We start from the raw sequence: 47,403 nt of genomic DNA, 5'->3' as shown, positions 1-47,403 counted from the left end.
GACCCCTAAGGTGAGGCCGAAAGGCGTAATCGATGGGAAGCAGGTTAATATTCCTGCACGACTTGTAATTGCGATGGGGGGACGGAGAAGGCTAGGTGGGCCAGGCGACGGTTGTCCTGGTGAAAGTGCGTAGGTGGTGTTTCTAGGCAAATCCGGAGACACAACACTGAGACACGAGACGAAGCCACTACGGTGGTGAAGCCATTGATGCCCTGCTTCCAGGAAAAGCCTCTAAGCTTCAGATTACAAGTCATCGTACCCCAAACCGACACAGGTGGTCGGGTAGAGAATACCAAGGCGCTTGAGAGAACTCGGGTGAAGGAACTAGGCAAAATAGAACCGTAACTTCGGGAGAAGGTTCGCTCTTGACAGTGAAGTCCCTTGCGGATGGAGCAGTTGGGAGTCGCAGTGACCAGATGGCTGGGACTGTTTATCAAAAACACAGCACTCTGCAAACACGAAAGTGGACGTATAGGGTGTGACACCTGCCCGGTGCCGGAAGGTTAATTGATGGGGTTAGCGCAAGCGAAGCTCTTGATCGAAGCCCCGGTAAACGGCGGCCGTAACTATAACGGTCCTAAGGTAGCGAAATTCCTTGTCGGGTAAGTTCCGACCTGCACGAATGGTGTAACCATGGCCATGCTGTCTCCACCCGAGACTCAGTGAAATCGAATTCGCCGTGAAGATGCGGTGTACCCGCGGCTAGACGGAAAGACCCCGTGAACCTTTACTACAGCTTGGCACTGAACATTGAACCTACATGTGTAGGATAGGTGGGAGGCTTTGAAGGCGTGACGCCAGTTGCGCTGGAGCCGTCCTTGAAATACCACCCTTGTATGTTTGATGTTCTAACGCAGGTCCCTGAATCGGGATCGCGGACAGTGCCTGGTGGGTAGTTTGACTGGGGCGGTCTCCTCCCAAAGAGTAACGGAGGAGCACGAAGGTTGGCTAATCCTGGTCGGACATCAGGAGGTTAGTGCAATGGCATAAGCCAGCTTAACTGCGAGACGGACAGGTCGAGCAGGTACGAAAGTAGGTCATAGTGATCCGGTGGTTCTGAATGGAAGGGCCATCGCTCAACGGATAAAAGGTACTCCGGGGATAACAGGCTGATACCGCCCAAGAGTTCATATCGACGGCGGTGTTTGGCACCTCGATGTCGGCTCATCACATCCTGGGGCTGAAGTCGGTCCCAAGGGTATGGCTGTTCGCCATTTAAAGTGGTACGCGAGCTGGGTTCAGAACGTCGTGAGACAGTTCGGTCCCTATCTGCCGTGGGCGTTGGATGATTGAAGGGAGTTGCTCCTAGTACGAGAGGACCGGAGTGAACGAACCTCTGGTGTTCGGGTTGTCACGCCAGTGGCACTGCCCGGTAGCTAAGTTCGGAATCGATAACCGCTGAAAGCATCTAAGCGGGAAGCGAGCCCTGAGATGAGTCATCCCTGACCCCTTGAGGGTCCTAAAGGGCCGTTGGAGACCACAACGTTGATAGGTGGGGTGTGTAAGCGCGGCGACGTGTTGAGCTAACCCATACTAATTACCCGTGAGGCTTAACCATACAACACCCAAGAAGTGTTCTGGGCCTTGTAGCAAGTGCATGAACTACTTACCTAATTCAGTGATAGCGACCAGGCAATAGCCAATCAGTCGTTACTCACGTCAGCTTTCTGGATTGAAGAATTTGCCTGGCGGCCATAGCGCCGTGGAACCACCTGATCCCATGCCGAACTCAGAAGTGAAACGCGGTAGCGCCGATGGTAGTGTGGCATTCGCCATGCGAGAGTAGGACACTGCCAGGCACCCAACATTGAAAGCCTGCTCATCTGAGCGGGCTTTTTTATTGCCTGAAATTGGCATGTCAGCAGCCATTTTGCGCAATTCTGGTTATATTTTATCTCTTATTACCCCATAACCAGCTGTTTCATATCGCCTCAGCTCAACCAGCAAGGCCCTTCGCTCCCTTGTTTGCTGATGTGGTAATTGCTACCTCATGGTGGCCTGTCCATTTGGTTCTCCACTCGACTCTCTGCCGCCGAAACCCGGCGCCAAGCCTGCAATTAGGGTTGTATCTGCTTCATAACTCGGTAGAGTAAAGGGCATCTTGAGTTTGCCTGTACCCTCTCCTTTTTTCTCTCTGGTACGGGCGTAACTTGGCCTGCTTTTATCAACCTTAAGTCAGTGGTATCGATATGGAACAAGTAAACAAGTCCACCTTCAGCGATGTATTGGAATATGTGCGTATGTCCCGTCGCCAGAACAAACTCAAGCGCGAGATCGCCGACAACGAGAAGAAGATCCGTGATAACCAGAAGCGGGTACTGCTGCTCGACAACCTGAGCGACTACATCAAGCCGGGCATGAGCATAGATGAGGTTCAGGCCATCATCGCCAACATGCGTACCGACTATGAAGAGCGTGTCGACGATCACATCATCAAGAATGCCGAGCTGTCCAAAGAGCGTAAAGATCTGAGCTCCAAGCTCAAGGCCATGAGCTCCAGCAAGTAGTCCAGCTTCGCTGCTACCTGAAAACACCGGCTTTTGGCCGGTGTTTTGTTTTCCGCCATCAGCTCGGATCTCTTCGCGCGCTGCAACAATCGGCTCCCCTTTTTATAATCGCCCTGTTACCATCACTACAAAGCGGTCAATAGTTTTCAAGCCATTGACTTGAAAAGACTAAGCTTGAGTGAAACACAATAAATTGCGCAACCATGGTGGGGCTGATATGGGCGCATCAGAACAGACGGATTTGAACAAAGTGGCATCTCAGGATTCATCCGTCCCACGCGCGGACGGCAAATACACGCGCAAACGTCGTCCCTGGTGGCGCTGGTTGTTCTGTTTTCTCTTTTTGCTGTGCCTGGCTGCCGTGATCGCCCTGGTTGGCTATGAGATGCAGACATCCAGGCTGCAGTCGCAGGAGATCTCCCGCTATGCTGCCAAGCTGACCTATCAGGTCGAGCCGGGCCCCAGCAAACAGATAGCCTTCCCCGACGATGGTCCCTTCGACAAGCGGCTCGGTTACGTGCTGCTGCCCATGATGCAGGAGCGCTTGCTGCAACGGGGTTATCAGGTCAGCGAGCAGGTGCATTTTTCCGATGCGCTCTATGACTATGCCAGTCGTGGCTTTTTCGTTCCCTATACCGAGAAGGTGCAGGCCGGGCTGACGCTGCATGACTGCCGGGCCGAGCCCTTCTATCAGTTCAAGTATCCGACCCACTATTACCCGGATTTTGCCTCCATCCCGCCGCTGGTCATACAGTCGCTGCTGTTCATCGAGAACCGTGATCTGCTGAGCAACGAGCAACCGCTGGCGAACCCGGCGGTGGATTGGCCCCGTTTTGCCAAGGCGGCCATGTCCCAGGTCGGCAAGGCGCTGGATATGCAGGATCAGTCCGCCGGCGGCAGCACACTGGCGACTCAGGTCGAAAAGTATCGTCACTCACCGGACGGTCTGACGCTCTCTCCCACCGAGAAGATCCGCCAGATGGCCTCGGCCAGCGTGCGCGCCTATCGCCTGGGCCCCAAGACGCTGGAGGCGCGCAAGCTGGTAGCCTGGGCCTACCTCAACTCGGTTCCGCTCTCCGCGGCCCCGGGTTATGGCGAGGTGCATGGCTTGGGTGATGGCCTCTGGGTCTGGTTTGGTGCGAATGTGGACGAAGTCAATCGTCTGCTGGATCCGGCCCGCAATCAGGATGCACCGCTTGCAGAGCAAGGGCTCGCCTTGCGTCAGGTCGTCTCGTTGATGATTGCCCACCGTCGCCCCTCCTACTATCTGGCACAGGGGCGCGATGCACTGGCGACCCTGACCGACAGCTATCTGCGCCTGTTCGTGCAGGAGGGAATGATCACGCCGCCACTGATGGAGGCTGCTCTCAAGGCCAAGATTGGTTTCCGCGACTTCCTGCAGTCCCCTGCGATGACCAAGGTCAACAACAACAAGGGTCTGCAGGTCGCGCGTACCCGCCTGAGCCGTCAGCTCGGGGTGCAGTTGTATGATCTGGACCGGATGGATCTGACCGCTGACACCAGCCTCAACATGCCGCTGCAAAACGAGATTTCCCGTTACCTGCAGCAGCTGGCGGATCCCGCCATCGCCGCCCAGGTTGGGCTGTTTGGTGAGCGCCTGCTCTCGCCGGAGAAGACGGGGGACGTGAAATACAGCTTTACCCTGTTCGAGAAGTCACCGGAAGGCTTCAAGGTACGGGTGCAGACTGACAACACGGATCAGCCGTTCGATATCAACGAGGGCAGCAAGCTGGAGCTGGGGTCAACCGCCAAGTTGCGGGTACTGACCACCTATCTGGAGATCGTCTCCGAGCTGCACGACAGCTATGCGGACATGTCTGCGGAGAGCCTGCGCAAGATCGAGGTATCAAATCAGGACAACATCAGCCGCTGGGCCGTCTCCTATCTGATGACGGCCAAGGACAAGAGCCTGCCACTTATGCTGGAGGCTGCGCTGGATCGCAAGTATTCCGCCAGCCCGAGCGAAGGTTTCTTCACCGGTGGTGGCATGCATACCTTCAACAACTTCCGTCGTGAGGATAACGGTCGCATTCCGGCGATCCGCGACGCGCTGCGCGAGTCCATCAACCTGCCGTTCGTGCGGCTGATGCGCGATATAGTGCGCTACAGCCTGTATCGGGAGGGCAACCGTGCCCAGCTGCTCAAGGATGACAAGGATCCGCGCCGTACCGAGTATCTGGCCAAGTTCGCCGATAAAGAGGGCCAGACCTATCTGCTGCGCTTCTGGCGCAAGTATCGCGGCAAGACTGCAGATGAGCAGCTCGACACCTTCCTGGATGGTCTCAAGCCCAGTGCCGTGCGGCTCGCCGCCGTGCATCGCTACCTGATGCCGGATGCCTCGCAGGAGACCTTCGCCGCCTTCCTGGCGAAGCGACTGCCGCGTGACAAGCTGAGCGACCGGCGGATAGAGCAGCTCTATACCAGCTATGGTCCCGGCAAGTATTCGCTGCCGGATCAGGGCTACATAGCCCGGGTTCACCCACTGGAGCTGTGGCTGCTCTCCTACCTCAAGGAGTTTGACAAGGCGACCTTTGCCGATGCGGTCGAAGCCAGTCGTGATGAGCGCCAAGAGGTATACAGCTGGTTGTTCAAGACCCGTCACCGCAGTGCCAGGGACAGCCGTATCCGTACCATGCTGGAGGTCGAGGCCTTCCTCGACATTCACCAACGCTGGGCCAGACTGGGCTACCCGTTCGATCACCTGGTCCCCTCGCTGGCGACGGCTCTGGGCAGTTCGGGGGACAGACCCGCAGCACTGGCCGAGTTGATGGGGATCATCCAGAACGGTGGCATTCGTGCGCCGACCCTGCGTATCGAACACCTCTCGTTCGCCAAGGGCACGCCGTTCGAGACAGCGTTTGAACCGCTCCATACCGAAGGCACTCGGGTGCTGCCGGCCGAGGTGGCGACCGCGTTGCGCAATGCGCTGTCGAAGGTGGTTGAAGGGGGAACCGCCAGACGCATAGCCGGCGCCTTTGCCCTGCCGGATGGCACAGTCCTGCCGATGGGGGGCAAGACGGGCACGGGTGACAACCGGATCGAAACGGTTGGTCGCTACGGCAACGTGACCAGCTCGCTGGCTCGCAACCGGACCGCGACCTTCGTCTTCTATCTGGGGGAGGATCACTTCGGTACCCTGACCGCCTATGTGCCGGGCAGCCAGTCTGACAAGTTCCGCTTCACCTCGGCCTTGCCGGTGCAGGTGCTCAAAGGGATGGCGCCACTGCTGATGCCTTATCTGCAGCCCGGTACCCATACCCAGTGCCTCGCTGGCAACTAGCGCGCAGAGCAGCATAAGAAACGGGGCCAATATGGCCCCGTTTTACGCTGTGTCGATTGCTGCTCGCCATGCGGCGTGAGTCATCACTTACAGCAGGTTTTCGATTTCACCGCGCAGGTACTGGTACATTTCACGATAGGCGACCGGCGGCTTGTTCAGTTCCCGTTCCTTGTTGGCGGAACGGATCAGCTGACGCAGCTTCTGGCGGTCCAGCTCATGAAACTGGGACATCAGCTCGTTCAAGGCGCTGTCACCTTCGGTGATCAGGCGCTCACGCCACTGCTCCAGACGATGCAGGCGGGCATTCACGGTGGAGTGGCGGTTCTTGATGATGGAGAGCGCTTCTTCAATCGGTTCGATATCACGGCTGCGCATCAGACGGCCGATGAACTGCAAATGGCGACGGAAGGACTCATCCTTCTTGGGCTTGAGTTTGCGGCCCAGCTCGACAGCATCTGCAAGCTCTTCATCCAACGGGATTTTTTCCAGCTCGCTGTGGCTCAGGGAGACTATCTCCGCGCCCAGCTTCTGCAGCACTTCCGCATCGCGCTTGAGCTGGGTCTTGCTGGGGCCCCAGTCTTCCAACTCGTTGTCGTCTTGATATTGACTCATCGGTCTCTTGATTCCTGTCATTCACGTTGGTGGATATGTTACCAGCTTCTCCCGCTGGGCGCAGGGGTCTGATATGCTTAGCCCCCTTTCCTTCCTTCATACAGATGTGAGTTATGGATCAGCAAGACCAAATTCGCCAGGATCAAGCCCATCTCGAGGCCGTCGTTGCCGAGGCACTGGAGATAGCCAAGGGACTGGGTGCCTCGCTGGCCGAAGTCTCCATCAGCAAGCAGACCGGGTTGTCGGTGAACACCCGCGGTTGTGAACTGGAAAGTATCGAATTCAACAAGGATGGTGCCCTTGGCATCGCCGTTTATCGCGATGGCTGCAAGGGATCCTCCTCGACTACCGATCTGGGCAAGCCGGCCATCCGCGCCGCCGTCGAAGCCGCCATGGAGATAGCCCGCCACACCTCGCCCGATGACTGTGCCGGCCTGGCTGATGCGGACCTGCTGGCCTGGGACGCCCCCGATCTGCAACTGTGCCACCAAATCGAACTGGATCCCCAGCGCGGCATCGAGCTGGCCATCGAGTGTGAGCGACTGGCGCTGGGTCGAGACGCCCGCATCAAGCATTCCGACGGGGCCGGTTTCTCCAGCCACCTCGGCATCAAGGTCTATGGCAACAGCCACGGCTTCGTCAAAGGCTATGCGGCGTCACGCAACTCCCTGAGCTGCGTGCTGATCGGTGAGCAAGATGGCGACATGCAGCGGGATTACGGCTACTCCTCCAGCCGTGACCTGGCCGGGCTCTGGAGCCCGCAGCGCATCGCCGACGAGGCGGTGGAACGCACAGTCTCTCGCCTCGGCGCCCGCAAGATCTCCACCCGCCACGCTCCCGTGCTGTTTCACCCCGACACGGCTGCCGGCCTGTGGGGCCATCTGGTGATGGCCATCAGCGGTGGCAATCTCTATCGCAAGTCGAGCTTCCTGCTGGACAAGCTGGGCAAGCAGATCCTGCCCGAGTGGCTCACCATTCAGGAGTTCCCCCATCTGCTGGGCGGGCTGGCAAGCACGCCGTTCGATGGGGAAGGGGTGCGTACCCGCGACATGGACATAGTGCGCAACGGCGAGCTGATGAGCTGGCTGCTCACCTCCTACTCGGCCCGCAAGCTGGGGTTGACCACCACGGGTCATGCCGGTGGCATCCACAACTGGCAGGTTTCCAGCACGGGTCAGAATTTCCAGGAGATGCTCAAGGAGTTGGGCACAGGCCTGCTGGTGACCGAGCTGATGGGGCAGGGGGTCAACATCGTCAATGGCGACTACTCCCGCGGCGCTGCCGGCTTCTGGGTCGAGAATGGCGAAATAGCCTACCCGGTCGAAGAGATCACCATAGCCGGCAATCTGACCGAGATGTTCAGCCATATAGTGGCGGTGGGCAGCGACGAAGATGAGCGCTCCAGCCTCAAGACCGGCTCTGTGCTGGTCGAAAACATGAAGCTGGCCGGCCACTGATCCCGGCATCAGCCGATTCGCAGCCATGAAAAAGGCCCCTCGCACAGCGAGGGGCCTTTTTGTCATCTGTTGCTCAGGGGCGGCAATCAGCCCTTGATGCGCTCGATGCGGCCACCCAGGGCCTGCAGCTTGTGCTCTATGTCTTCGTAGCCACGGTCGATGTGATAGATGCGGTCGACTATGGTGGAGCCTTCGGCCACGAAGCCGGCCAGCACCAGACTGGCGGAGGCGCGCAGATCGGTCGCCATCACCTGGGCACCCTTGAGTTGCTCGGTGTCACGGCAGATGGCCACGTTGCCCTGCAGTTCGATGTCTGCGCCCATCCGTACCAGTTCAGGTACGTGCATGAAGCGATTCTCGAAGATGGTCTCTGTGACCATGCCTGTGCCCTTGGCGACGGCGTTCAGCACTGTGAACTGTGCCTGCATGTCGGTCGGGAAGGCCGGGTAAGGGGCCGTCTTGATGGTGACCGGCTTGAGGGTACGACCCGTCATGTCGAGGCTGATCCAGTCAGCGCCCTTCTCGATCAGGGCACCCGCCTCTTCCAGCTTGACCAGTACGGCTTCCAGCAGGGAGGGATCCGTCTTGCGGCAGGTGATCTTGCCGCCGGTAACCGCAGCACCCACCAGGAAGGTACCGGTTTCGATGCGGTCAGGTTGCACGCTGTAGCTGCCCCCGTGCAGACGTTCGACACCGTCTATGGTCAGGGTGTCGGTGCCCGCGCCCTGGATCTTGGCACCCAGCGCATTGAGGAAGTGGGCCAGATCGACCACTTCCGGCTCGCGTGCGGCGTTTTCGATCACGGTGCGCCCGTCGGCCAGGGTAGCGGCCATCATCAGGTTCTCGGTACCTGTGACGGAAACCATGTCCATCAGGATGTGGGCACCTTTCAGACGGCCGTCGACGCGGGCCTTGATGTAGCCATCCTCGATGGTGATCTTGGCACCCATCAGCTCCAGGCCGTGGACGTGCAGGTTGACCGGACGGGCACCGATGGCGCAGCCGCCGGGCAGGGAGACGTCGGCAGCACCGAAACGGGCGGCCAGCGGGCCCAGCGCCAGGATGGAGGCGCGCATTGTCTTCACCAGCTCGTAGGGGGCGACATGGTTGTTCACCGCACCGGTCAGCACTGTCACGTTGCCGTTGACCTTGGTGGTGGCACCCAGCATCTCCAGCAGCTTGATGGTGGTACCCACGTCTTTCAGGCGCGGTACGTTGGAGAGGTGGATCTCTTCATCACACAGCAGGGTGGCGAACAGGATAGGCAGGGCGGCGTTTTTGGCGCCAGAGATGGTCACTTCGCCGTTGAGAGTACAACGACCATCAATTTTAAATTTGTCCATTTACTTAGATACCAAATCAGGAGGGCAGTAGGAATTTACGTTCGCGCTTCCACTCGGCATCGGTAAAAGCCTTGATGGAGAGTGCGTGAATGGCGTTGCTGGCGATCTTGTCCATCAGCGGGGCATAGATGGCCTGCTGCTTCTTGACCCGGCTCATACCGTCAAACATGTCACCGACGGCGATCACTTGATAGTGACTACCGTCCCCTTTGACATGGACTTCGGATAATGGCAGAGCCTCGAGGAGTATCGCTTCAATTTCAGAGACTTGCATTATGCGTCCTCAGTTGTGAGCGGGGTTGACTGAAACAGCCCGGCCACCCCGTACAGGTTGGCCAGGGTATAAAAATCAGTGGAGGCGCCCACCAGTTGTGGTGTGGCGCCTCGTGCCAATGCGGCTTTGGCCCATTTGACCAGCAGGGCAAGCCCTGCCGAATCCAGGGTGGTGACCTCGCCCAGTTCGAGCCGATCTTCCTGCCACCAGTCGGCGCGGTGTTGCCACAGCTCAACGACCTGGGGTGCCTGCAGCTCGCCGCTCAGTCTCATGACTTGATGACCAGCGGCTTGGCATTATGGGCGCGCAGCTGGGCGATCACCGCATCTATGCCGTTCTGGCGAATGAGGCCACCCAGCTCGTTCTGCTTGGCAGAGAGCAGGCTGATGCCTTCGGCGACCATGTCGAAGGCTTTCCATTCGCCGGTCTTGTTGTTCTTGCGCAGCTTGAACTCGAGGAAGATATCCGGTTTGCCGGTCTCTTTCACGCTGACGTTGACGGCTGTGATGTTGCTGTCACCCGGCGCCTTGCCCGGCTCGACCTTGACGGTCTGCTTGTCGAAGTGCGCCAGCGCATCGGCGTAGGAGCTCACCATGTATTCGGTGAATACCTCGACGAAGGCATCACGCTGGGCCGGGGTGGTTTGCTTGATCTGGTTGCCGAGCACCTTGTAGGCGGCGAAGCGGTTGTCCACGTAGGGCAGCAGCTCTTCACGTATGATGACCCGCAGGTGATCCGGGTTGCTCTTCACCTGGGACTTGTCCGCCTTCAGGCGGGCAAAGGTCTGCTTGGCAGCTTCGTCCACCAGGGCATAGGGATCTGTGGCATCGGTGGCGTGAGCGACCAGGGAAAACAGCATGCTGGTCATCAGGCCCAGCAGCAGGGCGATCTTCTTGAACATGGTTACTCCTTACTTGCTGTCTGACTTGGTGTCGGAAGACTGGCTGTAGAGGAACTTGCCAATCAGGTCTTCCAGCACAATGGCGGATTTGGTGTCTTCAATCATGTCGCCATCCTTGAGCATGCTGGTCCCCATCTCCTCATCGGTGAAACCTGGCATCAGGCCTATGTACTGCTCACCGAGCAACCCCGAGGTCAGGATGGAGAGGGTGCTGGTTTCGGAAAACTCGCCGGCACTCTTCTGCATTTGCAGGGATACGACTGGCACCTGGCTCTTGGCATCCAGGGTGATGTCACTGACCCGGCCGACGACGACGCCGCCCACCTTGACCGGTGAACGTACTTTCAGGCCGCCGATATTATCGAAATGGGCGCGCAGGGTATAGGTTTCTCCTTCCGGTTTGAAACTCAAACCTGCCACTTGCAGTGCCAACGCCAGAATGGCACCGATGCCGGCCAGCATGAAGGCGCCAACCAGGAATTCTACTTTGCTGAACTTCATCTTTACCTTATCCAAACATGACTGCGGTGAGTATAAAATCCAGGCCGAGCACGGCCAGGGAGGAGTGGACCACGGTACGGGTCGTGGCCTGACTGATCCCGGCCGAGGTCGGCTTGGCATCATAACCGTTAAAGAGCGCAATCCAGGTGACAACCAGTGCGAAGATCACACTCTTGATCGCCCCTTGCATGATGTCATCCTGCCAGTCGACTGAGGCCTGCATGGCGGACCAGAAGCCCCCTTCGTCCACCCCCAGCCAGTCCACACCGACCAGCTTGCCGCCGAAGATGCCGATCAGGCTGAACATGAAAGCCAGCAGCGGCATGCTGATGACCCCGGCCCAGAAGCGGGGAGCCACTACCCGGCGCAGCGGGTCTACCGCCATCATCTCCAGGCTGGAGAGCTGTTCTGTGGCCTTCATCAGGCCGATCTCTGCGGTGAGGGCCGAACCGGCACGGCCGGCAAACAGCAGCGCCGTCACGACCGGACCCAGTTCCCGCAACAGTGAGAGGGAAACCAGTGGGCCCAGGCTCTGTTCGGCGCCGAAGTCCTTCAATACGTTGTAACCCTGCAACGAGAGCACCATGCCGATGAAGAGGCCGGACACCAGTATGATGGCAACGGATTGTACGCCCACCACATACAGCTGCTGAAGCAGCAGGGGGAAGTGCTTGCGTGGCTCGGGTTTGCCCGCCAGCGCATGAAACAGCATTATGGTGGCTCGGCCGATGGAGCTGATGAAACGCACTCCGACCCGGCCCAGCTTGCTTACTTGGCTTATCAACATCACAGATCCTGTAGCAGGTCGCCTGCCGGAAAATGGAACGGAACAGGACCGTCGGGCAATCCTTTGAGGAACTGCTCGACTTCGGGATTGTGCTCCTCGCGCAGCTGATCCGGCGTGCCGTGTGCCACCACCTTGCGGTTGGCGATGATATAGGCGTAGTCGGCTATGCTCAGCACCTCTTTCACGTCGTGGGTGACTATGACGGAGGTGATGCCGAGGGCACCGTTCAGCTCCTTGATCAGCTTGACCAGCACCGCCATTGTGATGGGATCCTGGCCGACGAACGGCTCGTCATACATGATGAGGTCCGGATCCAGCGCTATGGATCTGGCCAGCGCCGCGCGGCGGGCCATGCCGCCGGAGAGTTCGGACGGCATCAGCTTCGCTGCGCCACGCAGACCGACCGCCTGCAACTTCATCATGACGATGGTGTGGATCAGCTCCTCCGGCAGGCCTGAGTGCTCCCGCAGCGGGAAGGCCACATTGTCGTAGACCGTCATGCCGGTAAACAGGGCGCCGCTCTGGAACAGCATGCTCATCCGCTTGCGCACCTCGTACAGGCGAGAGCGGGAGAGGGTGGGGATATCTTCCCCGTCAAACAGGATATGACCGGACTCAGGCTTGAGCTGGCCACCGATCAGCCGCAGCAAGGTGGTCTTGCCTATGCCGCTGGGGCCCATGACCGCAGTGACCTTGCCACGGGGAATGGTCAGGTTGATCCCGTCGTATAACAGCCGATCTCCGTGACTGAAGGTCAGGTCGGAGATGGTGATCAGGTCATTGTTCAAACAATTGTCCATCCGGTGTAAATGAAGAGCGAATTTTATGGGCTAGTCTAGGTCTAAGCAACAGCAAGGAACAACTATTGAACAGCCCGCCAGCCCAAAAGCGCGACAGTTTTGTGTAACCAATTGTCTCTCTTTTAGGACCGAGAAGTATCCGATTCGCTTATCTCGACAGACTTTTTTATAATCCCGCAGCAAATTTCGGCCCGGAGCTGTGCCTTTATGTCTGTAAAGCCTGAAAAAGTGTCTGAACTGTTCGATTTTCGTCGCAGCGCCCGTACCGTGCTGGACATTGAAAAACAAGCGATTGATGGACTCTATCAGTACCTGAATGATGCCTTCGATCAGGCATGCAACCTGGTGCTGCGCTGCAGTGGCAAAATCGTGGTCACCGGCATGGGCAAGTCAGGTCATGTCGGGAGCAAGATTGCTGCCACCCTGGCCAGCACCGGCACCCCCGCCTTCTTCCTGCACCCTGGCGAAGCCAGTCACGGGGATCTGGGGATGATCTCCAGCGGCGATCTCATCATCGCCATCTCCAACTCGGGCGAGAGTGACGAGATCCTGGCCCTGCTGCCGGTGCTCAAACGCCGTGGCATCCAGTTGATCTGCATGACGGGCAATCCCGCCTCCACCATGGCCAAGGAAGCGAACGTGCACCTGTGCGTACGGGTCGAGAAGGAGGCGTGCCCGCTCGGGCTGGCGCCCACCTCCAGCACCACGGCCACTCTGGTGATGGGGGACGCCTTGGCGGTTGCCCTGCTGGAAGCCCGCGGTTTCACCGCCGATGACTTCGCCCTTTCTCACCCTGGCGGGTCGCTGGGCAAGCGGTTGCTGCTGCGGGTCGGTGACCTGATGCACAGCGGCGAGCTGTTGCCCCGGGTGGGGATAGATGCCACCATCAGCCAGGCGCTGCTGGAAGTGAGTCGCAAGGGGCTGGGGATGACGGCTGTCGTCGACGCCGATGGCCGGCTGGCCGGGCTCTTTACCGATGGTGACTTGCGCCGCATCCTGGATCTGCAGGTGGATATCCATCACACCCCGATCGCCAAGGTGATGACGGCCAACTGTGTTACCGTAGGACCCGAGATGATGGCGGCAGAAGCTGTCAAATTGATGGAAACCAGAAAGATCAACGGATTACTGGTAGTGGATGAGGACAAGCGCCCGCTCGGTGCCTTCAACATGCACGACCTGCTGAAAGCCGGAGTAATTTGATGCAAAACGTACCGACCCTCTACGGTCCGGTGACGCGCAGCCAGTATGACAGGGCGGCGCAGATCCGCCTGCTGGTGTGCGATGTGGATGGAGTCCTCTCCAACGGCCTCATCTATATGGGCAATGATGGCGAAGAGCTGAAGACCTTCTGTACCCGCGACGGCGCCGGCATGCGCGCCTTGCTCAACGCCGGGATCGAGATCGCCATCATCACGGGGCGCAATTCCCGCATCGTCAGCGACCGGATGAAGAGCCTGGGTGTGCAGCATCTGGTGCAGGGGGCGGATCAGAAGCTGCCCCACTTCGAGGCACTGCTGGCCAAGCTGGGACTGACGCCGGAGCAGGCCGCCTACATGGGTGATGACACCATAGATCTGCCGGTGATGCAGGCCTGTGGCCTTGGCATCGCCGTGGCCGATGCTCACCCACTGGTGCTGGCCCGGGCCGACATGGTGACCCGACTGGCCGGTGGGCTGGGTGCTGTACGCGAGGTGTGCGACCTGATACTGCAGGCACAAGGGCTGGGTGACTATCAGCCAGAGGCCTCGGTATGAGCAGACAGACGCTGCTGTTCGCCCTGCTTTTTCTGGTGGCGCTGGCCGCCTGGCAGCTCGGCGACATAGAGCTGGTGGCGGAGCCGACCGCCAAGGTCGAGAACTATCAGCCGGACTTCACCGCCAAGAATCTGGTCACCACCCGCTTTGACGCAGATGGGCGGCGCACCGAGCGGCTGGAGTCCGAGTATGCGGAGTATTACCAGCTCCTCGAACAGGCCACCTTCAACAAGCCGGTAGTCTACATGTTCGACAAGCAGGGCGAGGCCGAGTGGAAAGTCACGGCCGATACCGGCGTGCTCAACACGGATGACAACGTGATCCTGCGGGACAAGGTACATCTGGACGGCCTGCTGCCCGCCTCCTTCATCTCCACGCTGGATACCCCCTATATGGAGCTGGATCTGGTGACCCAGAACGTGAGAAGCAATCAGCAAGTCAGCATAGTGGGTAAGGATTTCCAGACCGAGGGCGTTGGCCTGAAGGGTCATCTGGAACGCAAATATTTTGAATTACTGGACCAGGGTCATGCCATCTATTTCAATGAAAAACGTTAATCTGGCCCTCGCGGCCCTGCTGCTGTGCGGCACCGTGAGCGCCAAAGAGTCCGACTTTGCCGAGAAGGTCTACGTGGATGCGGTCAAACAGGTGGCCGAGATGCAGGACAACCGCATCACCTTCAGTGACGATGTCATCATCACTCAGGGCACCATCAAGATTAAGGCCGACAAGGTAGTGGTGATCCGCTCCGGCGAGAAAGGGGCCGAGGTGATGACGGCCTATGGCAATCCCGCCACCTTCTTCCAGATCCTGGACAACGGCAAGCCGGTCAATGCCCACGGCAACAGCATCCGCTACGAGCTGAAGAACCGGCTGGTGACCATCACCGGCAATGGCCAGCTCAAGCAGGAAGACAGCCAGGTCAACGGCGATCTGATCCGTTACGACATCGTCAAACAGAAGATGATCGCCGAGAGCAAGGGCCCGACCCAGCGCGTCAAGACGGTGTTCCTGCCGGATCAGGTAGAGAACTTCGACAAGCCCGCCGATCAGAAGAAGCAGGGAAAATAAGCCATGGCAGTGTTGAAAGCAGTCGGCCTGCAAAAAAGTTACAAGCGCCGCATGGTGGTCAGCGATGTGAGCCTGGAAGTAGGTACCGGCCAGATCGTCGGATTGTTAGGTCCGAATGGCGCCGGCAAGACCACCTCCTTCTACATGATAGTGGGACTGGTGCAGAGCGATGCCGGTCTCATCACCATAGACGATCAGGACATCAGCCTGCAGCCCATGCATATCCGAGCCCGCAACGGCATCGGCTATCTGCCGCAGGAGGCCTCCATTTTCCGCCGCCTGTCGGTGTTCGACAACCTGATGGGGGTCATGCAGACCCGCAAGGGGCTGAGCCGCGAAGAGCGGGAAGACAAGGTCGAACAGCTGCTGGAAGAGTTCAATATCACCCACATTCGCGACAACCTGGGTCAGAGTCTGTCCGGGGGGGAGCGACGCCGGGTCGAGATCGCCCGCGCGCTGGCGGCCGAGCCGCGTTTTATCCTGCTGGATGAGCCGTTTGCCGGGGTCGACCCCATTTCTGTGATAGACATCAAGAAGATCATCCAGCATCTGAAAGATAGAGGCCTGGGCGTCTTGATCACCGACCACAACGTCAGAGAGACTCTGGACGTATGCGAGAAGGCTTATATCGTCAGCCACGGCAAGATGATTGCCGAAGGTGCGCCGGCCGAGATACTGGCCGATGAACAGGTCAAGCGCGTCTATTTGGGCGATCAATTCAGTCTATAGTAAGGGGGCATCTCTTCATTTCCTGTGACGACTGCCTCGCTGAACATAAGGATATCCCGACGTAGATGAAGCCGACATTACAGTTGCGTCTCGGTCAGTCCCTGACCATGACGCCGCAATTACAACAAGCGATTCGTCTGCTCCAGCTCTCCACCCTGGAACTCCAGCAGGAAATTCAGCAAGCGCTCGATAACAACCCCTTGCTGGAGCAAGAGGAGAATGAGGTGCAGGAGACCAGCCCGGAAGAGCCGGTCGACGCCAGTCAGCTCGACTCCAGCGATGCCATGGCCCAGGATCAGATGCCGGACGAGTTGCCGGTGGATACCACCTGGGAGGATGTCTACTCGGCCGGCACGGCCCAGAGCGCAGGCCCCATCCACGATGGGGAAGACAGCGTCTATCAGGGCGAAACCACCGAGAATCTGCAGGACTATCTGCTGTGGCAGATGCGACTCACGCCGTTCAGCGATCTGGATGCCGCCATAGCCCTCGCCATCATAGATGCCATCGACGACTCCGGTTATCTGACCGTCTCCCTCGAAGATATACAGGCGGCGGTGAGCAGCGAGGATGTCGAGGTGGAACTCGACGAGGTCGAGGCCGTGCTCAAGCGAGTGCAGCATTTCGATCCGGTCGGCATCGCCGCCCGTTCGGTACAGGAATGCCTGTTGATCCAGCTCGGTCAATACGCCCCCGAACTGCCCTGGCTCACCGAGGCCAGAGAGGTGATCAACGAGCACATGGACTTGCTCGGCAATCGCGATTATCGCACCCTGGCGCGCAAGACCCGGCTCAAGGAGAGCGACCTCAAGGAGGTACTGGATCTCATCCAGCAGCTGGAGCCCAGACCGGGCAATGGCATCATACAGAGCGACTCCCAGTACGTGATCCCGGATGTGACCGTGGTCAAGAAGGGTACCAAATGGGTGGTCGAGCTCAATCCCGATTCCGCGCCGCGCATCCGGGTCAACGAGACCTATGCCGCCATGGCACGCCAGGCGCGCACCAGCCAGGACACCCAGTTCATCCGTTCCCATCTGCAAGAGGCGAAGTGGTTCATCAAGAGCCTGGAGAGTCGCAATGACACCCTGCTCAAGGTGGCCAGCTGCATTGTCGAGCAGCAACAGGGCTTTTTCGAGTATGGTGAAGAGGCCATGAAGCCCATGGTGCTCAACGACATCGCCGAAGCGGTAGAGATGCATGAGTCAACTATCTCCCGGGTAACGACCCAGAAATACATGCATACGCCCCGCGGCATCTTCGAACTGAAGTTTTTTTTCTCCAGTCATGTGAATACCGAAGGAGGAGGAGAGTGCTCATCGACCGCAATTCGCGCGCTGATCAAGAAGCTGGTGACGGCAGAGAATCCCGCCAAGCCGCTAAGTGATAGCAAGATCGCGGATTTGCTGGCCGAACAGGGTATTATGGTGGCGAGACGCACGATCGCAAAGTACCGTGAATCCTTGTTGATCCCGCCATCCAATCAGCGCAAACGCCTGGTTTAGGCAAAACAAAAGGAAGACGTTATGCAAATTAACCTGACCGGACACCATGTCGAGATCACCGAAGCTCTGCGTGATTATGTGAACAACAAATTTGCCAAACTCGAGCGTCACTTTGACCACATCAACAATGTTCATGTGGTGTTGAGCGTAGAAAAACTGAACCAGATCGCCGAAGCCAAGCTGCATGTCAGCGGTGGCGAGGTGTTCGCCAATTCACAGCATGCCGACATGTATGCTGCGATTGATACCCTGCTGGACAAGCTGGATCGGCAGATCATCAAGCACAAAGATAAGTTAAATCAAAAATAACTATGCAACTTGAACACATACTGAGTCGGGACTGCACCAAAAGTGCGGTCCCTTGTACCAGCAAGAAACGCGCCCTTGAGATCATCAGTGAATTAGCCGCTGAGCGCCTGGGGACCTCTCGTCAGGCGTTATTCGAGTGCCTGCTGGCCCGAGAAAAGATGGGCAGTACCGGTATCGGTGCCGGTATCGCCATTCCCCACGGCCGGATCGGTGACGAGTTTCCGCCGACCGCCATCCTGATGACCTTCGCAGAGCCTATCCCCTTCGACTCCATCGACAATCAACCGGTTGACCTGCTCTTTGCCCTGCTGGTGCCGGAAAGCGAGTGCAAGCAGCACCTCAAGACCCTTTCCCTGATGGCATCCAAACTGGGTGACAAGGCGGTTTGCCGCCAGTTGCGCCAGGCAACCAGCGATGAAGATCTCTATCAGATCATGACCTCGGCCTGATATGCAGGCCCCCGTCATGACTCCAAGCGGTGAGGGAACAAGATGCAATTAATAGTGGTAAGTGGGCGCTCCGGCTCGGGCAAGACAGTTGCCCTGCGTGTGCTGGAGGATCTCGGTTATTACTGCGTGGATAACCTGCCGGTCAACCTGCTGCCCCAGCTGATCGTCTCGGTCGAGAGCCAGTATGACAAGCTGGCGGTCAGCATAGACGTGCGCAACCTGCCGGTGAGCCCGGACAAGCTGGAGACCCTGCTGGCCCAGGTGCGCAACGAGGGCCGGGTCGAATTTTCCAGCTTCTTCTTCGATGCGGAAAACTCCACCCTGCTCAAGCGTTACGGCGAGAGTCGCCGGTTGCATCCTCTGTCGCGCAAACAGCTGTCGCTGGATGAGGCGATCCGGGAGGAGACCCACCTGCTGGCACCGCTCTCCTCGACCGCCGACCTGCGCATCGACACCACCAACCTCAGCATTCACGACCTGAGCGAGCTCATCAAGACCCGGGTGCTCGGCAAGAAAGAGAATGAGCTGGTGCTGGTGTTCGAGTCGTTCGGCTTCAAGTACGGCATCCCCAAGGACGCCGACTTCGTGTTCGATGCCCGCTTCCTGCCCAATCCGCACTGGATCCCCGAACTCAAGCCCTTTACCGGCAAGGACGAGCCTGTGGCCCGCTACCTCTCCAGCCAGCCGGACGTGATGCAGTTCATCCTGCAGATTGAGAACATGCTGGCGACCTGGCTGCCGCATCTGGAGCGCAACAATCGCAGTTATGTGACTGTGGGGATAGGTTGCACCGGTGGTCAGCACAGATCCGTGTTCATCGCCGAACAGCTGGCCAGCGCATTCCGGCTGCTGGGCAAGAACGTCCAGATCCGCCACCGCACCCTCGACAAGAGTGCGCCGCAATATTGATGGACCAATAGGGAGATCAGATGACCGTCTCAGCCTCGGTGGAAGTCAAAAACAAACTGGGTATGCATGCGAGGCCGGCCATGATGCTATTCGAGCTGGTGCAGGGCTTCGACGCCCACGTGCTGCTGCGCAACGAGGATGGCATAGAGGCCGATGCGGACAGCGTGATCGGCCTGCTGATGCTGGATTCCGCTCAGGGCAAGCAGGTGGAGGTGCAGGTGGAGGGCCCCGAAGAAGTGGAGGCGCTGGCTGCCGTGGTGGCACTGTTCACCTCCGGCTTCAACGAGGAGTGACTCACTCCCCGTCCTGGTTCAGGAACCGGTGCGCGCCAGCCCCTTGAAGCTGGCAAAATCCCGACAAGCCAGCAAATTTTTGCTGGCTTTTTCGTTCATCAGCGCCAGAAACAGGTCGTAGAGCCCCATCGCCTCTTCGTAGTCCGCCTTGCTGATGGCCAGCACGAAGATGAGGGTGGCTGTCTCGCCATTGCCCCAGTCAATCCCTTGGGGGGCCAGCACTGTATAGACCAGGGTGCGCCGCGCCAGCAGGCCGAGGGAGTGGGGCAGGGCTATGCCTTCCCCCAGCAGGGTGGAGACGATGCGCTCCCGCTCGTGCAACGAGCTTCTGAATCCGCTCTCCACCCGATCTTCGGCCTCCAGCTGATCGCAGATCCTGGCAAACAACTGGCTCTGGCTGAGTGGCTCACTTACCACCATGAAGTGGTCGGCATCGAAGTATTTGTCGAGCAGGTAGGGGCGGGTGCGGTCGATCAGCACCAGCTTGCCGAGCTGCTCCAGCTGATACTGGGTCGGGAAGGGGGCGACTTGCACCACGGGCGCGTTCTTCTCGGCCACCTTGACGGTGCTGATGACGAAGTCTTGCTCGATCCGCGCCAATCCCTCGTAATCTCGCACCGACTCCAGTGTCGTCAGCTGGAGCTGGGGGTATTCCCGCTTGATGCGCGCCTCCAGCACCCGGAAGGTAGCGTTGCCGGCGTCACACAGCAGCAGCGCCTGGGGGCGACGGGTATAGCCGATGTCATAGTGGCGCTCCAGCCCGACTCCGATATGGATCACCAGATAACCTATCTCGTGATGGGTCAGCCGGTAGGGAGTCTGCCTGATCCACTCAGAGATGGCCGCCAGCGTGATGTCGTAGGCGAGGGGATAGTACTGCTTGATGTGATCCGCCAGCGGATTGTGGCTGCCAATCTGGTATTTGACCCGCAGCAGCATGGCGCTGATATGGGTCTGCAGATCCGCCCGCAACTGCAGATCTCCGCGCAGATCATAGGGGTAGTGCTGCTGGATATAGGTGAGCAGATGCTCGACCAGCTGCTCGCTCTCGGCGGCCATGGCCGGGCTGAGCCTGGGCGTGTCAGCGGTGAGGCGGGCCTGGATCTGGATGGCGAGGCAGGCGATCTCCTCTGCTCCCGGCGGTGTCAGGGTCGGCAGCTCGGCGTAGATGTCGCGGGCCACGGCGGCCAGAGTCTGGGTGATGTCGTCGCTGGCAAACTGGCGCAGCTCGTGGCCGGCAGCCTGGCGCAGCAGGGCGACGGCACAGTAGATGGCGAGCTGCTGCAGGCTCTCGTCGGCCAGGCGCAGCTGGTGATGGCCGAGCTGGGCATGGATGTGATTGCCCACTACCTCCAGCGTCTTGCTGGGGCAAAGGTTGGGCAGCAGGCTCTGCAACTGGTTGTTGTGGATCAGCTCCTGATAGAGCAGCTGGGTGAGGCAGGCCCGGATCGCCGTCTCGCTCCCCTGGATGCGCATGCCCAGCCGTGGCTTGCTGTCGATGAGCAAGCCGAAGTGGGCGAGTCGCTCCCGCACCTCCGCCATGTCGCCCTGCAGTGCCGCCCGGCTCAGATACCAGGTATCCGCCAGCTCGTCGAGTTTGATCCCCTGTTCCGCCGTCAGCAGCAGGATCTGCAGGTGCAGTACCCGCTCGCGGCTGGTTCGGGGCAGGCTGCTCTCCTGCTCCTGGGCCGCCAGCAACTCGTCAAACAGCCCCTGATTGTAAATCTTGAGCTGGTAGCCGCTGCCGCGCTGGTGGATCAGGTGGGCGCCGTGGGTGGCGATCAGCTCATTGAGGGTCGCCACATCGGTGCGCACCGTGCGGGTGGAGACATTGAGGCGGCGAGCCAGCTCCTCCTGTGGCAGCGGTTCGGCATGGAGCTGGGTCAGCAGCTGATGGAGTCTGGGGTGGGGCAGCTTGGTCATGAGGGGGGGCGGGACTCCTGTCGCGAAATAAAGGGTCGATGTTAACAAGCGACTCATTAACAAGCCAGGCACCGGCCAGTGATCGGACCGGTGCCATCTTTCGTCACGCCAACAGTCGTTTCACAGTGGCGAGCAGGGTGCGCACATCCTCGGGGCGGGTCTGGCCGCTCTCGCTGTCGATGATGGAACTGTAGACGTGGGGGATCACCTTCTCGACACCGGCGTCCAGTGCGATGCGGACTATCTCCTCGAAGTTCTCCAGATCCATGCCACCTGTGGGCTCCAGCCAGAAGCCGTGACGGGCGCAGGCTTCGGCGACCGCCTGATACTCGTCACGGCAGGTGAGACCGCCCATGGGGAAGAACTTGACCGAGCTGCCGCCCATGTCCTTGAGCAGGGCGATGGCGGTGTCGATAGGCACAATCCCGTCCGGCTGCCCGGCACTGAGGGGCCCGGTGGATATCTTCACCATCCCCGGCGTGCCGGTGGGGGAGATAAGGCCATTGACCAGTGTCTCTGGCTGGCCCAGCAGTGCCCGGCTGGCACCGACCCCGGTGAACACCTGATTGACGTGCTGGGGCTGCAGCTGGCGAGCCAGTTCGGCCACCATGGCGGACTGGCGTGGATCGCCCGCCCCCAGCCCGATGGAGAGGGCGTTGTCGATAAGGGCCGAGTACTCCTTCATATCGGCGACCGCAGCGGGCACATCCGGATAGTTTTTGGAAAGCACGCCGACCAGCACATGGCCTTCAGCTGCGTCGTATACCGCGACGGCATTATCTTTGGAACCTGCCAGTACGTTGAGGCAGACACGGTCACGGTAGTAGTTGGGAGTTAAGGACATCAGCGATTCTCCTGTATGAGGTTAGCAATGGCGGCATGGATCTGGTCGAGCTGGGGGGCGGTGACGCTGCGCACATCGATCTCGATATGCCCTTCGTTGGCCTTGTAGCCACGGCAGTAGATGGCAGGAGTGCCCTGCTGCAGGCGGGTGACGACTTGCACAGTCGTCATGCCGATGCGGGCATGGTCGAAGGCGATATCGGTGCGGGCTATGTCGCGCCCCGCGCTGTCCCACACCACTTTGGCGCTGACGCCCTGCAGCTGGTTGAGGCACTCGATGAAGGGGCTCATCTTGGCAACCATGGCGGCACCGCTCTCCTTCTCTTTTTCCAGATAGCGCTCGATGGCGTGGGTCAGGCCGAGGATCCCCTCCTTGCCCACCTTCATGGCGCGGCCTATACCGTTGGCCTGCTGCTTGACCCACTCCACATACTGGCGTTTGCCGAGCACCAATCCGCTGGTGGGCCCTTCGATGGCCTTGGCGCCGCTGTAGATGACCAGATCCGCCCCCTGGTTGTAATAGAGACGCAGATCCTCTTCGGCAGCCGCATCGACGATGAGCGGCAGCTGGTGGGCTTTGGCCACCTCGGCCGCCTCGGCCACCGACAGAATGCTCTTCTGCACGCAGTGGTGGGACTTGATGTAGAGGATGGCAGCTGTGTTGGCATTGATGGCGGCAGCCAGCTGGGCAGGGGAGCACTCGTTGGCATAGCCCGCCTCCACCACCTGGCCGCCCCCCAGATTGACCATGGTGCCGACCGGCGCGCCGAAGTTGACGTTGTGCCCCTTGGGCAGCACGATTTCGCTCGGCACGTCATGACGATGGGCATGCAGTTGCTCCAGCCGGTAGGGGTCGCCACGCACTATCACGGCGGCCACCGACTGGGCTATGCCGGCGCTGGCGCAGGAGACCACCACAGCATCTTCCACATCCAGCAAGCCTGCCAGGTAGGCCCCCGTCTTGTTGACCAGATCCTTCACCTCGAAGTAGTGGCCCAGGCCGAAGTTGACCGCATCGACCACCTCCTGCTCGGGGGTGGAAACGCCGAGAATGGTCATGCGCCCGGAGGCGTTGATCACGGGTTTGAGCTGATATTTCTCATAAACAGAAGGCATGGTGTGATTTCCCATAGTGAGTCAGAACCAGGTCACCACCCACCAGGGCGGCGAGGGGAAGCAGTTGCAGGTCGCCGCTGTGCGATTGCGCCTCGGTATCCATGAACAGGGTCGGGCCGCTGGCCAGCTCGAACAGGGTCAGATCGGCATCCGCGCCCACCTCGAGTCGTCCCTTGCCGGTCAGGCGCAGCGCATCGGCGGCCTGGTCGGTGACGCAGGCGAGCACCTGTTCCAGCGTCATGCCGATGGCGAGAAACTTGGACATCACGTGGGCCAGGCTGTAGACGGGCCCCTTGATGCGGTTCTTGCAGTAGATGTCGGAGCTGATTGTGTGGGGCAGTATCCCCTGGCGGATGGCAAGCTCCGCCACCTCGAAGCTGAAGCTGGCGCCGCCGTGGCCTATGTCGAGCAAAAGGCCCCGTTTCATCGCCTCGCGCACCGCGACCCGCAGCTCGCCGGCCGGGGTCAGGATGCGGTTCGGTTTGCCGTTGAAGCAGTGGGTCAGCAGATCCCCCTCTCCCAGCAGGGCGACTATCTCGTCCAGATCCGGCGGCGTGTTGCCCACGTGCACCATCAGCGGCAGCCGGCCATGGGCCTGCTGCAGTGCCTTGGCCATGCGCAGCGGCTGCAGGCCGTTCTCGCCCACCACACTGCCGCTCATGCGCGCCTTGATGCCGACGACAAAGCCGGGGTGGCGGGCAATGGCTGCCGAGGCGAGCGCCATGTCCAGATCCCGGCTGTCCGCCAGCTCGTTCTGGCGCAGCAGGCCGATGCGGGAGATGTTGAGCAGGGCGTGCACCCGGGTCTTGCAGCCCGACGCGAGGCGCTGGAAGTCGTCCACGTCGTCGGCCCCCGTGCTGCCTGCGTCTATGACTGTGGTGACGCCGGACTCGACGCCCACCTTGTCCGGTTCATCCTGATAGATGGGGGAGGCGGGGTAGCAGTGGGTGTGACCGTCGATCCAGCCCGCGCTCACATGCACCCGGCCCGCTAGGTCCAGGGTTCGCTTCGCCTCGCTCCTTGCCGGCAGCTGGCCGATGGCCGCTATCTTGCCGTCCCGGATGGCGATGTCGATGAGCTCGCCATTTCCCTGGCGTCCCGCTCTGATGATCATATCATGCATGGTAATGACCTCGAAGAGGCCGCCCCACAGGGCGGCGGGGGCTTATGCAAGGGCGATCGGGAAGAAGGTACCGAGCAGCATGGCACCCAGGATGGCGCCGCCTGTGATGGGCTTGTTCCACACGTAGAACAGCAGTGCACCCAGCAGGGAACCCAGCCCGATGGGGATGGAAGCTCCCATGGCAGAGAGGATGATCAGGGGGCCCAGGAAGCGGCCCGAGCTGTTGCCAGCTCCCATCATCACATCCGCCCCGTAGGTGGAGTTGCTCTGGTTGATGGTGAACTTGCGCGCCAGGATGATGATGCCGCCGATGGCGACTCCTATGGCCATGCCGGTCGCCAGCGAGGCACCGAAGTTCTCCACCGGGTAGAGAATGCCGGCACCCAGCAGCAGGGCCGGCACGCCCAGGCCGACCCCGGTCTGAATGGCGCCGCCGATATCCAGGATCCCCACTAGGGATCCCTCTATGATGCGGGCAAACAGGAAGCTGGCACCGAAGGCCGCCACAGCGCCGTAGGCCCCTGTGTCCATGCCGGCTTTCAACATGGCGACGAAGGCCACCTCGTTGAAGGCGCCGACCCCGTACAGGTAGTACATGTGGGTCCCGGCAAAGACGCCGGCCGAGAGCAGGCCGACGAAGATGGGGAAGGACCAGTCGGCGTACCAGAAGTTGTTTCTCAGTTTCTCATCCATGTGGTGGCCCCTTATTTGCCGCTAAGCAGGTTATGGACGTTCTCCAGCCACAGGGGAATGCCCATATGGAAGGATTCAATCAGTTTCATGTCGAAGCCGCGGAAGAATCCGCTCAGCACGAACAGCAGCACTATGGCGGCCATCATCACGCGAGTGACGTGGTTCCAGCCGCTCTCTTCCACCCCCTTGCCGATCAGGATGCCGAGCACCAGACCCGGTACCGCGTTGCCCATGATGAGCTGTGCCAGACCGCCGAAGATGGTGGCCCAGAAGCCGGATTTTTTGCCCGCCTCTATGGCGGCCAGCCAGAAGATCACCGGCATGACGGTGTTGACCAAGAGGTTTGCAGCCGGTACCAGCACCTTGACGGCGGTGACCTGCAGGGCTTCCGGCACAGCGGCGGCCGTGCTGTTGAGGAAGGCGACGACGATGGCGCCTATGATGCCGCCGGCGATGGCCATCTTTTTGGGATCGTGCAGGGTGGTGGCGAGATCCCGGTTCTTGACCAGCAGTGCGGCCGTGGCCCAGTGCGGAATGATGCGGTGATCCACGTCCTGGGTGAAGGCACCGGCCGCCACGGTCGAGGCCCAGGCGTTGAAGAAGAAGCCGAGGCCGAACGAGAAGTGGGAGGCGGGATCCCCTTCGCAGGAGTTTAGCTCGCCCAGGGTACGGAAGGCGCCCATGCCCTGTACGGTCGGCGCGTGGAACATGCGTGCCGCGCCAGCCCCCACCCCGACGCCCACCAAGCCGCCGACGATGAGTGACTTGATAAATATGATTAGAAACATCTAGGGTATCCTTCTTGTGAGGGGATGCCAGCGGGTGGCGTCACACCAGGGTGAACGTCACTTGCTCGGCGTCCAGGCTGGTGACCTTGACAGTGATCTCCAGCTGGACGCGGAACTCGCGGCGCTGGCGCGGCAGGAAGAAGAACAGGAACTTCTCCACCCGGACCGACTCTTCGGCCTTGAGCACCTGCACCTCGACCGGTTCGATCCGCAGCATCACGCGCGGGTTGTCCTTGAGCAGGCTGGGCTGCACCTGGCTGAGGGCGGCGGCGAACGCCTGCTGGCGGGTCGCACCCTTGCCGTTGACTATGACCTGGGTGGTGAAGTTCTCTTTCATCAGATGCGTCCGTGCTTCTTGGCGAAGGCCTCGACCAGCTTCTGGCCCAGCTCTTCCTTGTCCATGAAGCCGAAGCCCAGCACCACGCAGCCGTCATTGATGGCGGTGACACCCTCCTCGACGGAGCGCATGCCGTAACGGCACTTGTAGCCGTACTTGGTCTGGGCCGTGATGGCACCAGCGCCGCCGCTGCCGCAGAAGGAGATACCGAGATCCGCCTGCTCCTTGTTCATCACATCACCGAGCTTCATGTCGGCGGCCATGCCAGGGATCACGGTCACGCTGGCGCCGGCGGTTTCTGCCCCGGCACCCACTTTCTGACCCTTGCCGAGACGATCTCCAATCACGAGTTTGATGGTTGTCATTTAGATATCTCCTTTCACTGAGCTGAGTTCGTTTTCTTTGGCGACTTCGAAATGGACGGACAAGAGGTGAGCCTCTTCATAGGCCAGCTTCTCCAGCCAGGCGACGACCTGTTCGGCCAGTCGCAGGGAGAGGGGGGAGATCTCCTCGAACAGGCTGAGGTCGACCTCCGGCAGGGATTCGCCGCTATGGGAGCGCCACACCATGGCCTTGACGTGGGAGGCCAGCATCTGTGTCTGCACCTCGTTGGGACGAATGCCCTGCTCGCCGAGCAGGGAGTGGATGCGTGCCAGGACCAGGTCGGTCTTGCGCAGCAACGCCGGGCTGTCCGGAGTCAGGTTCTGGTCATGAGTCTCTGTTTGCAATGTCTGCTCTCCAAGGCTGGCAGAAGGGATGGCTTTACCCTAAGCCCGCGGGGGCATGCAGAGGAGGCAGCGTTTTTCCGATTCAAAGCGGAAATTCCCGCTCGCCTGGGCTGAAAACGGTGATTTTTGTGCGTTGGAGGGGGAAAGGGCACTTATTGGGGCCGACCTAGTGTGATCGGTGGCGCACTTGGCGCGCGGGACTGACCCGGCAAGGCTTGGTGGAAACTGTGAGTCGCCTCACGGATGGCAAGGAAAATAGGAGGGCATTGAGATGACAAAGGGCGGTATCCCGCCCTTGTGATGGAGAGGGCCGGGCGTCAGCTGGCGGCAGCGGCGCTCGCGCTGGCATTGCCCTTGTTCTGCTGCCTTTGCTGGTAGCGCAGGTCTTCTTCTATGGTGACCTGCACCTCCAGTGGCTTGCCATCGCGAAACACCGAGATGGTGAGCTTGGTGCCGGGGCGGCTCTCGACGATCTTGTCCATGGCGGAGCGCACGCCACTGATGGCTTCTCCATTGATCTTGAGCAGCACATCGCCCCGCGTCAGCCCGCCCCTGGCCGCCGGGCCGTTGGGATCCAGGCTCTCGATCACCAGGCCGCGCAGATCGCCCAGGTTCATCATGCGGGCCACTATGGGGTTGATCTCGACGCTGGAGATGCCGAGGTAGCCTCGGATGACCCGGCCATTGGCGATCAGCTCGTCCATGATCCGCTTGGCCAGCTTGTAGGGGATGGCGAAGCTGATGCCGTAGCTCTCCTGATTGCCGTTGAGGTGATAGGCGGCGGTGTTGATACCGACCAGGTCACCGCGGGCGTTGACCAGGGCGCCACCCGAGTTGCCTTCGTTGATGGCGGCATCGGTCTGCAACAGATCCTGCCGGCCGTTGCTGTCGGGCCCCATGCTGGAAAGGCCGATCCGGCCGGTGGCACTGATGATACCCTGGGTGATGGTCTGGCCGACGTTGTAGGGGTTGCCGATGGCGAGCACCACATCCCCCACATCCGGCAGCCGCTCGGGATCCTGCGGGATCACCGGCAGATTGTCCGATTCTATGTAGAGCACCGCCAGATCGGTCAGCTGATCGGTGCCGACCAGCTCGGCACTGAACACGCGGCCATCCTGCAGCGCGACTATGATCTGGTCCGCGTCGGCGATGACATGGTAGTTGGTCAGCACATGGCCACGCTGGCTCATGATGACGCCGGAACCCAGCCCCTGCGGCCTGAGTTCGGCCTGGTTGCCCTGATTGCGGGCGAAGCTGCGGGTATAGATGTTGACGACGGCAGGGCCGGCCCTGTGGGCCGCATAGGAGAAGCTCAGCTCGCGGGCATTGGTGATGATGCCAGGCAACTGGGCACCGCCACGGAAATCGGGAAACAGCAGCAACAGGAGAGCCGCCACGGTTAAACCGAAGCCGACAGACTTGCCCAAGTAACTGATCAAAGGTGGGATTTTCATGTCATTCTCATCCGTACATGCAGCGCGCAGAGAATAACACTATCGGTGGATAAAAATCACCCGCGGCGAGGGCCGCGGGTGTGAGGGCGTTAACGTATCACCAGGTAGAGGGAAGACTCCCCGCGCTGTATGTTCAGTGCCAGCACCTCGGGCTTGTTCTTGAGCGCCTTGGTCAGCTCGTCCAGCGAGTTGATGCGCAGGCGGTTGACTCCGATGATGATGTCGCCTTTCTGCAAGCCGGAGGCGGCAGCAGGGGAACGCGGATCTATATCGGAGACGGCCACGCCGGTGACCGGTTCGGCGGTGGTGCTGAGCTTGGCCCCTTCCAGTGCCGGGTGCAGCACGCTGGCGAGGATCTCGCTGTCATCCGCCTTCTTCAGGATGACCTTGACGGTCTGCTCCTTGCCATCGCGGATGAGGCCCAGGGCGACCTGCTTGTCGGCCCCCATGGTCGCTATCTTGGCGCGCAACTCACCGAACGAGCGGATGGCCTTGCCATCTATGCTGATGATGATGTCGCCGGCCTTGATGCCGGCCTTGGCGGCGGCGGAGTCGGGCATGACCTGGTTGACGAAGGCGCCATCCTTCTTGTTGTAGCCGAAGGTCTTGGCGATCTCTGAGGTCAGCTCGGTCCCCGTTATCCCCAACTGGCCACGGCGTACTTCACCGTACTTGACGATCTGTTCGGACAGATCGCGCACCATATTGGACGGAATTGCGAAGCCGATGCCGATGTTGCCGCCGTTCGGGCCCAGGATGGCGGTGTTGATGCCGATCAGCTCACCGCGCAGGTTGAGCAGGGCGCCCCCTGAGTTGCCGGAGTTGATGGCCGCATCGGTCTGGATGAAGTTCTCCAGATTTTCGATGTTGAGGCCGCTGCGGCCCAGGGCGCTGACGATGCCGGAGGTGACTGTCTGGCCCAGGCCAAACGGGTTGCCGATGGCCAGCGCATAGTCGCCGACTCGCAGTTCGTCCGAATCGGCAAACTTGATCTGGACCAGATCCTCGGCCTTGATTTGCAGCAGCGCTATGTCGGACTGCTTGTCTTCACCTATCTTCTTGGCCGCATATTCACGACCATCTTTCAGGTTGACCTTGATCTCGTCCGCCTCGTGCACGACGTGGGCGTTGGTGATCACGTAGCCCTTCTTGGCATCTATGATGACGCCAGAGCCCAGCGCCTGGAAGGGCTGCTCGCTCACCTGCTCGTCAGGCATGTTGGGGCCGAAGAAGAAACGGAATTGTTCCGGCAGACGCTGGCGGGTGATTTTTTTGCCAGAGACGGAAATGTTGACCACGGCAGGCGTGACCTGTTCGAGAACCGGCGCCAGGCTCGGCATCTCCTGGTTGTTCGCCAGCAAGGAGGGCAGTGCAGCTTGCACAGGGGCCGCTGACATGGCGATACCGACACTGAGGGCTAACACACTGAACACAGAAAGAGGTTTACGCATATGAAAAACAGCTCCCAGAAAAAGTTGCAATGCAATCGTCAAGGTCTGACCACGATACAGCGCAATTAGTTCCGCAAGGAACTAACTGGACTGCTTGAGCAGACCGGAGGCGCCGGCATAGTCACGGGGGGGGATGCCCGGTTCTTCATTGGCCGGTGCATCGTTGCTCTCGTCGAGCAGCGCTTCGCGGAACAGCGGCTCCTGTGCCTTGGCCAGGAATTTGCTCTGCTCTGCCATGTGGCGATAGAGGGTCTGATACTGCTCGGCCAGCTGCTCCATCAGGGCGGCGCTGTCGGCGAAGTGGGTATTGATCTGGCCCTGGTAGCTTTCCAGCTCCGTGTGCGCTTTTTTCAGCTCTTGTTCCAGACGTCCGGCATCCCGGCTGCGCACCGTGAAGCGACCGATGATGATACCGATAATCAAGGCGGCGACAGCCAGCAGGATCCCGTTTAACAGACTCATAGATGCTCCTTGTTACAGCTAAATCAATGTGTGTTGATGCGGCCCGGATGACCGCTACGCCTTGATGGCACTATACCGTGCACCCCGAGAGCGTGATACCATTTTGTCCTTCATTCAGGGACTTGGAGGCGGTTGACAGGATGACCCCGCAGCAAAAATATCAGCAGGATTTGCAGCGCCCCGGCTTTGTCGCCGACCCGGCTCAGGCGATGGCCGTGACCCGCCTGGAGCGACTCTATCAGGATTTGTGCCAAAGCCCGACTCCGACCAGATCCCGCGGCCTGCTGGGCTGGTTGCAAAAGCCCAAGGCCAAGGATCCTGTCCTCGGGCTATATATGTGGGGCGGAGTGGGCAGAGGCAAGACCTGGCTGATGGATACTTTTTTCGAGAGCCTGCCAGGGACGCGAAAACTGCGGATCCACTTCCACCGCTTCATGCACAGGGTGCACGACGAACTCAAGGGGCTGACCGGCCAGGCCGATCCGCTCAAGCTCATCGCCGGCAAGCTCGCCAGCGAGATAGACGTCATCTGCTTCGATGAGTTTTTTGTCTCCGACATCACGGATGCCATGCTGCTGGGGACCTTGTTCCAGGAGTTGTTTGGTCACGGCGTGGTACTGGTGGCCACCTCGAACATACCGCCACAGGATCTTTATCGAAATGGCCTGCAGCGCGCCCGTTTTCTGCCAGCCATCGCATTGATCGAGCGTCATTGCGAGATACTTAATGTGGATGGCGGGATCGACTATCGCTTGCGTACCCTGGAGCAGGCTGAGATTTATCACTCTCCGCTGGATCAGCAGGCAAAAGCGAATCTGGATCGTTATTTTCAACAGTTGACCGGGCTGGAAGAGGCTCGGGCGGGCAGTGTCGAGATCAACCATCGTCAATTGGCGTCTCTGGGGATGGGGGAAGGGGTGCTCTACATGGAGTTCGAGCAACTTTGTTGCACTCCTCGCTCACAGAGCGACTACATAGAGCTGGCCCGACTGTTTCACACCGTGCTGCTTGCCAATGTGCAACCCATGGGGGCGGGCACGGATGACGCGGCTCGCCGCTTCATCGCCATGGTGGACGAGTTCTATGAACGGCACGTCAAACTCATCATGTCGGCGGCTGTCCCCATGACAGAACTCTACGGGGACGGGCTGCTGAATTTCGAATTCAAACGTTGTCTTTCACGGCTTCAGGAAATGCAATCGCACGAATACCTTGCCAGAGTGCACCTTCCTTAGTCACAATACCGCGCCTGCCAGTCGGATGGGCATCTGCGGCAGGTAGGGCCGGGCGACATTTGCTAGCTTCATGGCAGTGAAATTAGCAGGTGATATTTAAGGCAACTTCACTTATAATCGCCCGGCCCACGTTACAGCTGTCGATAAGACAGCAACACTTTAAGCTTTACTTGTATTCGAAGGGGTACAGGTAGGCCATCGTTTGTTGTTTGTGGGAGAGCCCCCATAAGCAATTGGGTCTGTAACAGGTAATTGGGTTTAACTTAATGAAAACTTTCGTTGCCAAGCCAGAAACCGTAAAACGTGACTGGTACATTGTGGACGCAGAAGGTAAAACTCTGGGTCGTATCGCAACCGAGATCGCTTCTCGTCTGCGTGGTAAGCACAAAGCTGAGTACACTCCGCACGTTGACACCGGTGATTACATCATCGTTGTAAATGCTGAGAAGGTACACGTAACCGGTAAGAAATTTACCGACAAAATGTACCATGCTCACTCCGGTTTCCCGGGTGGTATCAAGTCAATCAGCTTCGACAAGCTGATCAAGCGTAAACCGGAAATGGTAATCGAAGCTGCTGTCAAAGGTATGCTGCCGAAGGGTCCTCTGGGCCGTGCCATGTTCCGTAAACTGAAAGTTTACGCAGGCGCCGAGCATGCTCATGCTGCTCAGCAACCTCAAGTACTGGATATCTAATCGGGAACTGGCAACATGGCAGAAAATCAATACTACGGTACCGGCCGTCGCAAAAGCTCCACTGCTCGCGTGTTTATCAAAGCGGGTAGCGGTAAAATCATCATCAACCAGCGCTCCCTGGAGCAGTACTTTGGCCGTCCGACTGCCCGCATGGTAGTTCGTCAGCCGCTGGAACTGGTTGAGATGACCGAGAAACTGGATCTGTACATCACCGTTAACGGTGGCGGCATCTCCGGTCAAGCTGGTGCAATCCGCCACGGTATCACTCGTGCTCTGATGCAGTACGATGAAACCCTGCGTGCCGAACTGCGTAAAGCAGGCTTTGTTACTCGCGATGCCCGTAAGGTTGAGCGTAAGAAAGTCGGTCTGCACAAAGCTCGTAAGCGTCCGCAGTACTCCAAGCGTTAATTCGCTTTTGGTACGCACTCTCACGAGTGTCAAAAAAGCCTGGCCATGTGCCAGGCTTTTTTTATTGGTAATATTACCTACGCCAATGCTAACACCACGTCACAAAAGACAAATATTTGTGTATTTATTGTTTTTGCCCTTCGCTTCTCTTTCTTGTCAAGTTGTTATCTTTTCTTTAAAATTCCCTCGGTTTTTCTGTGACAATTGTAACTCCGCTTCCGCCGCTGTTGTCACGGAAGAAAGGGGAACAGGGACACAATAAGAATGTGCGGAGTCCACATGGGAGAGTTTTTGGATGAGCAATGCGCCAGTTGATACCGGTCGCCGCAGATTTCTTACCTGGTCAACGGTCGCCGTTGGTGGGGTAGGAGCTGCTTTTACCGCAGTGCCGTTTATAAAGTCATGGAACCCGAGTGCCAAAGCCAAAGCGGCGGGTGCTCCGGTAGAAGTGGATATCAGTAAGTTGGAACCAGGCCAGCTCATCCGCGTGGAGTGGCGAGGCAAGCCGGTCTGGGTGGTAAAACGTACCAAGCAGACGCTGGATGCCCTGGCCGCCCATGATGACAAGCTGCGCGACCCAGCCTCCGACGAACCTCAGCAGCCGGACTATGCCCACAACGGGTACAGGTCCATCAAGCCGGAAATCTTCGTGGCCGTCGGCATTTGCACCCATCTGGGATGCTCTCCCTCCTATCTGCCGGACAACTTCGGTGAACAGGTTCAGGGCGTGACCTCCGGATTCTTCTGCCCGTGCCATGGCTCCAAGTTCGACATGGCTGGTCGAGTGTTCCAGGGGGTGCCTGCACCCTTGAACCTGGTCATTCCGCCGTACCAATATCTTAGCGACACCACCATCCTGGTCGGTGCCGACGGCAAGGAGGCTTGACCATGTTTGCCAAACTGATGGGCTGGATCGACTATCGCTTCCCGCTCACTGCCATGTACAACGATCATATGGCCAAGTACCCGGCGCCAAAGAACCTGAACTTCTGGTACTTCTTCGGCTCGCTGGCCATGCTGGTGCTGGTCAACCAGATCATCACCGGCATCTGGCTGACCATGAACTACAACCCCTCTGCAGAAGGCGCCTTTGCTTCCGTGGAGTACATCATGCGGGATGTGGACTACGGCTGGCTGTTGCGTTACATGCACTCCACAGGCGCGTCTGCGTTCTTTGTGGTGGTGTATCTGCACATGTTCCGCGGCATGATCTACGGCTCCTACCAGAAGCCGCGCGAGCTGCTGTGGATCTTCGGCATGCTGATCTTCCTCTGCCTGATGGCCGAGGCCTTCATGGGCTACCTGCTGCCGTGGGGCCAGATGTCATTCTGGGGGGCTCAGGTCATCATCTCCCTGTTTGGCGCCATCCCGGTGATCGGCGACGATCTGACCCTGTGGATCCGTGGTGACTATGTCATCTCGGGGGCGACCCTGAACCGCTTCTTCGCGCTGCACGTCATCGCACTGCCGCTGGTACTGGTGATGCTGGTGGCCATGCACATACTGGCGCTGCACGAGGTGGGCTCCAACAACCCGGACGGCATCGACATCAAGAAGCACAAGGACGAGAAAGGCTGGCCGCTGGATGCGGTGGCATTCCACCCTTACTTCACCGTGAAGGACATGATCGGGGTGGCAGGCTTCCTGTTCCTGTTCTGCGCCATCATCTTCTTCAAGCCGGACATGTGGGGTTACTTCCTCGAGAAGCCGAACTTTGAAGTGGCCAACGGCCTGAAGACCCCGGCGCACATAGCCCCGGTGTGGTACTTCACGCCCTTCTACGCCATTTTGCGTGCGGTGCCTGACAAGCTGCTGGGCGTCATCATGATGGGTCTCTCCATCGTAGTGCTGTTCCTGTTGCCCTGGCTGGATCGCTGCAAAGTGCGCTCGGTGCGTTACCGCAGCACCCTGCACAAGCTGAACATCGCCCAGTTCGTGGTCTGCTTCGTCATTCTCGGTGTCCTCGGCGTGTTGCCATCGACCCCGACCCTGACGCTGATTGCCCAGATCTGTACCCTGGGTTATTTCGGGTTCTTCGTCCTGCTGTTCTTCTACAGCAAGAATGAAAGCACCAAGCCGCTGCCGGAGAGGGTGACATTCAAATGAAAAGAATAATTTTTGCGGTGCTGACCCTGCTGCCGGCGCTGGTATTTGCCAATACCGGTGCCATGCATCTGGACAAGGCCAGCTATGACCTGAACGACAAGGCGTCCCTGCAGCGTGGTGCAACCACCTTCATGAACTACTGCTTTGGCTGCCACAGCACCCAGTACCAGCGTTACAACCGGGTTGCGGCAGACATAGGCATTCCGGAAGATCTGATGGCGGCCAACCTGATCGTCAACGGTGCCAAGATCGGTGATCTGATGGAGAACTCGGTTTCAGAGAAGGATGCGGCCAAGTGGTTCGGCGCGCCGCCCCCCGATCTGACCCTGGTGGCGCGGGTGCGCGGTGCAGACTGGATCTACACCTATCTGCGTTCCTTCTACGTGGACGAGACTCGTCCGTTTGGCGTGAACAACGTGGTGTTCCCGTCCGTGGGCATGCCCCATGTACTGGAGCCGCTGCAAGGCACGCCGCGTGCCGAGTTTGCCACTCATACGGTCGACGGGGTGGAAACCCAGCAGGTTGTCAGTGTCAAATCTGACGGCAACGGTGAAATGAATAACGAAGAGTATGATCAGACGGTACTGGATCTGGTAAACTTCTTGGTCTACTCGGCTGAACCGGTACAACAGGAGCGCGAACGCATGGGCTTCTGGGTACTCGGATTCATCGTGATCTTCTTCATCTTCACTGTGCTGTTGAAGAAGGAATTCTGGCGCGACGTTCACTAAGCGACCAGATCCGGGTAATATAATGCACGGCAATGAAGACCAAGATGCTTCATTGCCGTTTCTGCTTTTTAATGACGGGAGGGTTCAATGGCTGTAGCTGCCAATAAGCGTTCGGTAATGACGCTGTTTTCCGGTGCCAACGATATGTTCAGCCATCAGGTGCGCATTGTCCTGGCGGAGAAGGGTGTTAGCGTAGATATTTGCCAGGTTGACCCAAGCAACCTGCCGGATGAGCTGGCCGAGCTGAACCCGTACAACACTGTACCGACTCTGGTCGATCGTGAGCTGGCACTGTACACCTCACGCATCATCATGGAGTATCTGGACGAGCGCTTCCCGCACCCGCCCCTGATGCCGGTCTACCCGGTTGCCCGTGGTAACAGCCGTCTGATGATGCATCGCATCGAGCTGGACTGGTACTCCCTGGCCGACAAGATCATGGCGGGGACTGACGTGGATGCGGCGCGTGCCGAACTGCGTGACAACCTGCTGGCCATCGCGCCTATCTTCGGTGAAATGCCCTATTTCATGAGCGAAGAGTTCGGTCTGGTCGACTGCTACATGGCCCCGCTGCTGTGGCGTCTGCCGAGCCTCGGCATCGACTTCACCGGTCGTGGTGCCAAGGAGCTGAAGGCCTACATGGTTCGTCTGTTCGAGCGTGAATCCTTCCAGGCTTCCCTGACCGAAGCCGAGCGCGAGATCCGCGCTGGCGTATGAGCATGGAACCGACAATGACACCCAGTCGCCCGTATCTGTTGCGGGCGTTCTTTGACTGGTTGCTGGATAACGAGCTGACCCCGCATCTGGTGGTCAACGTCAACATCCCTCATGTGATGGTGCCGATGCAATTTGTCCAGGATGGGCAAATCGTGTTGAACATAGCGCCGCGTGCGGTGGGACAGTTCCACATGGACAATGAAGCCATCAGCTTCAGTGCCCGTTTCGGTGGCGTCTCCCAGCAGGTCTATATCCCGATGGCGGCCGTACTGGCCATTCATGCCCGGGAGAATGGCGTGGGTACTCTGTTCCCGCCCGAGCCGGGTTATGACCTCTGGCTGGAGCAGGCCGAAGCACCTGTGGAGCCCGAGCCGGAACCACCGCGTCCGACCGGTCGTCCGACGCTGAAAGTCATCAAATAAAAACGCAGCCAGTTGGCTGCGTTTTTTTATGGCGGTTTGTTCATCGTTCAGTTCTGGGCGAACTCGAAAGCCTTGATGACGCGCTTCACGCCGCTGACGTGGCGGGCTATCTCGACGGCCTGATCCCCTTCCTGGCGAGTGACCAGGCCAATCAGGAACACCTCGCCATTCTCGGTGACCACCTTGACCTTGGCGCTGTCGAAGTTCTTGGCTCCCAGCATGTCCGCCCGGACCTTGGAGGTGATCCAGGAGTCATTGCTGCGAACCCCTATGCTGACCGGCTGGCCGAGGCGCAGTTCGTTGTAGACGTGGCGCACCCCTTCGATCCGGGCGACTACCTTGCCCGCCTCGAGTTTGTAGGCGTCAGAAGGTGTCTGACCGACCAGCAGCACGCGGCCATTGTTGCTGTAAACGCTGATCTTGCTGGCCGCGCTCAGCGGCTTGTTGTCGGCCAGCAGGTTGGCCGCTTTCAGCTCTATGGCCTGATCGTCCCACTGGGCACCCAGGGTGCGGCGATCGCCGGAAGCCTTGGCAGTACCGGCGGCACCGCCCACCACCACGGCCGCGCAGCCTTGCAGCAGCAGGGTGCCGGCCAGCAGGCCGAGCAGGAGAGTTTGTTTCTTCATGGTTTCAATCTTCCTGTTGCGGGAAAAGAGTCTGGTCGATGAGATCACACAGGCAGTGCAGGGTCAACAGGTTCACTTCCAGAATTCGGGGGCGACGGGCGGATGGCACCCGGATCTCCACATCGTTGGGGCCGAGCAGGCCAGCGATCTCGCCACCGTCACCGCCGCCGAGCACCACTATGGTCATGTCGCGGGAGAGGGCGGCTTCGGCTGCCTTGATCAGGCTGCGGCTGTTGCCCGTAGTGGTAATGACCACCAGGATGTCGCCGGGTTGACCCAGCGCCCGGATCTGCTTGGCATAGACCTCCTCGAAGCCATGGTCGGTGGCGATGGCGCTGATGGTGGCCATGTCGGGGGTCAGCGCCATGCCGGGCAGGGAGGGGCGCTCTGTCTCGTAGCAGTTGACCAGCTCTGAGATGAACAGCTGGGCCAGCGCCGCAGAAGGACCATTACCGCATGCCATCACCTTGTGGCCATTGAGCAGACAGATGGTCAGCATCTGGGCCGCAGTATGGATAGCGTCCGGCAGCGCCTCGGCGGCGGCAATCTTGGTCTGGATGCTTTCGGTGTAGTTCTCTTTGATGCGGTCAGTCATAGGGTCCTCTTAAAATGCGTTCTGGATCCAGTCTGGCTGGTCGCCCTCGAACGCAATCACATCGAATCGGCAGGCCTGGCTGGCCTCGTTGATGGCATGTTGCTTGAAATAGTGGCGCGCTGCCAGCACGATCTTGTGCTGCTTGCGCCGGGTGACCGAGCTGGCTGCTCCGCCATGGCTGGTGTTGGCGCGGTAGCGGACCTCAACAAACACCAGGGTTTCCCCCTGGCGCATGATGAGATCGATTTCGCCACCCCGACAGCGGTAGTTGCGGGTCACGGGTTGCAGGCCGCGGGCCTGCAACCAGCGTTCCGCTACCTGCTCAAAGTGCTGTCCCTTGCTCGTCGGTGACGGGAACAGGTTCTGCCACTGCTGGTTCATCCGTGCCAATAGACCCTTCATGGGGGGCTCCCTCGAGCTGGGGCATGGCACTGTCGCTGACCAGCTTGCCGTTCTGGTAGGTGGCCCAGTCCAGTACCCGCACTATGTTGCCGCTGGCGTCCACGCTCAGCTGGCCGCTCATGCCCGGTTGCTGCATGGCATTGACCTTGCGCATCTGCTGCAGGTTTTCCGCCAGGCTGACGGCATCGTAGCCGAGTGCGAACAGGCGCAGCAGGTCACCCTGGGTCTGTGGCCAGAGCAGGGCGATCTGTTCCCGTTGCTTCTCGTAGCCACCCAGCAGCAGCGGCATGTCGGAGATGTGCATGCCATTGAGCTCGGAGGCGACCTCGGTGGTGGCGCTGTCGTAGCTGCGCGAGCTGCTGTAGATGGGCAGACTGCCCATGGGATTGACCGAGATGTCCACATAGGGCTTGATCATCCGGGTCTCCAGGCTGTTGGCGACCACATAGACCACATCTATGCTGTGCGGGGCGGCGGCTGAGAGTTGCACCACTTCCCCGGCCCGGGCGGTCGAGCGGCCGCTCAGGGCATTCTTGACCATCCCCTGCACCTCGTTGCGGGCACCGAAGGTGGCCACGACCGGTTTGTCCTGGCTCACTGTGGCCCATGCCTGCTCGAACGCCTTGATGCTGCTGTAGCCAATCCGCCCCTGGGCGGCGATCAGCAAGGGCTTGCGATAACCCTGACCGTAGAGATATTGCGCGGCCTGGGTCGCATCGGCGGCAGCCGAGAGGGAGAAGTAGAAGGTGTTGTCATTGACGATCGGCTTGTCCAGCTCGTTCAGTGCCAGCACGGGCACGCTCGGATTGGACTTGAGCAGCTCCTCGACCCTGTCCTTGAGCAGCGGGCCTATGATCATGTTGGCCCCTTCCTGAATGGCCTGCTTGTAGAGCTCGCCCATCGCCTTGGCCTGGGTGTCGTAGAAGTTGAGGGTGAATTGGCCCTGATTCTCCTTGTAAGACATCAACATGCCGTTGCGGATAGCGGCGCCCTGAGGCTCCAGGTTGCCGGAGAGCGGCAGGAACACGGCGATCTGCTGCAGGGTATTGAGGTTGCTGGTAGCGAGATCACCCAGACCCGCCGGCATGTCTGTCTGGGCCGGGTGGTTCGGGAAGGCCTGCTTCCAGCCTGTCAGCTGGCGGGCCAGCTGATTGGGCTGGGCGCCGAACTCGTTCACCAGCGCCGCCAGTCGCAGCCAGCCGGTGGTCACATCGGGGGCCGGGGCCTCTTCCAGCGCCTGCAGGGTGGACGGGGTCATGCTTTTGAGCAGCGACCAGATCTGCTGATGGTTGGTCGCCAGCTCATTCTGGGCCAGATAGGGCTCCAGCAGGATCAACGACTTGGCTGCACCAAACTTGTTGTTGATGTCCAGTTGCAGCACCACCCGCTGGCGATACCAGTCCTTCTGGGTATCCGTATCCAGCGCCACCTCCGGCTTGCCCTCCAGCAGGATCAGCGCCTGGTTGGCGTTGCCCTGGGCGAGCAACAGATGTGCCTGCAACAGTTGCAGCTGTGCCTTCTGTTCCGCGCTCTGGGCCTGCTTTTGCAGTTGCTGGTACAGGGCCGAGGCCGGTTTGGCCTGGCCGAGTGCCAGATAGCTGCGCGCCGCCATCACCTGCCAGGTGAAGGCTTCGGCCGGTTTGGCCGGGTCCACCTGCTCCAGATACCACTGGGCATTCTTGGTCAGATTGGAGAACGCAGACTGCATGCCTGGTTGCCCGGAAGGTTGGTTGGGCTCCGACGCACAGGCGGCGAGCAGTACTGCCGCGAGTAGGATGCCGAAGAGTCGTGATACACTTAGCTGCTTTGTAACCCGGTTCAAGTTCATTCCCCGACCAGTGTTGAAGTTCTCCATAGTGTAAACGGGCCAATATGGCGACACAATTGTCGGGACACTCGGAGATCCCATGAGTGACATCCCAACCCTGTATATAGTCCCCACTCCGATCGGTAATCTGGCGGACATCACCCAGCGTGCATTGGACATTTTACGCAGTGTCGATCTGGTGGCTGCCGAGGATACGCGTCATACCGGTATCCTGCTCAGCCACTACCAAATCTCGGTGCCGACCTTCGCGCTGCACGATCACAACGAGCAGCAGAAAGCCGATGTGCTGATCGGCAGGATCAAGGAGGGCAAGAACGTCGCCCTGGTCTCTGATGCCGGCACCCCGCTCATCAGCGACCCTGGTTACCACTTGGTCACCCGCTGTCGTGAGGCGGGGGTCAAGGTGGTGCCGCTGCCGGGTCCCTGTGCCGCCATCACGGCGTTGAGCGCCGCAGGTCTGCCGACTGACCGGTTTGCCTTTGAAGGATTCCTGCCCGCGAAAACCAAGGGCCGTGACGATCGGCTGCAGGCGGTGATCGAAGACACCCGCTCGCTGGTATTTTACGAATCCCCACGTCGGGTACAGGATACGGTGGAAGCGATCGCTCGCATCCTGGGGGAGCGTCAGGTGGTGGTATGCCGCGAGCTGACCAAGACCTTCGAGTCCATCCATGGTCTGCCTGCCTCCGAGATGCTGACCTGGCTCGGTCAGGACGATAACCGCTGCCGTGGCGAAATCGTGCTGGTGGTCGCCGGTGCCAGCAAGGTAGATGAAGAGCTGCCCTTTGATGCGCTCCGCACCCTGGGGCTGCTGGTGGCCGAATTGCCGCTGAAGAAAGCAGCAGCGCTCACCGCCGAGATCCATGGCGTCAAGAAGAATGCCCTCTACAAATACGGTCTCGAGCACTATTAATCCGGGGAAAGGCCAATTGCAGGTTTACCCGGGGCGCTGGACAAGGCTATAATCCGCGCCCGGAGTCGGCTGGGCAATCGCTGCTTCGTCGTTGTGTCCCTCGGGACAGACGGGCGGAGGGGAGGAAAGTCCGGGCTTCATAGGGCAGGGTGCCAGGTAACGCCTGGGAGGCGTGAGCCTACGACCAGTGCAACAGAGAGCAAACCGCCGATGGCCCGCAAGGGATCAGGTAAGGGTGAAAGGGTGCGGTAAGAGCGCACCGCGCGACTGGCAACAGTTCGTGGCACGGTAAACTCCACCCGAAGCAAGACCAAATAGGCCCCTATTGGCGCGGCCCGCGTTGGGGGCGGGTAGGTTGCTTGAGCCAGTGAGCGATTGCTGGCCTAGAGGAATGATTGCTACCGGGGCAACCCGGAACAGAACCCGGCTTACAGGCCGACTCCGACCTCTTCCTGAAGAGCCTTGCGATTTATCGCGAGGCTCTTTTTTATTATCTGAAAAAATATTGTCACCGTTTGAGCTGTGATATTTGCTGCCGGGTGGTTGAGCATCTACATGTCATGTTATAAATCAATTGGTTATGATTTATTCGTAGATGATGCCAGCGTTGATTGTGTGCGAGGAAACGAAAGATGACTCCAATGTGTCTTATTCGTTCAGTTTGTTTATTTTTTAATTGATTTCAATTAATCAGATTGCTGTTAACACAAATAACTTGTGGAAAATCAACTCATTTAATCAGTGCTACCCAAACACTGCGTCAATATGTTCCCCATGCCCGATATCCTCGCTTGAAAAGCCCTCAGCACGTCCTTAAACTTCAAGGTGGGGAAAAGTGGATCAAAGTGGTTTTTATCGGGCGATTTGCCCCCTTAACTCATTTTCAGGGACTGCAATTTGTTGCGTGGTGCTCACGCCATCAGCCTGGACAGCAAAGGGCGACTGGCGATTCCGACTAAGTACCGTGATTGGCTGCGCGACGAAAGCGAGGGCCAGCTGGTCTGCACCATAGATATTGCCCATCCCTGCCTGCTGCTTTACCCCCTGAACGAATGGGAAGAGATAGAGCGCAAGCTCAAGATGCTCTCCAGCATGAACCCCGTAGAGCGCCGCTTGCAGCGGCTGTTGCTCGGCCATGCGACCGAATGCGAGCTGGATGGCAATGGCCGTCTGCTGCTGAGCCAGCCACTGCGTAGCCACGCCGGGCTGGACAAGAAGATCATGCTGGTGGGCCAGCTCAACAAGTTTGAGCTGTGGGATGAAGCCCGCTGGCAACAACAGGTCAATGACGACATTCAGGGCCTGCCCGAGGACGACTGGGCAAGCTCGCCACGACTACAGGATTTTTCTTTATAAATGACCCAAGCCGCTGAACACATCACAGTGCTGTTGCACGAAGCCGTTGAAGGGCTGGCCATCAAGCCGGACGGCATCTACGTCGACGGTACTTTTGGCCGGGGTGGTCACTCTCGTCTCATTCTCCAGCACCTTGGCCCGAACGGCCGGCTGATCGCCATCGACCGGGATCCCCAGGCCATCGCCGAGGCGGCCAAGATCCAGGATCCCCGTTTCGAAATCGTGCACGGCCCCTTCTCCGGCATTACCACCTATCTGGCCGAGCGCGGTCTGCTGGGCAAGGTCGACGGCTTCCTGCTGGATCTGGGTGTTTCTTCCCCCCAGCTGGACGATGCCGAGCGTGGTTTCAGCTTCATGAAAGACGGCCCGCTCGACATGCGGATGGACCCCACCTCAGGCCAGAGCGCCGCACAGTGGCTGGCTCGTGCCGATGTGGATGACATCGCCTGGGTATTGAAGACCTTCGGCGAGGAGCGTTTCGCCAAGAAGATAGCCCGCGCCATCGTCCACGATCGGGTCACTGAGCCCTATGTGCGTACCCGCCAGCTGGCGGAGATGATTGCCCGGGTCAATCCGAGCAAGGAGAAGGGCAAGCACGCCGCCACTCGCAGCTTCCAGGCCATCCGCATCTATATCAACAGCGAGCTGGACGAGATCGAGACTGCGCTGGACGGTGCCCTGCAGGCGCTGGCTCCCGAGGGACGGCTCTCCGTCATCAGCTTCCACTCGTTGGAAGACAGGCTGGTGAAGCACTTCATCCGCAAGCACGAGAAAGGCCCCGAGGTACCGCGCGGCATTCCGTTGACCGAGGCCCAGCTGGCCGGCGGTCGCAAATTGAAGTCGGTCGGCAAGGCGCTCAAGCCTTCCGAGCATGAAGTCACCGAAAACAGCCGATCGCGCAGCTCTGTGCTGCGGGTCGCCCAGCGACTGGCGGAGTAAGTCATGAGCGAGGTGCGTGTTCATCTGGCCAGGGAGATCCTCGGCGATCTCTGGCGGCACAAGCTGCAGGTCGTGCTGGCCGTTGCCGTGCTGATCACCGCCTTTGCCGTGATCCTGGTCACCAACATGACCCGTGGCATGACCGCCAAGCAGAATGACCTGATGGCGGAAGAGGATCGGCTCAACATCGAATGGCGTCACCTCTTGCTGGAACAGGGGACGCTGGCCGAGCACTCCCGTGTCGCGAGTCTGGCCATGGATAAATTGCAGATGGCTCGCCCGCTGGTGACCACCGAGAAGGTAATAACACAACCATGAAACGCAAGGCATCTGCCAAGGCCCCACCCAAGGCGAAAGCACCGTCACTCTATCCGTGGCGCTTTCGCACGCTGGTGTTCTTCATCGGCATTGCGTTTGCTGGCTTGATCCTGCGGCTGGCCTGGATCCAGGTGATAGATCCGGATCGGCTGCGCCAGGAAGGGGACATGCGTTCGCTGCGTACCACAGCTACCCAGGCGGTGCGCGGCATGATCACCGACCGCAACGGCGAACAGCTTGCCGTATCTGTGCCGGTGGAAGCCGTCTGGGCTGACCCCAAGACGGTGCACGAATCCGGCGCCATCCATAACGAGCGCGCTTGGCTGGCGCTCTCCGCCGTGCTCAAGCTCGACATCAACACCCTCAAGCATCGCATCTCCAACCCGAGCAAGCGCTTCGTCTACCTGCAGCGTCAGGTGACGCCAGCAGTGGCGGAATACATCAAGGGCCTCAAGCTGGGCGGCATCTATCTGCGGCCAGAGGCGCGCCGCTTCTATCCGACCGGCGAGATCAGCGCCCACCTGGTGGGGGTCACCAACATAGATGGCAGCGGTATCGAAGGGATAGAGCGCAGTTACAACGAGTGGTTGACGGCGACCCCGGGTGAGATGCGGGTGCGCAAGGACAGGCAGGGCCGGGTCATCGAGCGGCTTGGCCTGGTCAAGGAGGGCAAGAACGCCAACGATCTGCAACTGAGCATCGACCAGCGGGTCCAGGCGCTGGCCTATCGGGCGCTCAAGCGGGCCACCGACGAGAACAAGGCGACCTCCGGCTCCATGGTGATGCTGGATGTGAAGACCGGCGAAGTGCTCGCCATGGTCAACACCCCCTCCTACAACCCGAACAACCGCGGTCAGTACCAGAGTTTCCGGGTGCGCAACCGGGTGGTGACCGATACCTACGAGCCGGGTTCTACCATCAAGCCCTTGATCCTGCTGAGTGCCCTGCAGGCGGGCGTCACCAGCTGGAAGGACACCATTCCGGGCGGGCCCTTGTATATCGGGGCCAAGCAGATCCGTGACGTGAGCATCCACAAGGCGACCAACCTGTACGACATTCTGCGCTACTCCTCCAACATCGGCATGTCGCGCATCGCGCTGCGGATGCCGGCGCAGGAGATGATCAACACCCTCAGCATGGTCGGCTTCGGCATGGATACCGGCAGCGGCCTGATGGGCGAGAGTAGCGGCATGCTGCCCCAGCGTCGTCGCTGGTCCGATATCGAACGGGCCACCCTCTCGTTTGGTTACGGTCTGCGGGTCACTCCGCTGCAGCTGGCTTCCGCCTACGCCACCCTGGCCAACAAGGGCAAGCGGGTGCCGCTCTCCATCGTCAAGGTGACCGAGCCGCCCAAGGGTGAGCAGGTCATCGACCACAACAACGCCAGCGCCATGCTGCAGGCGCTGGAGTACGTGGTGAGCAATGCCATTCCGAAAGCGCAGATCCCCGGTTACCGGGTCGGCGGCAAGAGTGGTACCGCCAAGGTCGCCGTCGCCGGCGGCTACGGCAAGGATTACATGGCCTGGTTCGCCGGTTTCGCCCCGGCCAGCAACCCCCGTTTCGTCATGGTAGTGGTGATCAACGAGCCCAAGGGCGATGCCTACTACGGTGGTGCCGTTGCGACGCCGCCCTTTGCCGAAGCCATGGGCGGTGTGCTGCAGCTCTTCAATATTCGTCCCGATGCGGTACCGCCAGCAGTACCCGCCAAACTTGCCCGTACGGAGGCTCCCCTTGCACCGCGCACCTGACCTGGCCCTCCATCCCATCTGTTCCGGGGCGCATTCCATGCTGTTTCGCGGTGTGAGCATCTGCATTCCTGCCCATACGGAGGCTTCCCATGTTGCACCGCATACTTGACCTGGCCCTCCATCCCATCTGTTCCGGGGCGTATCCCATGCTGTTTCGCGGTGTGAGCGTCTGCATTCCTGCCCGTACGGAGGCCCCCCTTGCACCGCGTACTTGACCTGGCCCTCCATCCCATCTGTTCCGGGGCGTATTTCATGCTGTTTCACGGTGTGAGCGTCTGCATTCCTGCCCATACGGAGGCTTCCCATGTTGCACCGCGCACTTGATTCATTACTGCGCCCCTTCGGCATCCGTGCCCCGGCGCTCGCCCTCACCGATATCCAGCTGGACAGCCGGCGGGTCGGGCCCGGTTGTCTCTTCGTGGCCATTCGGGGTCACCAGGTGGATGGCAGACGTTTCATGGAACAGGCGGTGGCTCAGGGAGCGACCGCCATCGTGTTTGAGGAGGACGGGGAATTCGTCGCGCCTCAGCTGGCCGTGCCCTGCATAGGTATCCCTAATCTGCCCGCCAGACTCTCCGAGCTGGCCGGTTACTTCTACCAGCAGCCTGCCAACAGGCTGGAACTGGTCGGCATTACCGGCACCAACGGCAAGAGCACCACTGCGCTGCTGGTCGCCAACTGGCGTGCCCTGCTGGGTGGCAGGGCTGGGGTGATGGGCACCATAGGCAATGGCTTGTTCGGTGAGCTGGTGGAAGCCGAAAACACCACCGGCAGTGCCGTGCAGGTGCAGGCCAATCTGGCGGCTCTGCAACAGCAGGGGGCAGATCTGGTGGCGATGGAGGTTTCCAGCCACGGTCTGGTACAGCATCGTGTGGCGGCCCTGCCTTTCGCGGCGGCCGTGTTCACCAACCTGAGCCGGGATCATCTGGACTATCACGGCACCATGGAAGCCTATGGCGCTGCCAAGGAAGAGCTGCTGAAACTGGTCGACGAGCCCTGCGCCGTCATCAATGCCGACGATCGGCTGGGGTGCCAGTGGCTTGCCTCCTATCCTGCCGCTGTAGCCTTCAGCGTGCACGGCCCGATTGAAAACCACCCGGGGCGACAGTTAACGGCGCAGGATCCCCACTTCCACCAACAAGGTTTTCACACACGCATTAACTCCAGCTGGGGGAATGGTGTATTATCCGCCCCCTTGCTCGGCCGCTTCAACGTCAGCAATGTGCTGGCCGCGATGGGCGCCATGCTGGTGCTCGGTTATGACTTCAACGAGCTGCTGGCAACGGCACCTCAATTGCAGCCGGTGACCGGTCGTATGGAGTGCTTCGGTGGCGGCAATGCGCCGCTCGCCGTGGTCGATTATGCCCATACCCCGGATGCGCTGGAGAAGGCGTTGCAGGCCCTGCGGGTGCACTGCGAGGGCCAGCTCTGGTGTCTGGTGGGCTGTGGTGGCGACCGGGATCGTGGCAAGCGTCCCATGATGGCCGCCATGGCAGAGCAACATGCGGATCGCGTGATCCTGACCGACGACAACCCCCGTACCGAGGAGCCGGCCCAGATCATGGCCGACATGGTGGCGGGCCTTCGCGATCCTGCTGCCGTGCAGATCGAGCACGACAGGGTCAAGGCGATCACCCTGGCTCTCGGCCAGGCGAGCAAACAGGACATCATCCTGGTGGCCGGTAAGGGTCACGAGGATTATCAGATCATTGGAACCGACAAGCGGCACTACAGCGACCGGGAAACCGTCGCGGCCGCCTTGCATACATTATTGGAGTCATTCACATGATGACCCTCAGGCTTGCCGAGCTGGCGCAGGTACTCGATGCCCGTCTGATCGGTGACGACGGCGAGATCACGGCTGTCAGTACCGACACCCGCACCCTGGGCGCGGGCGCCCTGTTTGTCGCGCTGCGCGGCGAGCGTTTCGACGCCCAC

52 protein-coding genes, 2 rRNA genes and 1 other RNA gene (2 of these 55 running past the window's edge) are annotated in these 47,403 nt (G+C 59.7%); 31 read left to right on the top strand and 24 right to left on the bottom strand.

Features of this window, described 5'->3' with window-relative positions:
- The 4 genes from IU367_RS20015 to IU367_RS20000 all read left to right on the top strand — a co-directional run.
- A 23S ribosomal RNA gene (locus IU367_RS20015) occupies positions 1 to 1,558 on the top strand; it begins 1,332 nt to the left of the window's first position.
- A 126-nt stretch (positions 1,559 to 1,684) separates the two neighbouring features.
- Positions 1,685 to 1,799, top strand: a 5S ribosomal RNA gene (gene rrf, locus IU367_RS20010).
- Positions 1,800 to 2,189: 390 nt separating this feature from the next.
- Positions 2,190 to 2,507 (top strand): PTS system regulator TmaR, encoded by a 318-nt coding sequence (gene tmaR, locus IU367_RS20005; RefSeq protein WP_042868369.1) that lies wholly within the window; start codon positions 2,190 to 2,192, stop codon positions 2,505 to 2,507.
- A 217-nt stretch (positions 2,508 to 2,724) separates the two neighbouring features.
- Positions 2,725 to 5,808: a transglycosylase domain-containing protein gene (locus tag IU367_RS20000; RefSeq protein WP_043554296.1), complete on the top strand. Its 3,084-nt coding sequence runs from the start codon at positions 2,725 to 2,727 to the stop codon at positions 5,806 to 5,808.
- An 87-nt stretch (positions 5,809 to 5,895) separates the two neighbouring features.
- Here the strand turns inward: IU367_RS20000 and yjgA are convergent, their stop codons facing one another.
- A complete protein-coding gene (gene yjgA / locus IU367_RS19995) occupies positions 5,896 to 6,420 on the bottom strand; it encodes a ribosome biogenesis factor YjgA (RefSeq protein ID WP_042868365.1) in 525 nt (174 codons plus the stop codon).
- A 113-nt stretch (positions 6,421 to 6,533) separates the two neighbouring features.
- On the opposite strand from yjgA, the gene pmbA reads away from it, so the two are divergent.
- The gene (gene pmbA, locus IU367_RS19990; protein ID WP_043140022.1) at positions 6,534 to 7,877 is read left to right on the top strand and encodes a metalloprotease PmbA; all 1,344 of its coding nucleotides are present in this window, start codon (positions 6,534 to 6,536) and stop codon (positions 7,875 to 7,877) included.
- 86 nt (positions 7,878 to 7,963) lie between these two features.
- Here pmbA and murA read toward each other — a convergent pair whose 3' ends face one another.
- Genes murA through mlaF form a run of 7 tightly spaced genes read right to left on the bottom strand, consistent with a single transcriptional unit; the run spans position 7,964 to position 12,483 of the window.
- A complete protein-coding gene (gene murA / locus IU367_RS19985; RefSeq protein WP_042868361.1) occupies positions 7,964 to 9,220 on the bottom strand; it encodes a UDP-N-acetylglucosamine 1-carboxyvinyltransferase in 1,257 nt (418 codons plus the stop codon).
- A 16-nt stretch (positions 9,221 to 9,236) separates the two neighbouring features.
- Positions 9,237 to 9,494 carry a BolA family iron metabolism protein IbaG gene (gene ibaG / locus IU367_RS19980; protein ID WP_005306001.1) on the bottom strand — a complete coding sequence of 86 codons (258 nt, stop codon included), beginning with the start codon at positions 9,492 to 9,494 and terminating at the stop codon, positions 9,237 to 9,239.
- Positions 9,494 to 9,766 (bottom strand): STAS domain-containing protein, encoded by a 273-nt coding sequence (locus IU367_RS19975; protein WP_108537005.1) that lies wholly within the window; start codon positions 9,764 to 9,766, stop codon positions 9,494 to 9,496. Before IU367_RS19975 ends, ibaG begins: the two co-directional genes overlap by 1 nt.
- Positions 9,763 to 10,395 (bottom strand): phospholipid-binding protein MlaC, encoded by a 633-nt coding sequence (mlaC, locus tag IU367_RS19970; protein WP_042868357.1) that lies wholly within the window; start codon positions 10,393 to 10,395, stop codon positions 9,763 to 9,765. The genes IU367_RS19975 and mlaC overlap by 4 nt, the downstream gene beginning before the upstream one ends.
- A gap of 9 nt (positions 10,396 to 10,404) precedes the next feature.
- A complete protein-coding gene (gene mlaD, locus IU367_RS19965; RefSeq protein ID WP_045525748.1) occupies positions 10,405 to 10,896 on the bottom strand; it encodes an outer membrane lipid asymmetry maintenance protein MlaD in 492 nt (163 codons plus the stop codon).
- A 7-nt stretch (positions 10,897 to 10,903) separates the two neighbouring features.
- The gene (gene mlaE / locus IU367_RS19960) at positions 10,904 to 11,683 is read right to left on the bottom strand and encodes a lipid asymmetry maintenance ABC transporter permease subunit MlaE (RefSeq protein WP_042868353.1); all 780 of its coding nucleotides are present in this window, start codon (positions 11,681 to 11,683) and stop codon (positions 10,904 to 10,906) included.
- Positions 11,683 to 12,483, bottom strand: a complete 801-nt coding sequence (gene mlaF / locus IU367_RS19955; RefSeq protein ID WP_043140015.1) for a phospholipid ABC transporter ATP-binding protein MlaF — start codon at positions 12,481 to 12,483, stop codon at positions 11,683 to 11,685. Before mlaF ends, mlaE begins: the two co-directional genes overlap by 1 nt.
- Positions 12,484 to 12,690: 207 nt before the next feature.
- Between mlaF and IU367_RS19950 the strand changes: the two genes are divergently transcribed.
- From IU367_RS19950 to npr, 10 genes are all read left to right on the top strand, one after another.
- Complete coding sequence (locus IU367_RS19950) at positions 12,691 to 13,686, top strand: KpsF/GutQ family sugar-phosphate isomerase (protein ID WP_043140012.1); 996 nt, start codon at positions 12,691 to 12,693, stop codon at positions 13,684 to 13,686.
- A complete protein-coding gene (kdsC, locus tag IU367_RS19945) occupies positions 13,686 to 14,240 on the top strand; it encodes a 3-deoxy-manno-octulosonate-8-phosphatase KdsC (protein WP_241325653.1) in 555 nt (184 codons plus the stop codon). The genes IU367_RS19950 and kdsC overlap by 1 nt, the downstream gene beginning before the upstream one ends.
- Positions 14,237 to 14,797, top strand: coding sequence for an LPS export ABC transporter periplasmic protein LptC (gene lptC, locus IU367_RS19940; RefSeq protein ID WP_274452903.1), 561 nt, complete (start codon positions 14,237 to 14,239; stop codon positions 14,795 to 14,797). The genes kdsC and lptC overlap by 4 nt, the downstream gene beginning before the upstream one ends.
- Positions 14,784 to 15,311 (top strand): lipopolysaccharide transport periplasmic protein LptA, encoded by a 528-nt coding sequence (gene lptA, locus IU367_RS19935; protein WP_042867839.1) that lies wholly within the window; start codon positions 14,784 to 14,786, stop codon positions 15,309 to 15,311. The genes lptC and lptA overlap by 14 nt, the downstream gene beginning before the upstream one ends.
- Positions 15,312 to 15,314: 3 nt before the next feature.
- The gene (gene lptB, locus IU367_RS19930) at positions 15,315 to 16,040 is read left to right on the top strand and encodes an LPS export ABC transporter ATP-binding protein (RefSeq protein WP_042867841.1); all 726 of its coding nucleotides are present in this window, start codon (positions 15,315 to 15,317) and stop codon (positions 16,038 to 16,040) included.
- 65 nt (positions 16,041 to 16,105) lie between these two features.
- Positions 16,106 to 17,545, top strand: coding sequence for an RNA polymerase factor sigma-54 (locus IU367_RS19925; protein WP_043140004.1), 1,440 nt, complete (start codon positions 16,106 to 16,108; stop codon positions 17,543 to 17,545).
- 21 nt (positions 17,546 to 17,566) lie between these two features.
- Positions 17,567 to 17,854 carry a ribosome hibernation promoting factor gene (hpf, locus tag IU367_RS19920; protein ID WP_005305957.1) on the top strand — a complete coding sequence of 96 codons (288 nt, stop codon included), beginning with the start codon at positions 17,567 to 17,569 and terminating at the stop codon, positions 17,852 to 17,854.
- A 2-nt stretch (positions 17,855 to 17,856) separates the two neighbouring features.
- A complete protein-coding gene (gene ptsN, locus IU367_RS19915) occupies positions 17,857 to 18,303 on the top strand; it encodes a PTS IIA-like nitrogen regulatory protein PtsN (protein WP_042039095.1) in 447 nt (148 codons plus the stop codon).
- Positions 18,304 to 18,345: 42 nt separating this feature from the next.
- Positions 18,346 to 19,212 (top strand): RNase adapter RapZ, encoded by an 867-nt coding sequence (gene rapZ / locus IU367_RS19910; RefSeq protein WP_043140001.1) that lies wholly within the window; start codon positions 18,346 to 18,348, stop codon positions 19,210 to 19,212.
- A gap of 20 nt (positions 19,213 to 19,232) precedes the next feature.
- A complete protein-coding gene (gene npr / locus IU367_RS19905) occupies positions 19,233 to 19,505 on the top strand; it encodes a PTS phosphocarrier protein NPr (protein WP_005314403.1) in 273 nt (90 codons plus the stop codon).
- A gap of 18 nt (positions 19,506 to 19,523) precedes the next feature.
- On the opposite strand, the gene IU367_RS19900 is transcribed toward npr, so the two are convergent.
- The 12 genes from IU367_RS19900 to IU367_RS19845 form a co-directional block, all read right to left on the bottom strand.
- Positions 19,524 to 21,428 (bottom strand): BglG family transcription antiterminator, encoded by a 1,905-nt coding sequence (locus IU367_RS19900; RefSeq protein ID WP_274452902.1) that lies wholly within the window; start codon positions 21,426 to 21,428, stop codon positions 19,524 to 19,526.
- Between the two features lie 103 nt (positions 21,429 to 21,531).
- Positions 21,532 to 22,272: a 2-dehydro-3-deoxy-phosphogluconate aldolase gene (gene dagF / locus IU367_RS19895; protein WP_274452901.1), complete on the bottom strand. Its 741-nt coding sequence runs from the start codon at positions 22,270 to 22,272 to the stop codon at positions 21,532 to 21,534.
- Positions 22,272 to 23,387, bottom strand: a complete 1,116-nt coding sequence (locus tag IU367_RS19890) for a DgaE family pyridoxal phosphate-dependent ammonia lyase (protein WP_274452900.1) — start codon at positions 23,385 to 23,387, stop codon at positions 22,272 to 22,274. Before IU367_RS19890 ends, dagF begins: the two co-directional genes overlap by 1 nt.
- Positions 23,371 to 24,510, bottom strand: coding sequence for an amidohydrolase/deacetylase family metallohydrolase (locus tag IU367_RS19885; RefSeq protein ID WP_274452899.1), 1,140 nt, complete (start codon positions 24,508 to 24,510; stop codon positions 23,371 to 23,373). Before IU367_RS19885 ends, IU367_RS19890 begins: the two co-directional genes overlap by 17 nt.
- A gap of 42 nt (positions 24,511 to 24,552) precedes the next feature.
- The gene (locus tag IU367_RS19880) at positions 24,553 to 25,203 is read right to left on the bottom strand and encodes a DUF4310 family protein (RefSeq protein WP_043139987.1); all 651 of its coding nucleotides are present in this window, start codon (positions 25,201 to 25,203) and stop codon (positions 24,553 to 24,555) included.
- A gap of 11 nt (positions 25,204 to 25,214) precedes the next feature.
- Complete coding sequence (locus tag IU367_RS19875) at positions 25,215 to 25,991, bottom strand: DUF4311 domain-containing protein (RefSeq protein WP_043554311.1); 777 nt, start codon at positions 25,989 to 25,991, stop codon at positions 25,215 to 25,217.
- 40 nt (positions 25,992 to 26,031) lie between these two features.
- Positions 26,032 to 26,328: a DUF4312 family protein gene (locus IU367_RS19870; RefSeq protein WP_103472048.1), complete on the bottom strand. Its 297-nt coding sequence runs from the start codon at positions 26,326 to 26,328 to the stop codon at positions 26,032 to 26,034.
- Entirely contained in the window at positions 26,328 to 26,693 is a 366-nt protein-coding gene (locus IU367_RS19865) for a glycine-rich SFCGS family protein (RefSeq protein WP_274452898.1), read from the bottom strand. The genes IU367_RS19870 and IU367_RS19865 overlap by 1 nt, the downstream gene beginning before the upstream one ends.
- On the bottom strand, positions 26,694 to 27,056 hold the full coding sequence (locus tag IU367_RS19860; RefSeq protein ID WP_274452897.1) for a PRD domain-containing protein: 363 nt from the start codon (positions 27,054 to 27,056) through the stop codon (positions 26,694 to 26,696). It lies immediately after the preceding gene.
- A gap of 317 nt (positions 27,057 to 27,373) precedes the next feature.
- Positions 27,374 to 28,513 carry an outer membrane-stress sensor serine endopeptidase DegS gene (gene degS, locus IU367_RS19855; protein WP_274452896.1) on the bottom strand — a complete coding sequence of 380 codons (1,140 nt, stop codon included), beginning with the start codon at positions 28,511 to 28,513 and terminating at the stop codon, positions 27,374 to 27,376.
- A gap of 89 nt (positions 28,514 to 28,602) precedes the next feature.
- Complete coding sequence (locus tag IU367_RS19850) at positions 28,603 to 29,964, bottom strand: Do family serine endopeptidase (RefSeq protein WP_042867873.1); 1,362 nt, start codon at positions 29,962 to 29,964, stop codon at positions 28,603 to 28,605.
- An 81-nt stretch (positions 29,965 to 30,045) separates the two neighbouring features.
- Positions 30,046 to 30,426, bottom strand: a complete 381-nt coding sequence (locus tag IU367_RS19845) for a Z-ring associated ZapG family protein (RefSeq protein ID WP_042867875.1) — start codon at positions 30,424 to 30,426, stop codon at positions 30,046 to 30,048.
- Between the two features lie 140 nt (positions 30,427 to 30,566).
- Here IU367_RS19845 and zapE point away from each other — a divergent pair, with 140 nt between their 5' ends.
- The 8 genes from zapE to IU367_RS19805 all read left to right on the top strand — a co-directional run bounded on the left by zapE (position 30,567) and on the right by IU367_RS19805 (position 36,740).
- Positions 30,567 to 31,661: a cell division protein ZapE gene (gene zapE, locus IU367_RS19840; protein WP_274452895.1), complete on the top strand. Its 1,095-nt coding sequence runs from the start codon at positions 30,567 to 30,569 to the stop codon at positions 31,659 to 31,661.
- 266 nt (positions 31,662 to 31,927) lie between these two features.
- Positions 31,928 to 32,356, top strand: coding sequence for a 50S ribosomal protein L13 (gene rplM, locus IU367_RS19835; RefSeq protein ID WP_042039071.1), 429 nt, complete (start codon positions 31,928 to 31,930; stop codon positions 32,354 to 32,356).
- A gap of 15 nt (positions 32,357 to 32,371) precedes the next feature.
- Complete coding sequence (gene rpsI / locus IU367_RS19830) at positions 32,372 to 32,764, top strand: 30S ribosomal protein S9 (protein WP_042019610.1); 393 nt, start codon at positions 32,372 to 32,374, stop codon at positions 32,762 to 32,764.
- A gap of 295 nt (positions 32,765 to 33,059) precedes the next feature.
- Entirely contained in the window at positions 33,060 to 33,650 is a 591-nt protein-coding gene (gene petA, locus IU367_RS19825; RefSeq protein ID WP_005305890.1) for a ubiquinol-cytochrome c reductase iron-sulfur subunit, read from the top strand.
- Positions 33,651 to 33,652: 2 nt separating this feature from the next.
- On the top strand, positions 33,653 to 34,870 hold the full coding sequence (locus tag IU367_RS19820; protein WP_042867879.1) for a cytochrome b: 1,218 nt from the start codon (positions 33,653 to 33,655) through the stop codon (positions 34,868 to 34,870).
- A complete protein-coding gene (locus IU367_RS19815) occupies positions 34,867 to 35,601 on the top strand; it encodes a cytochrome c1 (RefSeq protein ID WP_103472052.1) in 735 nt (244 codons plus the stop codon). The genes IU367_RS19820 and IU367_RS19815 overlap by 4 nt, the downstream gene beginning before the upstream one ends.
- An 87-nt stretch (positions 35,602 to 35,688) precedes the next feature.
- The gene (gene sspA / locus IU367_RS19810) at positions 35,689 to 36,318 is read left to right on the top strand and encodes a stringent starvation protein SspA (protein ID WP_011707594.1); all 630 of its coding nucleotides are present in this window, start codon (positions 35,689 to 35,691) and stop codon (positions 36,316 to 36,318) included.
- Positions 36,315 to 36,740 carry a ClpXP protease specificity-enhancing factor gene (locus IU367_RS19805; RefSeq protein ID WP_043554320.1) on the top strand — a complete coding sequence of 142 codons (426 nt, stop codon included), beginning with the start codon at positions 36,315 to 36,317 and terminating at the stop codon, positions 36,738 to 36,740. The genes sspA and IU367_RS19805 overlap by 4 nt, the downstream gene beginning before the upstream one ends.
- A 47-nt stretch (positions 36,741 to 36,787) precedes the next feature.
- Here the strand turns inward: IU367_RS19805 and dolP are convergent, their stop codons facing one another.
- The 4 genes from dolP to IU367_RS19785 are packed head-to-tail and all read right to left on the bottom strand — an operon-like array spanning position 36,788 to position 40,071.
- Entirely contained in the window at positions 36,788 to 37,366 is a 579-nt protein-coding gene (gene dolP, locus IU367_RS19800) for a division/outer membrane stress-associated lipid-binding lipoprotein (RefSeq protein ID WP_042867884.1), read from the bottom strand.
- A 4-nt stretch (positions 37,367 to 37,370) separates the two neighbouring features.
- Positions 37,371 to 37,961, bottom strand: coding sequence for a D-sedoheptulose-7-phosphate isomerase (locus tag IU367_RS19795; RefSeq protein WP_005305871.1), 591 nt, complete (start codon positions 37,959 to 37,961; stop codon positions 37,371 to 37,373).
- A gap of 9 nt (positions 37,962 to 37,970) precedes the next feature.
- A complete protein-coding gene (locus tag IU367_RS19790) occupies positions 37,971 to 38,342 on the bottom strand; it encodes a YraN family protein (protein WP_337999352.1) in 372 nt (123 codons plus the stop codon).
- A complete protein-coding gene (locus tag IU367_RS19785; protein WP_274452893.1) occupies positions 38,284 to 40,071 on the bottom strand; it encodes a penicillin-binding protein activator in 1,788 nt (595 codons plus the stop codon). Before IU367_RS19785 ends, IU367_RS19790 begins: the two co-directional genes overlap by 59 nt.
- A gap of 199 nt (positions 40,072 to 40,270) precedes the next feature.
- Here IU367_RS19785 and rsmI point away from each other — a divergent pair, with 199 nt between their 5' ends.
- From rsmI to IU367_RS19745, 8 genes are all read left to right on the top strand, one after another.
- Positions 40,271 to 41,104: a 16S rRNA (cytidine(1402)-2'-O)-methyltransferase gene (gene rsmI, locus IU367_RS19780; RefSeq protein WP_274452892.1), complete on the top strand. Its 834-nt coding sequence runs from the start codon at positions 40,271 to 40,273 to the stop codon at positions 41,102 to 41,104.
- A 61-nt stretch (positions 41,105 to 41,165) separates the two neighbouring features.
- Positions 41,166 to 41,551: RNase P RNA component class A (gene rnpB, locus IU367_RS19775), an RNA gene on the top strand.
- Positions 41,552 to 42,001: 450 nt separating this feature from the next.
- Entirely contained in the window at positions 42,002 to 42,460 is a 459-nt protein-coding gene (gene mraZ, locus IU367_RS19770) for a division/cell wall cluster transcriptional repressor MraZ (RefSeq protein ID WP_043139962.1), read from the top strand.
- A complete protein-coding gene (gene rsmH / locus IU367_RS19765; RefSeq protein WP_043139960.1) occupies positions 42,461 to 43,399 on the top strand; it encodes a 16S rRNA (cytosine(1402)-N(4))-methyltransferase RsmH in 939 nt (312 codons plus the stop codon).
- Positions 43,400 to 43,402: 3 nt separating this feature from the next.
- Complete coding sequence (gene ftsL, locus IU367_RS19760) at positions 43,403 to 43,717, top strand: cell division protein FtsL (protein WP_043139958.1); 315 nt, start codon at positions 43,403 to 43,405, stop codon at positions 43,715 to 43,717.
- The gene (locus tag IU367_RS19755) at positions 43,714 to 45,465 is read left to right on the top strand and encodes a penicillin-binding transpeptidase domain-containing protein (protein ID WP_043139955.1); all 1,752 of its coding nucleotides are present in this window, start codon (positions 43,714 to 43,716) and stop codon (positions 45,463 to 45,465) included. Before ftsL ends, IU367_RS19755 begins: the two co-directional genes overlap by 4 nt.
- A 304-nt stretch (positions 45,466 to 45,769) precedes the next feature.
- Positions 45,770 to 47,254, top strand: coding sequence for a UDP-N-acetylmuramoyl-L-alanyl-D-glutamate--2,6-diaminopimelate ligase (gene murE, locus IU367_RS19750; RefSeq protein ID WP_274452891.1), 1,485 nt, complete (start codon positions 45,770 to 45,772; stop codon positions 47,252 to 47,254).
- Positions 47,251 to 47,403: the 5' portion of a UDP-N-acetylmuramoyl-tripeptide--D-alanyl-D-alanine ligase gene (locus IU367_RS19745; protein WP_274452890.1), read on the top strand. It continues 1,203 nt past the right edge of the window; 153 of the gene's 1,356 nt are visible here — the first part of the coding sequence; the start codon lies at positions 47,251 to 47,253; the stop codon falls past the right edge of the window. Before murE ends, IU367_RS19745 begins: the two co-directional genes overlap by 4 nt.

Origin of the sequence: Aeromonas bestiarum, assembly GCF_028751155.1 — a bacterium.
In the GTDB taxonomy this organism is placed as follows: Bacteria; Pseudomonadota; Gammaproteobacteria; order Enterobacterales; family Aeromonadaceae; genus Aeromonas; species Aeromonas bestiarum.
This window is presented reverse-complemented; position numbering and strand designations above follow the sequence as displayed.

Coding starts and splice junctions, on each gene's coding strand:
- tmaR (WP_042868369.1), top strand. CDS start 2,190: ATGGAACAAGTAAACAAGTCCACCTTCAGCGATGTATTGGAATATGTG.
- IU367_RS20000 (WP_043554296.1), top strand. CDS start 2,725: ATGGGCGCATCAGAACAGACGGATTTGAACAAAGTGGCATCTCAGGAT.
- yjgA (WP_042868365.1), bottom strand. CDS start 6,420: ATGAGTCAATATCAAGACGACAACGAGTTGGAAGACTGGGGCCCCAGC.
- pmbA (WP_043140022.1), top strand. CDS start 6,534: ATGGATCAGCAAGACCAAATTCGCCAGGATCAAGCCCATCTCGAGGCC.
- murA (WP_042868361.1), bottom strand. CDS start 9,220: ATGGACAAATTTAAAATTGATGGTCGTTGTACTCTCAACGGCGAAGTG.
- ibaG (WP_005306001.1), bottom strand. CDS start 9,494: ATGCAAGTCTCTGAAATTGAAGCGATACTCCTCGAGGCTCTGCCATTA.
- IU367_RS19975 (WP_108537005.1), bottom strand. CDS start 9,766: ATGAGACTGAGCGGCGAGCTGCAGGCACCCCAGGTCGTTGAGCTGTGG.
- mlaC (WP_042868357.1), bottom strand. CDS start 10,395: ATGTTCAAGAAGATCGCCCTGCTGCTGGGCCTGATGACCAGCATGCTG.
- mlaD (WP_045525748.1), bottom strand. CDS start 10,896: ATGAAGTTCAGCAAAGTAGAATTCCTGGTTGGCGCCTTCATGCTGGCC.
- mlaE (WP_042868353.1), bottom strand. CDS start 11,683: ATGTTGATAAGCCAAGTAAGCAAGCTGGGCCGGGTCGGAGTGCGTTTC.
- mlaF (WP_043140015.1), bottom strand. CDS start 12,483: ATGGACAATTGTTTGAACAATGACCTGATCACCATCTCCGACCTGACC.
- IU367_RS19950 (WP_043140012.1), top strand. CDS start 12,691: ATGTCTGTAAAGCCTGAAAAAGTGTCTGAACTGTTCGATTTTCGTCGC.
- kdsC (WP_241325653.1), top strand. CDS start 13,686: ATGCAAAACGTACCGACCCTCTACGGTCCGGTGACGCGCAGCCAGTAT.
- lptC (WP_274452903.1), top strand. CDS start 14,237: ATGAGCAGACAGACGCTGCTGTTCGCCCTGCTTTTTCTGGTGGCGCTG.
- lptA (WP_042867839.1), top strand. CDS start 14,784: ATGAAAAACGTTAATCTGGCCCTCGCGGCCCTGCTGCTGTGCGGCACC.
- lptB (WP_042867841.1), top strand. CDS start 15,315: ATGGCAGTGTTGAAAGCAGTCGGCCTGCAAAAAAGTTACAAGCGCCGC.
- IU367_RS19925 (WP_043140004.1), top strand. CDS start 16,106: ATGAAGCCGACATTACAGTTGCGTCTCGGTCAGTCCCTGACCATGACG.
- hpf (WP_005305957.1), top strand. CDS start 17,567: ATGCAAATTAACCTGACCGGACACCATGTCGAGATCACCGAAGCTCTG.
- ptsN (WP_042039095.1), top strand. CDS start 17,857: ATGCAACTTGAACACATACTGAGTCGGGACTGCACCAAAAGTGCGGTC.
- rapZ (WP_043140001.1), top strand. CDS start 18,346: ATGCAATTAATAGTGGTAAGTGGGCGCTCCGGCTCGGGCAAGACAGTT.
- npr (WP_005314403.1), top strand. CDS start 19,233: ATGACCGTCTCAGCCTCGGTGGAAGTCAAAAACAAACTGGGTATGCAT.
- IU367_RS19900 (WP_274452902.1), bottom strand. CDS start 21,428: ATGACCAAGCTGCCCCACCCCAGACTCCATCAGCTGCTGACCCAGCTC.
- dagF (WP_274452901.1), bottom strand. CDS start 22,272: ATGTCCTTAACTCCCAACTACTACCGTGACCGTGTCTGCCTCAACGTA.
- IU367_RS19890 (WP_274452900.1), bottom strand. CDS start 23,387: ATGCCTTCTGTTTATGAGAAATATCAGCTCAAACCCGTGATCAACGCC.
- IU367_RS19885 (WP_274452899.1), bottom strand. CDS start 24,510: ATGCATGATATGATCATCAGAGCGGGACGCCAGGGAAATGGCGAGCTC.
- IU367_RS19880 (WP_043139987.1), bottom strand. CDS start 25,203: ATGGATGAGAAACTGAGAAACAACTTCTGGTACGCCGACTGGTCCTTC.
- IU367_RS19875 (WP_043554311.1), bottom strand. CDS start 25,991: ATGTTTCTAATCATATTTATCAAGTCACTCATCGTCGGCGGCTTGGTG.
- IU367_RS19870 (WP_103472048.1), bottom strand. CDS start 26,328: ATGAAAGAGAACTTCACCACCCAGGTCATAGTCAACGGCAAGGGTGCG.
- IU367_RS19865 (WP_274452898.1), bottom strand. CDS start 26,693: ATGACAACCATCAAACTCGTGATTGGAGATCGTCTCGGCAAGGGTCAG.
- degS (WP_274452896.1), bottom strand. CDS start 28,513: ATGAAAATCCCACCTTTGATCAGTTACTTGGGCAAGTCTGTCGGCTTC.
- IU367_RS19850 (WP_042867873.1), bottom strand. CDS start 29,964: ATGCGTAAACCTCTTTCTGTGTTCAGTGTGTTAGCCCTCAGTGTCGGT.
- IU367_RS19845 (WP_042867875.1), bottom strand. CDS start 30,426: ATGAGTCTGTTAAACGGGATCCTGCTGGCTGTCGCCGCCTTGATTATC.
- zapE (WP_274452895.1), top strand. CDS start 30,567: ATGACCCCGCAGCAAAAATATCAGCAGGATTTGCAGCGCCCCGGCTTT.
- rplM (WP_042039071.1), top strand. CDS start 31,928: ATGAAAACTTTCGTTGCCAAGCCAGAAACCGTAAAACGTGACTGGTAC.
- rpsI (WP_042019610.1), top strand. CDS start 32,372: ATGGCAGAAAATCAATACTACGGTACCGGCCGTCGCAAAAGCTCCACT.
- petA (WP_005305890.1), top strand. CDS start 33,060: ATGAGCAATGCGCCAGTTGATACCGGTCGCCGCAGATTTCTTACCTGG.
- IU367_RS19820 (WP_042867879.1), top strand. CDS start 33,653: ATGTTTGCCAAACTGATGGGCTGGATCGACTATCGCTTCCCGCTCACT.
- IU367_RS19815 (WP_103472052.1), top strand. CDS start 34,867: ATGAAAAGAATAATTTTTGCGGTGCTGACCCTGCTGCCGGCGCTGGTA.
- sspA (WP_011707594.1), top strand. CDS start 35,689: ATGGCTGTAGCTGCCAATAAGCGTTCGGTAATGACGCTGTTTTCCGGT.
- IU367_RS19805 (WP_043554320.1), top strand. CDS start 36,315: ATGAGCATGGAACCGACAATGACACCCAGTCGCCCGTATCTGTTGCGG.
- dolP (WP_042867884.1), bottom strand. CDS start 37,366: ATGAAGAAACAAACTCTCCTGCTCGGCCTGCTGGCCGGCACCCTGCTG.
- IU367_RS19795 (WP_005305871.1), bottom strand. CDS start 37,961: ATGACTGACCGCATCAAAGAGAACTACACCGAAAGCATCCAGACCAAG.
- IU367_RS19790 (WP_337999352.1), bottom strand. CDS start 38,342: ATGAACCAGCAGTGGCAGAACCTGTTCCCGTCACCGACGAGCAAGGGA.
- IU367_RS19785 (WP_274452893.1), bottom strand. CDS start 40,071: ATGCAGTCTGCGTTCTCCAATCTGACCAAGAATGCCCAGTGGTATCTG.
- rsmI (WP_274452892.1), top strand. CDS start 40,271: ATGAGTGACATCCCAACCCTGTATATAGTCCCCACTCCGATCGGTAAT.
- rsmH (WP_043139960.1), top strand. CDS start 42,461: ATGACCCAAGCCGCTGAACACATCACAGTGCTGTTGCACGAAGCCGTT.
- ftsL (WP_043139958.1), top strand. CDS start 43,403: ATGAGCGAGGTGCGTGTTCATCTGGCCAGGGAGATCCTCGGCGATCTC.
- IU367_RS19755 (WP_043139955.1), top strand. CDS start 43,714: ATGAAACGCAAGGCATCTGCCAAGGCCCCACCCAAGGCGAAAGCACCG.
- murE (WP_274452891.1), top strand. CDS start 45,770: ATGTTGCACCGCGCACTTGATTCATTACTGCGCCCCTTCGGCATCCGT.